The organism is Lysinibacillus sp. K60 (assembly GCF_019731275.1).
Lineage (GTDB): Bacteria > Bacillota > Bacilli > Bacillales_A > Planococcaceae > Lysinibacillus > Lysinibacillus capsici.
In genome coordinates, this window is sequence record NZ_JAASJR010000003.1 from 1 (window position 1) to 57671 (window position 57671).

Here is a 57671-nt window from a genome sequence, read left to right on the forward strand (position 1 = left end):
CTGATAATTTTTCTGGTGCTTCAAACAGTACTCGACAATCTCAATACGTTCTTCAAAAGTTGTCTTTCTTCCTTCGGTCATAGCTTGACTCATTCCTTTACCTGAATCTTTTATTTCACTATGACTAGTATACTTTTTTACCCAGCTTTTTAAAACGGAGGTACTGCTAATCTCGTATTTCGCCAACACCTCCATCTGTGAATAATTTCGTTGAATGTAGTCCTCCACAGCCGCTAATTTTAACTCTTTTGAATAGAACTTACATGAAGTAGCTTCTTGTAATCCTTCACGTCCACCTGCCTCAAATTTCATTTTCCATCTATGAAAAGTTTGATGATCTATTGAAAACCTTTCACACAATTCATTGATAGAATAGTGACCTTCTTCGAACAATTGAAGGATATATAGTTTCAACTCGAGTGAATGTTTGCTTCGCCCCATAAAAAATACTCCCCTTAGATAAACAGATTTTATTTTTTCATCTGTCTACCTAATAGGGAGCATATCACTAAAATATGTTTGGTCTATTTTTTTGTTTTGTTCGTTCTAACTAACAGAGCAGTTTAATGGAGTCTCATATACAGGGATTTCTCCAAAATTAAATCTTTTATGAGAGGAAAAATTTATTTAATACTTAGTAAGCCTAGTTTAATAGCTGTTACAACAGCACCTAAACGAGTTTCTGCATTTAATTTGCGAATAATAGAAGATATATGATATTCCACTGTTCTCCTACTCATACCTAATTCTAAACTAATCTCATTATTGGTTTTGTCCTCAGCAATACGTTCTAAAATCTCATATTCTTTAGGTGTTAACTTTATCATATGTAATAATCCCCCCCATTTATTTTCAGAAGATATCGTATCAATAAATTCCATTTTATTCTATATTCTGGATAAAAAATATCGTTTAATCAAATGTAAATAGTGACAATTTTTCAAAAAAATAATTAAATTTCACTAAGGTTGCGGAAATTACGGATACCTTATTTGAGAAATTTTGTTAAATTTGAACTACAAAACAAATTAATATTTACATATTAATACCTAATAATTAATTGTTTTGTTGGAGTTATAAGGGATTTGAGGAGGTGAAAAAATGCTCAAGAGAATTAATCATGGTTTTAATAGTGCTAGCTCTAGATCTAAATGGTGTGTTTTTTGTGATGCAAAAGATTATTGCAATAAGTGTGATGCTATGGATTGGGGATGTGCTGGAGGCTGGGAAACTTGTTTTAGAAAAGATACAGACGGTTAAAACAAGTGCTTAATTTTTTATTTGGCAATGTAGAGTAAAATCATTATTTACTCTACATTGTATCAAGAAATGGGGGGTATTTATGATTGAATCTATGGAGAAAAAAATTAAAGTATCAAATTTTAAAGAGTTAGAAGTTAATCATAAAAAATATATTTATGTACCGAATACTAATGGTTTATTTGAAATAGATGATATTATTTATTCTATTATATCAAGTGACAATAAAAGCATAGTGGAAGTTTTTAATCAATTAAAAGATAAAATAGCTGAAAATGAATTTAATAATATTATTGAATCACTAATAGAAAATAGGATTATCAATGATACTACTGATAGAAATGCTGTTAACGAAGAAAATGTTAAAAACATAAGTGCACTCACATTAATGATGGTCCAAGAATGTAATTTACGATGTAAATATTGTTACGCTGGTGACGGAGAATATAACGAAAAAGGCAGGATGTCTATAATTACAGCAAAATCAGCAATAGACTATTTGCTAGAACAGTCAGGTGATCGTGATGATCTATCCATTGTATTTTTTGGGGGTGAACCTTTATTAAATTTTCCAGTAATTAAGCAAGTAGTAGAATATGCAAATCACAAAGTAAAATTACATAATAAAAAAATTGGCTTTAGTATGACATGTAATGGAACGCTAATAAATAAAGAAATCACAAAATTTATTTTAGACAATAACATCGCTGTTCAAGTAAGTGTTGATGGGACTAAAAGCGAGCATGACATAAATCGTTTTTACGGAAATAAAAAGGGAAGTTATGATGTTATTTTAAACAGAACAAAAGAATTAAGGGAGCAAAAACAACTAGGAGTTAGGGCAACCATTACTCCGAATAATGTTGATTTGGTAAATATATATGAGCATCTATTCGACTTGAATTTTAGGAGTATCTATGCTGCCCCAGCTATGCAGATGTTTACAGAAGATCAATTCATTGAATTGTCTAAAAGTTATGATGAATTAATTTGTTATTTCGAATATTTGGTAAATAAAAAAGAATATTATAAAGCAGTCAAACTCAATAATATAATGAAGAATTTAGAACGTATTCATATTGGACACGAATCAACATATTTTTGTGGTGCAGAGGTTAATTTTTTAGCAGTTGATATTAATGGTGATTTATATCCTTGTCATCGTTTTGTCAATAATAAAGAGTATAAACAAGGAAATATTTTTGAAGGAACATATTCCATTGCTAAGTCAAAATTTTTAGAAGAAGCACATGTTTCAAATAGATTAAATTGTAATAAATGCTGGGCAAAAAATTTATGTGGGGGTGGGTGTCACCATGAAAATTTAGAATCAACAGGTAAAGTAACGACACCACCTTTACATTATTGCATTTTAACTCAAAAGCAATTAGAAGCTACCTTGCATTTATATTTACGTTTATCAGATGAACAAAGAGAACTATTATTAGAAAAGAAAAATACAAGAGAGTTTGTTAAAAATGGAAATCAAAATTAAGAATTTAACAAAAATTTATAAAAATAAAAAGGTACTAGATAATGTCTCCTTAGAAATTCATAATGGTGTATTTGGTTTATTAGGGGAAAATGGAGCAGGAAAAACAACATTGATGGAAATAATCTCTACATTACTTCCATTTGATGACGGAGAAATTGAAGTTGCAGGGCTAAACGTAAAAAAAGAACCACTTAAGGTTTGTGAAATATTAGGTTATCTTCCACAGAAGTTCGATTTTTTCCCTAAGGTTACTTTAGAAGAGTCATTTGATTATTTATGTAAATTAAAAGGAATGAATAATAGCGCAAGCCGAAAACAGGAAATAAACTTAAGACTTCAAGAGGTGGGGCTATTAAGCGAACAAAAAAAATATATTCAAGAACTTTCGGGTGGTATGAAACAAAGATTTGGCATTGCTCAAGCTTTAATTGGTAATCCCAAAATAATACTTATTGATGAACCAACAGTAGGTTTAGATCCTCATGAGCGCATTTCCTTTAGAAATTTAATTACTCGGATTAGTCGAGATAAAATTATTCTGCTTTCAACCCATATTGTACAAGATATTGCTTCTACATGTAAAAATTTGATGGTGCTACAAAAAGGAAAAGTGAATTACTTAGGTAGTACAATAGACCTTATTAATAAAGTTCAAGGGAAGGTATGGCTTTATAATGTTTTAGATGATGAAATACCTCATGTGGATTTATTTGTATCTTTACAAGATAAAGGCAGCAGTATTGAGATTCGTTACATTGCAGATAGTCCGTTACAAGGAAGTATATCGACAGAGCCTACTCTAGAGGATGCATATATTTATATAAATAGAAAAGAGTTATCCATATGAGAGAATTACCTTTTTTAATAAACTTTGAATTAAAAAGACTCATAAAAAGTAGAGCTATTTCCGTCATTCTTATACTAATAATGTTGGTTCTTCCAATTATAATGAATAACTTAGACACTCAGGAAACTTTGATTGAAAAATGGTATGGAACACTTCAGTTACAAATGGTATTTTTACTTATTTTAATACCGAGTATGGTTTCTTATGTTTGGAAGGGGTATCTTCAATCTTTTGAAAGAGCAGTCATCCTACTAAAATTGACAAATAGATCGATGTATATAGTTGGAAAAATCGTAGCAGTTATTCTTTTTGTTTCAGTGTATCTATTTTTCTTCTACGTAGTTTTTTTTATCTTTTATGTAAATAAAGTTCCTATTAGCATTCTATTAATTACATTGTTTCAAGTCTTCCTTTCTATTTTCTACAGCATTACCTTTAGCTTTTTCATTTCCTTTTATTTGAAACGTACTGTATATCTACACATTTTACTAATAATATATTTGGTATTCAGCATTTATTTAAATTCTCCTTATTTTTCTATATGGTTTAATCCTGATTTTATACAACATCAAATGACTGACCTGCTATTTAATGTAAAGAGAGGTATTTTTCTAAGTATTGGCATACTATTTATGTTTGGAAATGTGTTGCTATTTAAAAGAAGGGTGAATGACAAATGAGAGATATCTTTTTATTTTGGTCGAAAGTGGTCTTACGAAGTGATTATTTGTTGACTTATTATGCTATCGTCATTCTATTATGTATCTCTCAGTATTTCTTTACAGTCAGTGATGCTCAAGCATTGATTCCTTTATATGGGATTTTCTCAAGTGTTTTAACGATTCAAATTATAACTTTGCATCAAAGGTATCATGTAGAGAAAATTTTAATGATTTCCCCAATATCGAATGGAAAGCTTTTATTATGGCAATGGGTTTTCAGCTTTATTTTGACCACCCCTGCAATTATGTTATTAGTTGGTTTTGTAAAGTTTGTATATGTAGAGACACCGATATATAAAATTCTCCTTATTGTTTTTGTTTTTCAGCTATTTACTATATCCATTCCATTTTTGATGGCAACAATTTTTAAAAATCAAGCAGTGTCTATAATTTTAATTGTCATCATTTATTTTTTATTAATGTTAATGCATGGTTATAGACTAGAAACGATTCAATATATAGCTCCTACTCTTAACTTTATGTATCCAGATTTCATTCATTACTTAAATGTTATAGGTGTTTTATCCGTTTGTTTGTGCTCTATATTGTTCGCGATTTTATTCAGCAGGAGGGCCACAAATAAAACGGAAAAGTGGATTGCTGGAATTATCACCAGTATGATGCTTTTCGTTCTATTAAGCTTACATTTTTATAATGGATATAAAGAAGAGGAACTGTTATATAAACCTTATCAAAATTATCAATATAACGGGCTTACTATCCAATACAAAGGTGTGAGTATAGAAAAAGTGAAGAATTATGCGAATGTTTATAAAGACATTATTCAAATAATGGAGAGCTTCGGTGTCAACAACATTCCGTATCACACGCTGAAAATAACGAGGGTTTTTAGCCTTCCAGATAACAATAGTTTAGAAAATATTATTAGTAGTTCTGGCAACATCATTGAAATACGCCCGTATTCTAATAAATTTTTTGAATTTAATTATGGCTATAATATTACAGAAGACATGATAAATACATTAATGGATGAACAGTGGGAAACCAAGGAACAAACTAATTGCTATGAGGTTTTAAAAAGAACAATTGAGCAAAAGGTTATATACACCAACAAAAGCATGCTCTTTAGTGAGGCGAAAAAGAAGTCAGTAGAAAACTTGTTCATAAGTAATGAAAAAGATCCGTATATGGAAAAGTTTCTACAAATATTACAAGAAGAACCGAAAAATGCTTATCTGTATATCAAAAGGTTATAAGAAAACCTTAACTAAATCAGGGAGACAGAGTATTATTTCATGAAAATATTAGGTGAGGTATTTAAATATACAAAGCCATACAAAGCAAAATTATTTCAAGTAAATATTTTGATGGGCATTTCAATGATTTTAAGTATAGTACACCCCCTTTTATTTGGTAAATTTATTGATTCTATAACAGTAAAAGATCTCAATTCCGCATTCATAATTATAGTGTTTATGGCTTTTTTGTTTCTTTTTAATTTATTTTTTAAAGTAATCCAAAAATATTATTTAACGAAATTTGCCTGCTATCTACAAATGGATATTAAGTTAAAGATAATAAAAAGAATCATGGCTATGGACATGGATGAGTATCAATTAAAAGCAAAAGGTGAACTGATGAATAAAATAGAAAATGATACAAAGGCATTTTCTGAAGTAGTATCAGAGTTTTTAAATATTGTTGTAGATTTTATCAGTATAATAATTGTGTTCGTAATATTGATAAATCTTAATTTTATTTTAGCTAGTATTTTATTCATTGCTTGTCCTTTAGCACTTATCATTTTTAAATATTATGGAAAAAAAATAAGGATGACGGATACTGCCATCAAAAAAGATTTAGATTCTTATTTAACCTATCTGGGAGAAATACTGTCATCATTTAAATTATTTAAGATATTTAATAATGAGATAAACGCCATAGATAACTATCAAAAGAGAATTACCTTATTATACAAAAATACTCTTGATAAAATGCGTTTAAGTATAAAATCAGGATCAATAATAGAATTATTAAACTTTACAAGTTATTTAATTATCCTTATTATAGGTGCCTACTTTATTTATAAAGGCAGCCTCACCTTAGGAGTATTAATAGCATTCACAACCTATGCCAATAACTTTAGTCAGTCATTTTTAAGATTTTCTCAACTAAATTCCTTTTTACAAGAAGCAATTGTGTCTGTAAATAGAGTAAAAAACTTAATGGGAGACAATAAATACAATATAAGGAAATTGATAGTATCAGACTATGTAAATTCATCGCATCATTTTAGAAAAGACAAAATAGTGTTACGGAATGTAAGCTTTACCTATACTAATGCATTATCTCCAGTTTTAGAAAATATAAATTTCCAAATACCTTTGAAGAAAATTGTATTGATTAAGGGAGAAAGCGGATCAGGTAAATCGACATTATTGAATATATTATCAGGTTTATACATTAATTATCAGGGTGAAATATTTCTATCCAATCAAAATATTAGATATATTCCTAATGATGTTTATAGAAAAAGGGTATGTTTGGTAACGCAAGAGCATTTTATAATGACAGGGACAATAAGGGGAAATTTGTTATTAGCAAAGCCGAATGCAACGGATGAAGAATTAATTCAAATTTGTAAAATGGTTAACATTTATTCATATATAGAAACGTTGGACTATAAATTTGAAACTCTTATTGGGCATAATGGGCTTGAATTATCTACTGGGCAACAGCAAAGACTTTCAATAGCAAGATCGCTTCTAAGAGATGCGGATATCTATTTGTTTGACGAGATTACTTCTGCGCTTGATAAAGACAACCAAATAAATATAGAAACATTACTTTTATATTTAAATAAAGAAAAACAAAAGACTGTTATATTGGTTACTCATCACCCTGTTTTAATAAGTGAAGTAGATAAAATATTTGAAGTTAATAACAATCAGGTGAACGAGAGGGATTCATTTGTTGTTACAAGCTCTTAATAAGCCTAAATTGTTTGAATAGCTGGTTGTACTAAGTTAACACTCAAAAAAATTTTTCCTCTTGACACTAAAAAAGTTGTAAAGTAGATTTAACATAATTACATAAAAGCAATAGGTGCCCACTTGGGAGAATAGGGAATAAAGTGAAAAGCTTTAGCGGACCCGCCACTGTATAAGGGAGTTTCATAGTGTATGCCACTAGCGAATTGCTGGGAAGGTACTATGAGGTGTTGAACTTGAGCCAGGAGACCTGCCTACATGCTTTAGAAGAGATAGATGATGGAAAAGTCTGTAGTTTATTTGTCATGACAATAAACTACAGATTTTTTATTTTGTCTCAATGAGAACGAGAGGAGAAATAATCATGCAATTATTACAAGATACGATTCAAAATATTCAAGGGGTTGATATGAAAAGTATGGAGCAGGCTAGAAAACGGATTGATGGGCTTTGTAAGCCCCCAGGTAGCTTGGGTAAACTAGAATCACTTGCTGTACAGCTCTCTGGGATAACAGGACACTTATATCCAATGGTCGACAAAAAGGTGATGATTGTTTGTGCTGCAGATCATGGTGTTTGCGAGGAAGGTGTAACCACGAATCCACAAGATGTGACGGTCTTTCAAACATTAAATTTTCCTAAGGGAGGTACAGGCGTTTGTGCGATTGCGGGCATTACCAATGCAAAGGTTGTCACAGTAGATGTTGGGGTAAAAGAAGATATTCCACTTGATGCAGGAGTCCTTATTCATAAAATTAAATACGGTACCGATAACATGGCACAAGGTCCAGCTATGGCCAAACAAGAAGCCATTCAATCGATAGAAGTAGGAATCCAGGTGGCCACTGAGGAAATCATAAAAGGTGCTGATGTACTTGGGACTGGAGAAATGGGCATCGGCAATACAACACCAAGTGCTGCGATATTAGCTGTTTTGACGGGATGCAAGCCTATCGAAGTAACGGGGTTTGGTGCAGGAGTAGGCCAAGGAGGCATTGCCTATAAAGCAGCAGTTATTGAAAAAGCAATTACCTTAAATAAGCCTAATCCAAATGATGTTATTGATGTTCTGGCTAAGGTTGGAGGATTAGAGATAGGGGCGATGACAGGCATTATACTTGGCGCTGCTGTCCATCGTAAACCTGTTGTCATTGATGGATTTATTTCAACTATTGCCGCGCTCATTGCTTATAAGCTAGAACCAAAAGTAAAAGATTATATTATTCCTTCCCATGCCTCAGAGGAACCAGGGGCTAAAATTGCCGCTGCATTACTAGGCATTGAACCGATGTTGCACATGAATATGCGTTTAGGCGAAGGTTCTGGAGCATCCTTAGCCTTTCCTATTTTAGATGCAGCTTGCTCGATGATGAAAAACATGGTGACTTTAGAAGAATCAATGCAGTTGTTAAAAAGGTAAGTTAAATGTCTCTTTTTTAATCATATAAGGAATGAAACATTAGCTAAAACAATAAAACAGCCAATGACTTAATTTTTGGTCATTGGCTGAATGGTGTTTATGCTCGATTTAATTTACGTAATGGCAAGCGCCACTTCATCATATAGGAAAAGATACGTAAAACTGTAATCACTGCGAATAAAATATAAAGGAAAATGTCCCCTGTAAAAACCTCGAAACCGATTAACAGTCCAGCAAGAGCTGCCCAAACTCCATAAACTTCATCACGGAGAACTAATGGTTTTCTTCTAGCTAATAAATCTCGTACAATACCACCACCTGAACCTGTCAAAACAGCAGCTACAATGACTGCGCTCACTGGCATATCAAGCTTGACAGCATAGAGTGCGCCTTGAATAGCGAATGCTGATAAGCCAATCGCATCTGTGAAGTTACCCCAACGATGCCAATGTTGAATCAGATGATGTGGAAAAATAAAGAATATCGTAATCGCAGCAAGCGCTATTTGAAACATCATATCCTGTCCCCAAAGTGTTGTGACAGGTAGTCCAATGAGTAAATTTCGAATAGCTCCTCCACCAAAAGCAGTCACAATACCAAGTATATATACACCGAATAAATCGTATTCTTCTTCCATGGCAATAATTGCCCCAGAAATAGCAAAGGCAATTGTTCCTATGATACTAAAAACCTCCCAAGCCATCCCTTTCACCCCTTCTATCAATAAATAAACTTTTTTAAAAGTTAAAAGACGTTTTACGTAACAGAATTTATGAATTTAATAGCCAAAATCGGTCATTAAATACGCTTCTTGAAATGAGTCCGCACATTAGCTTAGCGTAAAATCCTCTTAGAAACAATAGGCAAGTTTTACAGGTACACATACAAATTGATAAAATGTGATTAAAATAAAGAAAAACATTCGTCAAAAGCGTTCATATACCAGTAGTTGGTTAGGAAATTCTAGAGTGATTGAAGTCAATTTAGATAGTTAATAAATCTTACTGATTGAAATGCGAGACATTGTGAAATGGAGAAGAAAGAATGACGTTTACATCAAATTTATCAATAGAAACGCTATCGTTAGCGGCAAAAGTAGAGAAGCAAGTTCGGCCTTATCATGCCAAGGTAGAAGAAATGGCATTCTACAATCAGCAGAAGGTGCTAGCAGCTTTCAGAAAGCATCAAGTAAGTGATTATCATTTACATCCATCAAACGGCTATGGCTATGATGATGAGGGACGGGATAATCTAGAGCGTGTTTATGCGGAAGTATTTGGTGCAGAGGCAGCCATAGTCCGACCACAAATTATTTCAGGCACACATGCAATCACGCTTAGTCTATTCGGTGTTTTACGTCCTGGTGATGAGCTGCTTTATATTTCTGGTCAGCCATATGATACATTGCAATCCATTGTCGATGGTGGTGATAAAGATACAGGTTCACTAAAAGATTATAAAATCGGTTATCGACATGTGGATTTACTAGATAACCAGGCCATTGATTGGGTAGGTGTAGAAGCGGCCATTACAGCACAAACCAAAATGATCGCGATTCAACGTTCAAAAGGCTATGCAACACGTCCATCCTTTACAATTGAAGAAATTGCAGCTATGTGTGTAAAGGTACGTAAAATAGCCCCGAAAGCTGTTATTTTTGTAGATAACTGCTATGGCGAGTTTGTAGAGGCGCAGGAACCTACAGAGGTCGGTGCTGACTTAATGGCAGGCTCGCTCATTAAAAATCCAGGTGGAGGCTTGGCTAAAATTGGTGGCTATATTGCTGGCCGCGCAGATTTAGTGGAGAAATGTGCCTATCGTATGACATCTCCAGGTATTGGAGCAGAAGCGGGGGCCACATTAAATACACTAGGTGATTTTTATCAAGGATTTTTCCTGGCACCACATGTTGTATCGCAAGCACTAAAAGGGGCGATATTTACAGCTGCAATGCTTGAGGAAATTGGCATGAGCACTTCTCCAAGCTATGATGCGAAGCGTACAGATTTAATTCAATCAGTATCATTCCAAACAGCACAGCAAATGATTGACTTTTGTCGGGAAATACAAGCGAACTCACCGATAAATGCCCATTATGCTCCTGAACCAGCCTATATGCCAGGCTATGAAGATGATGTCATTATGGCGGCGGGGACATTTATTCAAGGGTCTAGCATTGAGCTAACAGCGGATGGCCCAATACGACCGCCATATACAGCATTTATCCAGGGCGGACTAACATATGAACACGTTAAATTTGCAATTTGCAGTGCGGTTCAAGCCATTCAAAAAGCATAACAAGACAATAGATAAAGCCTAAATATGAATAGTTTTTTACAATTTTTAATCTGATTGAAAAAAATAGTGCCAACCATGTTAGATAACCTTACATGGTTGGTTGACAGTAAAAAAATTTCGTTATATGATAAGCGGGTATTGGAGGAGGACTTAAATGAGTCGTGAAATTAGACGAACTATGCCGTTATTATCGATGAGTATCGTGATGCAATTAACAGAGCTTTCGGCAAGACAAATTCGTTATTATGAAGAACACCATTTAATTGAGCCGCACCGAACAGAAGGCAATCGACGTATGTTTTCACTAAATGACGTCGATACATTGCTTGAGGTTAAAGACTACTTAGAACAGGGTATGAATATGGCGAAGATTAAAAAAATATTTGCTAAAAAGAAAAATCCTGTTGCGACAACTGATGAGCAAGACTTAAGTGATTCAGAATTACGACAAATTATGCGCGAAGAAATGCGTCAAGCACAGCGCATGCAAAAATCGTCCATCCGAAGAGGGGATTTATCTCGATTCTATTAATAAATAGGGTAGGGTAAACATAAAAGCTAGACAAATTATAGGAGTGTGGAAAACTGTGGGTAAATACACAAAAGAGGACATTAAACGTCTCATCGAAGAAAAAAACGTAAGCTTTATTCGTTTACAATTTACAGATATTCTTGGCACTATCAAAAATGTTGAGATTCCTGTAAGTCAATTAGACAAAGCACTTGAAAATAAAATGATGTTTGATGGCTCATCTATTGAAGGTTTCGTTCGAATCGAAGAATCTGATATGTATTTATATCCTGATCTTGATACTTTCGTAGTATTCCCTTGGACTTCTGAAAAAGGGAAAGTAGCACGTTTTATCTGTGATGTATACACTGCGAAAGGCGAACCGTTTGCTGGTGACCCACGTAACAACCTAAAACGAATTCTTAAAAAAATGGAAGAAATGGGCTTCTCAAGCTTTAATTTAGGGCCTGAGCCAGAGTTCTTCTTATTCAAATTAGATGCAAAAGGCGAACCAACCTTAGAAGTAAATGACCATGGTGGTTATTTCGATTTAGCGCCAACAGATCTTGGTGAAAATTGCCGTCGTGATATCGTGTTAGAGCTAGAAGAAATGGGCTTTGAAATTGAAGCATCACACCATGAGGTAGCTCCAGGACAACACGAAATCGACTTTAAATATGCGGATGCTGTTACTGCGTGTGATAACATCCAAACATTCAAATTAGTGGTTAAAACAATCGCTCGTAAACATGGCTTACACGCTACATTTATGCCAAAACCACTATTTGGTGAAGCAGGCTCTGGTATGCACTTTAACGTGTCGCTATTTAAAGGTAAAGAAAATGCATTTTATGATGAATCTACAGAATTAGGTCTTTCTGAAACAGCTATGCAATTCATGGCGGGTGTTCTTGCACACGTACAAGGTTTCACAGCTGTAACAAACCCAACAGTTAACTCTTATAAACGTCTAGTACCAGGTTATGAAGCACCATGTTATGTAGCATGGTCTGCACAAAACCGTTCACCATTAATTCGTATTCCATCTGCGCGTGGCCTTTCAACTCGTGTTGAAGTACGTTCTGTAGACCCTTCTGCAAACCCATATTTAGCGATGGCTGTTATTTTAGAAGCAGGTCTTGAAGGTATTCGTCAAAGCCTAACTCCACCTGCTGCTATTAACCGCAACATCTATGTGATGTCGGAAGAAGAGCGTCAAGCAAATGGTATTGAAAACCTACCTGCAGCACTTGATGATGCACTAACATTACTTGCTAAAGATCAAGTAGCACAGGAAGCACTAGGTGAGCATATTTATGCAAACTTTAAAGAAGCAAAAGAAATCGAGTTCGATATGTACCGTACAACTGTTCATCAGTGGGAACGCGATCAATATTTAAAAATGTATTAATCATAAAGATACCGAGTCCCTGATAAAGGTGACTCGGTTTTTTTCTGAACATATTAGGAACGATGGGGTCATATGACAACCCCATCGTTATTTTAGTATTAGCGCATATGTTTATGATGGTGTGGCATAGGCATATGGCAAGGGTTAGGTGGCATACCGCACATTGTATGTGTTTCACAGCATTCATTCACGACAGATTCTGTGCATGGGAAATAGTACTGATGATCAATCATATGTTTGTTGACTGTTGTAACATGTGCAGGTTGTACGTGTGGAACAACCGTATGGATATAATTTGTGCGTACATATTGCTCTGGTGGTAAAAATTGTGGTGGATCATATTGCATTGGCATCATTTGTGGCGGACAGCAGTGTGGACCTTTTGCCGGATGGCGTCTTCGTTGAAACATGTTATTACCTCCTGTTTTGATAAGTTGTAGTTCATTATTAAGATATGAGATATACGTCGATAGGGTCTATTTATTTGCCTATTAATGCATAGGTAAATCTAACAAGTAACTAAAATAGTAGAAAATCTATAATCAATTTGCCTACGTCTTTGAGTGAAATGAAAGCATGACATATTGTTGAAAAAAGATGATGTCAACGGCAGGAAAAGCAATTTTGCGGGCGAGGCGTTTTCCGTTCCATCATTGTCCTTTCCAAAGGGCGATGATCCTCCCCTCAATCATGCTGCAAAACTTCTTTCATACTAACAGTAGTGAACAAAATAGCACATATTTTCGAAGTGAAAAGTAAAAGCCTCTAACAACCATCCACTTGCTTTTTTTTCAACGCGATGAATAGGTTTTTTAAATAACGTTCTTCCTAGCGGCATAATGTAAAATAAATTTTTATTGAAAAAGTATGTTTTTTGAAAAAATAGATATTGTCAATAAAACAATCGTACAGTATACTCTTTAATTGATAATGATTATCGTTGTCGATTATTTCTTAGGAGGAAATGTATGCCAAAATTATCACTGCAGAAAAAGAACTTTTTTGTACTGTTCACACTACTATTAACCTTCGCGTTATTATTAGTTGGGTGTGGGGAGAAAACATCGAACTCCAGTAGTTCACAAGAGAACGACAAAGCAGAAGAAAGTAACACAGAATCAAAATCTTCTAGTCGTGAGATTACACATGCAATGGGTACTACAACGATTGAAGGCACACCTACAAAAATCGTTACACTATATCAAGGCGCAACAGATGTTGCAGTAGCTATGGGCATTAAGCCAGTTGGGGTAGTAGAATCTTGGGCTGAAGCGCCTGTTTATAATTATATGAAGAATGAGCTTGATGGCGTTGCAATTGTAGGACAAGAAACACAACCAAACCTTGAAGAAATTGCAAAGCTTAAACCAGATTTAATTATTGCTTCTAAAGTACGTCATGAAGAAATTTATGATCAGTTATCGCAGATTGCTCCAACAGTTGCTCATGAAACAGTTTTCGATTTCAAAGGAACAGCTGAAATGATGGGTCAAGCAATGAATCAAGAAGATAAGGTGAAAGAATTACTTGGCGATTGGGATACGCGAGTAGCTGATTTCCAAACAAAAATCAAAGAGAAGCTTGGCGATAAATGGCCATTCCATGTTTCTGTTGTCAACTTCAGAGCAGACCATGCTCGTATTTATGTGACAGGTTATGCGGGTTCTATTTTATCTGAGCTTGGATTCCAAGGTCCTAAAAATTTAACAGATGATTCTTTAGAAATTGTGAAGCTAACGGACAAGGAAAGTATTACCCAAATGAATGCTGATGTTATTTATATGTTTATGGAAAATGATGAGACAGTGAAAAAAACTTATGAAGATTGGACAAACCATCCACTTTGGAAAGAGCTTGACGCAGTGAAAGCGAATCAAGTTTATCAGGTAGATGAAATCAATTGGAATCTAGCAGGTGGTATTACTAGTGCTAATTTAATGTTAGATGATATTTATGACAAGTTTGAATTAGAAAAATAGTGAATGAAGGATGGGCTGTTAAAAGTGTTAGAGAATACTTGAATAACAGCCCTCTCATTGTAGTGTTTGAGCATAATTGAAACCTACATAAGATAAATTGTGGATCAAGAAAGTTGGCATAACATGAGAATTATTCTTTCCAGTAGACCGATGAAACAAATAGGTTTACTCATCAGCTGTTTGATTCTTTTGCTGGCATTTATAATCAGCATAGCTATTGGTCAAACGTCCATACCTTTTTCGTCAATCTATGATGCTATTTTTCATTTTGATGCTGCTAATAAGGAGCATGTCATTATTCGAACATCTAGATTTACAAGAGCTGTGATCGCTACAGTAGTTGGCGCAAGCCTTGCCATTGCGGGTGCATTAATGCGAGCATTAACAAGAAATCCTTTAGCAGCTCCTGATATTTTAGGTATTAATGCAGGGGCCATATTTTTTATTGTCAGTGCTATTACTCTTTTTTCCGTTCAGTCTTTAATGAGCTATATGTGGATTGCCTTTTTAGGGGCAGGTGCAGCGGGAGCAATGGTTTTTTTCCTAGGCTCATTAGGAAGAGATGGGTTAACACCGATAAAAATAGTATTAGCTGGTGCAGCGATTACAGCTCTATTTGTCTCGTTTACGCAGGGGCTTTTAGTCATCGATGAACAAGGTTTACAAAGTGTCCTGTTTTGGTTAGCAGGTTCTGTATCGGGGCGTAGTATTGAAATGCTTGTGCCTGTCCTACCGTTTGTTTTAGGAGTGACAGTTGTGGCAATATTTATGGGGCGTTCAATCAATATTTTACAATCAGGAGATGATATTGCCAAAGGATTAGGACAACGAACAATGATCACGAAAATCTCGCTAGGCATAATTATTATCATACTTGCAGGTAGTTCAGTAGCTGTTGCAGGTTCAATAGGCTTTATTGGCTTGATTGTCCCTCATATGGCGATCCATCTTGTTGGCACGGATTATCGCTGGATTATTCCCTACAGTGCCGTGTTGGGAGCAATATTGCTACTGTTGGCTGATATTGCGGCAAGATATGTGATTATGCCATTGGAAATGCCGATTGGTGTCATGACTGCCTTAATCGGAGCTCCTTTCTTCATTTATATTGCACGAAAGGGGTTAGCAAAAAATGCCTAATTATGTGACAGTACGAACGAAATCTAATCGTATATCTTTTCAAATTGCTAAAAGATCGGCTTGGATACTATTACTATTAAGCTTATTATTAGTCATCATAACGGTTCTGGGTTTATCTGCTGGTAGTGAGTTTATTCATCCAGTGACAGTGGTGAAAGAATTGATGGGCTATGGGAATGGAGATTATGATTTTGTCTTACATACATTAAGGCTCCCGCGTGTCTTAATGGCCTTATTAGTTGGTGCTGCGCTGGGAGTTGCCGGTTTAATTTTACAAGGAATTATTCGTAATCCTCTTGCTGCCCCAGATATTATTGGTGTAACGAGCGGAGCATCGATGGGTGCAATTATTTTTATCGTGTACTTTATGGGATCAGTCAGCATTCAATTTTTACCGTTAGCTGCTATATTAGGTGCTGGTATTGTCTCCTTCATCATTTATCTACTGTCATGGAGAAAAGGAGTCACACCCATTCGTATGGTATTAATTGGAATTGGCATCTCAGCCTTAGCAAAGGCAGTTGTGACGATGCTGCTTGTGATCAGTAATGTAGCCGCTACAACGAAGGCTTATTTATGGCTGACAGGTAGTTTGTATGGGGCTAATATGCAGGATGTCTATTTGCTATTACCATGGCTAGTCATTTTAGTGCCACTAACATTTATTTTAGCAAGAACGGTGAATGTGAAGGAATTAGGCGATGAAATAGCGATAGGGCTAGGCGTAAAAGTACAAGTGTATCGTGTACTTTTTCTACTCATTAGTGTAATGCTAGCTGGTTCTGCAGTAGCTTTTGCTGGTGGCATTGCCTTTGTTGGATTAGTGGCTCCTCATATGAGCAGAATGCTTGTAGGGCGTTCCTTTGCAGGATTAATTCCTGTGGCAGCTATTATAGGTGGAATCATTGTCATTGTAGCTGATATTGTGGCACGCACAGCCTTTTTACCAAAGGATTTACCTACAGGGGTCTTTACTGCTGCAATTGGCGCACCATTCTTTATTTATTTATTATTTAGAACGCGCAATCAATAAAGCTCCATGTTAAAAAGTTAAAAGCGGGAGAAGAAGGTGACAGGATTTTGAAAAATGTCTTAGAAGCACAAAATTTACATGTAAGCTATGGAGAAAATCTTATTTTAGAGGATTTGAATCTTCAAATACCAAAAGGAAAAATTACAGTACTAGTTGGGGCCAACGGTTGTGGAAAATCTACACTACTTCGGACATTTGCACGACTACAAAAAGCGAAGTCGGGTGAAATTTTTTTAGATGAGAATAAACTAGAGGCCATTTCAACGAAAGAGGTGGCGAAACGTTTAGCTATTCTGCCGCAGGGCCCTGTTGCACCAGAAGGATTAACTGTTCAGCAATTGATTAAGCAAGGTCGTTATCCACACCAGAGCTGGTTAAAGCAATGGTCTACAGAGGATGAAAATATTGTAAACAATGCGCTTGCAGTAACGCAGATGACTGAATTTGCCGATCGTCCAGTAGATGCATTATCAGGTGGTCAGCGGCAGCGTGTATGGATTGCTATGACATTGGCTCAAAAAACAGATCTTATTTTACTAGATGAACCTACAACTTATTTAGATATGGCTCATCAAGTAGAAATTTTAGATTTACTATTTGATTTAAATGAAAATGAAGGGCGTACCATCGTTATGGTATTACATGATTTAAACTTAGCCTGTCGCTATGCCCATCATATTGTGGCGGTGCGTAATAAACAGGTTTATGCCCAAGGGAAGCCAGAGGAAGTGGTGACAACAGAGATGGTCCAGACTGTTTTTCGTATGGATTGTACCATTATTAAAGACCCGCTCTTTGGTACACCTTTATGTGTGCCACATGGCAAGGGGCGAACAGTTCAATCAGTGGAATTAGAGGAGGTAGGGATCTGTTGAGCCTCACACTGTCAGCTGAAGAAACATCAGTGTTACTAAGAGACTATCGATTGGCGATAGAGCCTGCAGTAGATGCTACATACTCTTTATATGCTAAAAATTTATTGGACAATGAACAAGCTCTAGATTATTTACAAAAAATTGCCCATTTCTTTCAATCGCCCTCTATCCTAGTTACGGCATCGTTATTTGCGAAGCGCTATAGTGTCTTAACGATAGCTTCAGCATTCTATGCTATGTCCAGATACGATAAAGGACTACATTGCAGAATTGAAAATATGTGGGTAGAAGCGGAATATGCAAAACCTTGGCTTCCTACTATTCGGCTAATTGATCGCACAGTGTCAATACCTACTGAAGACCGTGAAAAATGGCGTGATGAGGTTCTTAGAGAAATCTTTGCGAATAATTTAGCGAAGGTTTGGCGGTCATTAGCGAAAATAAGTAAAATCCCAAAAACAATCTTATGGGAAAACACAGCTATTTATGTGAATTGGCTCTATGAAACAAAAATAGGGGAAGGGGCCAGCGAGCAAGAAAAGGCTCGTATACAAGAGGATTATCACTATATTGTAAACCTAGCACCAGGCTCCATTTTTGGAGAAAGGAAAAACCCTTTGACGAACTACTGTGGTCCTAAAGTGAAAATTATGGAATCGGAGCAACCTGTACGCTTGAGAAAAACATGTTGTTTCTATTATCATACCTCTGATGAAGCAAATGATTTTTGTATCTCCTGTCCAAAAATAAAAAGATGATCATAACACAAAATCTCTAACCACCAAAAGTGAGTAAACACTTATATCATTTCATAAGTGTTTATTCACTTTTATGTTGATCATCAATACCTGCCAATAAATAAGGAATTACAGGTTTGATAAATTCTTCGGGTTGTATCTCCTGATTGCTAGTTCGCCATTCTATAGAAGCCCCATAGATTCCCCAGCTTAATATTACAGCAGTCATTTTTAGCGCTTCGTTCTCTGTCGCTGCATTTTGTTTCAATAACATTTTGTAAAAGATAATTTCAAGCTGCTCTCTAATAATTCGAGCAATTGTCTCTTCATAGCCTCTATGACAACGATTAGACAATGACTTTTGAAAATTAGTTATCGCTTTAAAGAGAATAATGAAAGCGCCTTCATTAAGTTCGTTATACTGTAGAAAGTCATCATTCAAATTAATTAATAATACTTCTGACAGTACCTTCTCTAACAAATCATATATATCTTCAAAGTGATAATAAAAAGTCGCACGATTAATCATGGCCTCTGACGTAATATCCTTAACCGTTATATCCTTGAACTCTTTTTTACTAGAAAGTGCAATGAAAGAATCCATGATTAATTTACGAGTCCGTATAACACGAAGATCTGTCTTAGATGAGGTCATTACTTAGCACTCCTTTTTAAACAATTTCTAAAAAGTGTTGTATAAACAACAATTCAAATAAATTATTGGTTTAATGATGGTTTTATTATGAATAAAATACAACTGTAAGGCAAATAAGAGAGTTATATATTTATTCTTAACGAAAGTAAGAAAAGGGGATAGTCAATTGAAGAATCATCCAATGGTTTGTGATTTAGAGACAGGTGTATGTGGAGTAGCTAGCGAGGATGAATTGGGGATGATTGATTTTAATCAACCAAAGAAATCCGTTGAAGTATACTATGTAACGGATCCAATATGTTCTCATTGTTGGGCACTCGAACCCGTTCTTCGACGTTTTATAGAGCAGTACGGACACTATTTTAACTTTCATACGATTATGGGAGGATTACTAGAAAAATGGGGTGATGGTCCAGTAGACCCTGCAAATGGAATATCAGGACCTGCGGACGTGGTAGGACACTGGAGAGAAGTTGGAGAATATTATCGCATGCCAATAGATGGAACAGTGATGATGAATAATCCAGTGCAATCATCCTATCCGCCATCTCGTGTCTTTAAAGTGATTCAAAAAAATCAGCATGATGCTACAGCATTTGAATATTTGCGCAGAGCAAGAGAAGCGTTATTCATATTTAATGAAAATATTGCAGAGGAATCCGTTATGATTGACATTGTAAATAAGCTGGGGCTTGATGGAGGGGCTATTGTACATGAATCAGAACAAACAAGCGGGCAACAGTTATTAAATGAAGATTTTGATCTTGCAAGAAATCTAGGCGTAAGAGGATTTCCAACTATTATTATGATGAATGAGGATAATAAAGGCTTAAAAATTGTTGGTGGACGTCCATTTGTAAACTATGTGGAAGGACTAAAACAAGTTCTCAATTTTGAAGAGCTGCAACCAAAACAACAGCCATCTCTTTTAAGCTTACTTGAAAAAGAAAAACTTCTATTTTCTAAAGAAATTGAAGTCATGTATGATTTGGAAAAGTCAGAGGCTATAGCTTATGTGAAAAAAGAGCTTTCATCAGATCAATATGAAATGAAGGAAATGCTCGGTGAATGTTATATTACTACTAAATAATGAGGAGAATGGCAATGACATACGTATTACAGGTAGATTTTAAATTGGATGGACCATTTGGTGATGAGATGGCAGAAGCGTTTTCTGATTTAGCAAAAAGTATTTATGAAGAGGAAGGACTTTTGTGGAAAATTTGGACAGAGAGCCCTGAAACAAACGAAGCAGGCGGCATCTACCTATTCGAATCTAAACGCACAGCTGAACAATATATAGAAATGCATTCCAAAAGGCTAGCTGAATTTGGAATCACTACTATCAACGCAAAAATCTTTGCTATCAATTCAAAACTGACTGAAGTCACGAAGGGTCCAGTAAAACAATTAAAAAAAGCTGATGCATAGTAGAATAACTAGCTAAATCAAAGGAGTCTAATTTCTAATTAAGAAGTTAGACTTTTCTATATTTAAGGATGAATAAATATTCAGAATATTGTGAGGTTGAACCAAATATGTTGTAGCGTTTACAATAGTTTTATAACACGTTTATGGTATAAAAACATGAATAATGTGAGTGTTATTCTATTTAATGCTCAATACTTCAAAGCTTTTATAATAGTCCTATAACAGAAGGAGGGATGAGATGTTGAATGAAAACAACATATTTTTGCTTGTATAGTAGTACAACAATTGATAAATAAATGTTTCTTATAAACACTATTTTAATTGTTGGAATGCAAAATACATAAATTATTGAGATAAAAAGAGATGAGGTTTTAGAAAAAAATGAAAAAGTATTCTGTTGCTACATATTTTTCCTTCATTATTCCTTCTTTAATTGGTATCTTTCTATTTATGACCCCCATTTTAACGGAAGAGGGATGGAAAGTACCCATTGCCATATTAGCTAATGTTTTAGCGGGGTTAGTGGCTCCAATCATTAGCTATTTTACAATTGGAATGTTTGCCATTTCTGCAATTGGTGCACTCATAGCGAAATTTATACCACGTAAAAATGCTAAAGAACCTAGTATTTTATATACATTGTTTTATGTTAATTGGTTTTGGACAATTACTCGTATTATCGGTTTAGCCTTTGCTTCAATGGTGGTCTTCAATTTTGGACCTTCTGCCATCAATAATGAAAATACGGGTGGACTCCTAATGGATCCAAATGAGGGGCTTGTGACGTTTTTATTTACCATTTTTTTGTTTGCAGGTTTCCTTTTACCATTTTTAACAAACTTCGGTTTACTTGAATTTTTCGGGACAATGATGGTGAAAATTATGCGGCCACTGTTTAAAAGTCCAGGACGTTCTTCAATTGATGCTCTTACGTCATGGGTTGGAGATGGCACAATAGGTGTGTTAATGACCAGTAAACAATATGAGATGGGGAACTACACAAAAAAAGAAGCTGCGATTATTGCCACAAGTTTCTCAGTAGTGTCCATCACATTCTGTATCGTTGTATTGGATACTGTACATTTGGCACGCTATTTTATTCCTTATTATTTGACAGTAGTCCTTTGTGGAATTGTATTAGCCATTATTATGCCTCGAATCTATCCCCTTGCGAAAAAGGAGGACACGTACATAGATGGGACACCAGTAGATTATTCACGTGAGAAATTACCAGAGGGCTATAATTCTGTCTCACATGGCTTAGAAAATGCACTTGCTATTGCGCATGCAAATCGTGATCCTCGACAATTTTTCAAAGATGGCTCTAGAAATGTAATTGATTTATGGGTGGGTGTTGCCCCTATCGTTATGGCTTTTGGGACAATTGCCTTAATGCTTGCTGAATTTACAAGTATTTTTGTGATTTTAGGAAAACCGTTCGAGCCAATTTTAACCGTTCTTGGCTTGCCTGAAGCGGCTGAAGCAGCGCAAACAATGGTCGTTGGCTTTGCCGATATGTTTCTACCTTCTATTTTAGGTGCAGGGATTGAATCGGATGTTACTAGATTTGTTATTGCAGTTGTTTCTGTGTCACAGCTGATCTATATGTCTGAGGTAGGTGGACTTATTTTAGGTACAAAAATTCCATTGAAATTTTTGGATTTAGTCGTCTTATTTATACTACGTACGCTTATTTCTCTTCCAATTGCAGCATTGGTTGGTCATCTACTCTTCTAACTAAAATGCCAAGTCTTAAATGGACTTGGCATTTTTCATAAACAGATTGTGATCGATTTTCTTTAGACGTCTCCATAATGTAAGCATGTAGATAAAGAGTACTAAAATGATAAGATAGGCACTTAACATGGAGCCTTCCGTATTTCCCATAATGTTGAAGAAATTATTCAGTCCATGGAAAATAATTGTTACGATAATTGATTGACCTTCCAATACAAGTAAAGCTAGAACTAGGCCAACTAAAAGAGCATAGATGATTTGAAGAATCGTATCTTCTAGAGATTGGCCACCTAGTAATTGTAATGCATGTGTGACGCCAAACAATATACTAGAAATCCAGACAGCAGAAAAAGCCCCTTTTGCTACTAGCATGCGTAGCATAATGCCTCTAAATACAGACTCCTCAATAAATGCTACAATGAAAATTTGCATGATAAACATGACAATTAAATCACTAATAGATGTCATATTCAATCCTTTTGTGCTTACTAAGATGATGCCTAAAATAAGAAGAAGTGGTAAGGTGATGAAGAAATGATTCTTTTTAATAGGATAAAAGAAATATTCTCTCCATTTCTTTTTCGTCGCTATATACATGAAGAGTCCTAATGCAAATGGGATTAACAGCGCAAACTGTAGAAAAGGGCTTGAAGGTTGTTTAATAGAAACAAAGGCACCATTTAAAACATAGAAAAATATGAGTAGAGACTCTAAACCAATTATTTTCATCAACATTTTTAGGGTCATGTTATTATCTTCCTCCTATTCTATTTATACAGGATTTACAGAAACCTTTCTCATACTAGCTGAAATAACTAGATAGAGGAAAATACTAACAACAAACATGCTCCCTAAAATCGCTAATATAGATGAATTGGCTAATAGTTTATACAACGGAGAATACCATTCAAAGATCACCATTAATATAGGTATTAATGCAAGGAAACCAATTAAGCTATAGCCTCCTAGTATGCCTAAACGATAAAAAACAACGTTAAGGAGAAGGCCAGAACTTAGGCAAAATAAAAGCAAGACCGTATCCAATACTACTGTTTGTAAAAATGAATGGGTAATATCAAAAAATAAGATAGGGTGGATGATAATAATATCTTTGATATTGAATAGATTAGAAACATAAGAAATGATTTGATGAGCACATGCAATCATCAAGGCACCGACCAGACTCCAGCTGATAAAAAATAGCCCGACATACAACATATATTGCTGACGACTTAATCCTAGCTTTAAAAAATAGGGTAAGGTTTTATTGAGAAGCTTTGTTGCCATCGTACTGTAAAAAATATAAACAGGAATTGAAATAGTCATAGCAAATGATACATATTGACCAAAAAATGCATCTAAGAAAAATGACAAAAGCACGGTAGAAAATAAAATGCTCCAAAAAATAATATTTTGCTTCTTATAGCTTTGAAATAAGATATAAAAACTGCCTTTCATCGTGTTCATCGCCCCGGCCTCACTTTCTGTTTACTTAAATAGACGAGCATATCTTGAAGAGAAACAGATTCAAGCTTAATGTTCTGATCTTCAATGGATTGGCCATTTGCGAAGACAATAGCTGTCATCTCTTGCATAAATGTATGTTGATAGATTACTTGTAAATCCCCAATTGCTCTCTCAACATCTGAGGCATTGCCTTTTAAAGCCACAATATGCTCTCGCCATTCATCAGTGGTCTTTTGGAGCAAAAGTTCGCCCTCATGTAGAATGAAAATTTCCTCAAATAGCTCGTTCGCCTCATCGATTAAATGTGTTGATAGAATAAATAATCGCGGATTTTCTGTTTGCTGCTCAATTAACAAATCATAAAACAAATTACGTGCGGCTACATCTAAACCGATATACGGTTCATCAAAGATAGTAATGGAAGCACAACTCGCAAAGCCTGTAATAATTCCAAGTGCAGATACCATCCCTTTTGAAAGATTTCGCACTTTATCTTTTGGATTCAGGGCAAATACTTGTAGCAGTTCTTGAGCTAGCTCCTCATCCCATTTTGGATAAAAGAAGCGATTGGCCTTTAATGTTTGGGCAATGGTCATGTCTTCTTGAAAGTTGCCACTTTCAGCGACAAAGCAAATATCACGTAATGTGGAAGGGGAGTTGAACACATTTTCTCCGTTAACTAAAATTTCTCCGCTTGTCGTAGAGATGAGACCTGATAATAAATTTAAAAAAGTCGTTTTGCCAGCTCCATTGTGTCCTAAAAAGCCAATAATCTTTGGCCCCTCCATGGTGAAAGAGATATTTTTCAAAGCTGTTTTATGTTTATAGGATTTCGTGACATTGCTCACATTAATTTTCATTCATGATCCCCCTTGCATCAATTTTTGTAACTCTTCATCTGAAATGCCTAGACGTCTTGCTTCCTTTTTCAATGGTTCAATATGTTGCTGGAAAAAGTTTTCTTTACGCTCAGTAATTAAAATATTTTTGGCGTCTTCATGTACAAACATACCGACACCTCTTTTTTTATAAATGACGCCCTTATCCACTAATTCATTCACGCCTTTCCCAGCAGTTGCGGGATTAATCTGGTATTCTTTTGCAAACTCATTTGTAGATGGAATGCGATCTTCAGGCTGTAGCTGTCCATCTAGAATGGCATCTTCTATTCTTTCACGTATTTGTTGGAAAATGGGCTTTTCGTTATTTAAAGAATGAATCACAATCCACCTCACTTGTTAGTTGGTTAATCACTTATGTAACTAACCATATAACTTGTGGAATCCATTGTCAATGATTTGGTAAAAAAATGTACAAAAATTTTTACATGTAGAAAACCTTCTTATTCTTGAGAGGGCTCTAAGTAAACTAAATAGATGAACATGTTATTCATGAAAAAACTTCCTTCACTTTCTATGTTTGAAAATAGCTTGCATCACAAAATATTATCAAAAAAAACTAGTAACTTGGCTAGAGTTCCATTTTTGCATATGTGTCACATAACCACTATGCATATACTGTGGCAAGAGGGGGGGAGGTGAGCTTTTATGAGAATTAACTGGAAGGTTCGTCTTCAACATATTCCATTTCTACTAGGGCTATTTTCATTGTTGCTCTTACTTGCACAACAAGTGGCTGCAATTTTTGGCTATGATTTTACAGGTGTGATGAGTGAACAAATATCATCTATTTTAAATACAGTCTTATCCATTTTTGTGTTAATGGGGGTCATTGTCGATCCAACCACACGGGGCACTAGTGATAGTGAACGTGCCTTAATGTATCGGAGACCGAGATAAAATGAACGAAAAGTGTAATTTTACAATAAGGATAAATATGTTATAATGTTAGAAAATTGATAAAGTGGGGAGGATGATTGAATGTCCCTTGAATTGGAGCGCAGAATTGCGAAGCTCGAGGAGGAAATGGCAGATTTACGTCAGGAGTTGTCAGTATTAAAAGGTTCGCAAAGCACTGAAAAAATTAATACTCTTGATGCCAGACAGTCGATGATCAAGCAATCAGAACCAATTAAACCAAAACCAGTACTGGAGTCGAAGCCTATCCCGACTAAAGTAGCGGAAAAAGAAGTGCAACCACAGCCATCGATGGAGGAACGTGTTATGTGGGCACTTCCAAAAGTATTCATGGTTATTTTAGTAATGGGTGTACTTTGGGGTCTAAAACTTGTCAGTGACTATGGCTATTTATCGGATGGCGTGAAAATCATCCTTGCCTATGTACTATCGGTGGGATTGGCGGTTATTGCCTATGTACTAGAGCGTAGGAAAGTAGGCTCAATAGCTATAACGATTTCTTTATATGGTGGGGCATTTATTGTCGGTATTTTAACAACCGCAGCGAGTGCCATATTATATGAAATCATTGGTCTTATCCCAGCACTAGGCATTACGCTGCTTTATATTGGTTATGGCATTGCCATTAGCTATTTGAAGAAAAATGAAGCACTAACTGTTTTTGTTGCCTTTACATCATTATTACTACCTTACTTACTAGAATATATGGATTTTAGTGCTGTCATTATCTTATTATTTGTGGTCGTATTGTTTGCTGCATTGCAATTAGTTATTTACCAGCACAAGCAAAAAATAGCCCTTTATATCGCCACATTCTTTTCAGTGCTAGCAGTGAGTGTTGTAGCATTTATGAATAGTGATCAGCAAGTAGTTTTTGCACTTGGCTTACTTGTGATTCTAGCAATCTTTTACGCAATATGGTGTTTACTGTATAACGCACAATCCAAATGGAAGCCACTTCACATCGGACTCCAATTTTCTTTAGGCTCATTTAGTTTATTACTGCTGAACCTGATCATTCGTTCTCTTGAAAATGGAGAAATGCTACTTTTCATTTTAATGGCTTTATTTGGCGCTGTAGCCTTTTATAGCTATCGTCAAAAATGGCAGGAAGTATTGGATAGTGCTGTGACACTCATGTTTATCGCCTTCTGTAATATGATACTTCTATTTAATATTCCAAATAAAGTGGATGATTTATTGTATCCTTTGATTGCATTTGCAGGCGTGATGATGAGCTTACGAATACGTGCAAGTATGATGAAGGTTGTTACTTCACTTTCCCTTGTGATGACATTTACACTAAACTATGTTTTCCATGAACCAAGTCCATTTTTCAGCATCGATCATTTAAGCTTATTTATGCCAATCATCTATTTCATCATTATTTATTTATATGCAAGACGTCCAAAAGAGACACTTTCACCTTTTGAAAAGGTCATGAAGGATTTGTATGTAATCGATATTTTAGCAGTGGTCACAGCTGGCTATTTCTTAGCCTATATTAGCAAGCTAGATGCCGTATACTTTACAGCAACAAATGGCATTCCATATATGGTGTGTATCGTATTAGCTGCCTTATTTACTGGTTCTTTATTTGTAGAGGAAACTTACAAAGGACGTGCTTTAACCCCAGTACTTGGCGCATTTTTCCTACTAGTCTCCTTGATGATTAGCACTAGAGTGACAATGTTGGAAAGCTTAAACAGTATCACTAGATTAATTTATGTAGCAGTGATTGTAGCGATTGTCGCTGATGTGCTTGTAAAAGGAATTATTTATCGATTGTACGAGGACCGTCTGGGGAAATATGTGGACGCCATTGTAAGTACGGGTATCGTGCTCACGATGATTTCGATATGGGGGCTGATCCATCAGTTCACGTTTAACAACGCCCTTGATTGGAAGCTAAGTATCGCCCTTACAACTATTACATTATTCTTAACAGCTAGTGTTTCACTATGGATTAGTTCCACACAACATTTAAAAACATTGCGCACAACAGGCTTTATTATTTTAGTTATCGCATTTATTAAGCTAATTTTCTTTGACTTATCTGCCCTTGATTTATTAATTAGAGCTGTTCTATTTATTACCATTGGTGGTATTGGGATGCTGTTGTCGGGTAGGTTGTTGAGGAAAAATGAATGAAGTTAGTGTGTATAGGTATCAGTAAATGGTAACAATAAAAATGTCAAAGCGTAGTTTAAACAGCGCTTTGATATTTTTGTTATAAGTTCCTCATCTCAGAAAAATTAACTATTATCATATAAGCAATTACTAACAAAAAAAGTTTTCCTTATGAAATTAAGTAAGACGAAAAACAGCCATACAAAAAATTCTCATGGCTGTTTTATATGGCGCGTTAATTTTCAATCATACTTGTTTCCTCAGTCCAGAAAAGATTATCTTTTACGTTTGGAGTAGGGTAATCTGATGTTTCTGTTTCAGGTACAACACCTGGAGGTAGAGGGGTAGCAGGTCCTCCATAAGTGATATTAGTACCTCCACTTGAGGATATATTATTTGCAACTACAATACCTGTAATATTTCCCCCTCCTTTCAAATTAATAGTGGCATTCGGTGCAATTATATATTGCCCATTAGTTTGCATGCCTCCACTAATTTCTATGCTTCTACCTCCTGAAATAATATTTCCGTAGATAGCTGCTCCTGATGTTAAAACCATGTTTGAGCTTTTATTTATAATAGATCCAGCTATTTTTGAGTTAGCATTAAGATTTATTGTAGATGATCCTTGATGATAAATATTTAATTGAGATGGATTCCCGTTTTGGTTGAAGGGGCCAATGAAATTACTTATATTTTTTGCATATATATTTAGCTTCCCGTTCCCTTTAATAAAAATTTTCCCGTTTTTAATATTCAAATTATCTATATAAATATCAACCTCTTTATCTCCTACATCAATTGTGAAATCATTCCCTGTATCCACAGTGAAATTTCTAAACTTAATACTTGAAGATCCTGTAGAAAGGTTTAACGTATATTTTGGATCCCTCCATGTATGGGGAGCGTTATAGTTTCCTTGATTGTCAATAACATCATATGGATTCCATTGATCTCCTATTGTTTGTTTAGATGCATAAGATATATTGTTTGCAGCTAAAAACTTATCATCTGGAAAAAATGTTGGGGGTAGATAACTTTTCGGATCGATATTCAGCTTCGGGACGGTAGTATACGAAAGCCAGTGATCCGCAATTATATTATTTGGATTTTCTAAGCTTATATCTCCATTAACTTTTGCTCCACCTTTAAGTGTAAAAGTACCATTTTGTAAACTTACATTTCCTGTAACAGAACCACCCTCTGTAATGGAGATATTTCCTGAAACAATTGAGGCGTAGCCATCAGGGAAGCTACCAGATGGTTGTTCATTATTATTTTCACCAGTGCCATCACCACTGTCACCGTCCTCTGAAAACGGAAGACGAGGTTCAATTTCGATTTCTTGCGTTACCTCCCGTTCTTTGGCGCCATCAATGCTACCCTTTGATACAATATTAATTCGATAAAGCAATGGTGTTCCATCTGCTGGTATTTCAGTATCTAATGTAATGGATGCCACTTTTCCTGTCGAAATGGCATGTGATTCTAGTATAGAAGGGGCATTTTTAAACGCTTTAAATTCACTATTTAAAATTCTTCTGTATTCAGCCTCAGCCTCAGCTTTTTTTAAACGAGGAAGCTGAGGTCGAGTGCTTTTTCTTCTTGTATTTTCAGTATCAATCCATTTCGTAATTTGCTGATAGGACCTACTTTGAATTTCTGTTAATTCTTTTTTTACTTCTAATTTCGCTAAACTCATCCCCGCCTCAGCAATATAAAAGACAGCCTGATCTTTTCTCTCGTAGTCTACTTGTTTTAGACTGTTAGAAGAGACACTAAGTAAAGAAATACCAAGAATGGAGATAATCACAACTAAAAATAATGCAAGGGCAAGTGCTGAACCTCGTTGATTTTTAATTTGTTTACTCATTATTTTCCTCTCCTTTGAGTAATATCTGTTGCTGCTGTTTGACCATCTTCACTTATAATTTCAATAGCCCCTCCACTGATCGTAAATGAAGATATTTTATATGCAATGGCTTCTTCTCTACCATTTGAATTTCGAATAATTTGATTATTTTCTAATCTATAAGTTGATACAACTTCCTCACCTAACAGTAAGGTGTGTAATTCTGTCGGAGGGTCTGTTGTATCATCAGATTCTGTTATAAGGTTATCACTTTTTCGAAAATCCTTTGTAATTACTTTTAATGCAAAGGATAAATCCTTAATATCACGATTATGAGTACTTTGCTCGAGTTGTTGCTTTGTAGCAGATGTTACGATACTAATACTCAGCATGGATACGATGGCAAGAATAACAACGACTGTGAGCACTTCAAATAATGTAAGACCTTTGCTATTTCGGAGCCATTTCATCTTATTTTGCCCCCCCAAGTATATACACATTTTCCATTGTTGCTTTACTATTGGTACTGTTTTCAATAACTTCTAGATTTACATAAACCGCATTTTTATAAGCGGTATCTGCAGGAAATGTTTCTAATATTAAATAGTAAGTAAAACGATCTTCTTCGTGTGGTAGATATTTATACACTTGGTTAGTGGGTAGAGAAGATGAGGTCGTTTTAGCATTCTCTTCATCTAATTCATAGCCACCTGCTAAATCTTCATAAGTAACAGCTCCACCAGATGCATTATAAATCTCCTCCATCTTTACTTGTGCGGCATAAGTAGCATCCATAATATCATTTGACTTGTGTGTTGTCTTATTTGATTGAACAAGCAAGCCAAAAAATGAAATTAACACAATGCCTATTATTAAAAGGGCGGCAACAACTTCGATCAAAGTCATGCCTTGATTATTTTTAAGATATTTTATCAAAATCAATTCCCTCCCCTCCCTATATTACTATTGATATATCAATAGTTTGGTCTATGTTGAGTAACCGAAAATATTTTGTACGTCTATATTTAGCTTTATTTTGTTGTATTAATTTATATTTTACAATGTCTTTGTCCACTTCAAGGTTAATGTGGACTTCATGGAGCAACGCTTTATCAATAAATTTACCACTAACAAATCTTTCATCATTTGATGTTCATAAACATAGATTTCATATAAGGTGTGTAAAACCTCCTAAATATTATAATTATTTTTAATGCTAAAGATATAGTTGGCTTCAATTTATTATAAAATAAAAATTTCTTAAATATGTAAGTAGGTTCAAAAAGGTAATGAATTATAATAGTTGATTAAGGCTATTATAACAAATTCCAAATATGTATCGAATGGAATTTAAGGTTATTTTTAGTTCTTTGTGACTAATCGTTGAATTATTTTTGAATTTTCGTGTGAAATATCTAGTCAAAATCGGAACAAAGTTGCATTTTAGTAGTGCCAGAATACCATAGTTGTAGTATCATTTGTATATAAATAGAAAAACCACTAAGTTAAATAAAGGATGATGTGGATGAAAACATACATAAAAATAATTAGCTTGTTTTTGGTAATTGTTCTAATCGTGGGATTTTTTGTTCCATCATTTGTGCTAAATGACACAGTTTTTGCTAAAGAAGGTCCTAAATCTTCAACCATTGGAGGTATTGAGATCAATGATGTGAAAACCGCAGATTTAGAAACAACGCTACAAAATGCAATTTCAGAATGGCAAGGTACCGAAATGGAAATTGTTAGTGAGGGTATAGTCAAAACCATTGACTCGAAACAAGTTGCTTTTGATCCATTAGCAGCTATTGCTCAGTACGAAATGCTGACAAAAAAGCCTTGGTATGCTTTTTGGCATAAAGAAAAAGTAGTTCATATTCCCATTCCTGTTACCGTCAATGAAGCAATTACGCAGCAAATAGATGAAGCAGGTGTTTGGGATACAGATAAAACACTACAAAAACTAATCTTACAAGCCAGCTATTTGAAGGAGCATAAGGTTGAAGCTGTTATCAATGAAGATTCCATGCAAACCGGGGAAAGGATTGCATTTCAGATTGCCGAGCTACCAGTAAATAGTCAAGGAGTAGCGAAAATCATTCCGTTATTAAATGATGTAAATCTAGTTCCAAATCAATCCATCTCATTGCTTACACTTTTAGGTGAACAGGCTGGGGTTGTCAATGATGCAGGTTTAGATTTTGTGGCATCAATGCTATATAGTGTAATTCTTCAAACGGACTACGAAATTTTAGAAAGACATTCTCAGGAAATAAATCCAAGCTATTTGCAGCAGGGAATTGAAGCAGATATCAATGCAGCATTAGCAAAGGACTTACAATTTATTAATCGGTCTGAACAGCTCGGTAAACTGAAAGCATCTATAGAGGGTAATCAATTAAAGATAGAAGTTTTTGCAGCCGCGAAAGACAAGGACATAACAGTACGTGTTAGCAAGGATAAAATTGTAAAGCCACGCATTATTTACCGCTATTCGGAGGATTTAAAGGCTGGACAGGAAAGAGTAGAACAAGAGGGTAAAGAGGGTTCAAGAGTCGAAGTTTATCGTTCCATTGTAGAGAATGGAGCAACAGAAGAACAATTCATTAGTAGGGATTATTATGCACCTCAAAATCGAATTGTTACGCGTTCTTCGCAGGAGCCTGTTATCATCACAACGCCTACTCAGAACGTAGGGGCGGGTGCATCAGATCCGGATTTAGAAGTGGATTTAGATGGCAATGGCTTGCCTGATGTGAAACCTTCAAAGCCAGAGGTAACAAAGCAAGAAGATGGACCAGAAATTGTCTATGGCTATTATGATAAGGGTGGTAATTTTGTACAAACAAGTCCATAACGATGGGAGGTATGTTTATGGCAATGAAGCCAGGGCGTAAACGTTTAGGGGATTTACTGGTGGAATCAGGTGTTATCACTGCTGACCAGCTAGAGTATGCATTAACTACTAAGATGAAAAATGAGAAGCTTGGAGATTTCCTTATTAAAGAAAATTTCCTAACAGAGCAGCAGCTTATTGAAGTCTTAGAATTCCAGCTGGGTATCCCTCATATCAGCCTGAATCAGTTTTCAATTAGTCCCGAATTATTACAGCTCATTCCTGCGGAGCTTGCAAAGCGGACAAATATTATGCCGATTCGCAAAGAAAAAAATAAATTATTTATTGCAATGGAAGACCCGATGGATTATTTTGCCATTGAGGAAGTTCGTATGACAACAGGCTGTCAAATCGAGACAAGTATTGCGGCTAAAGATGATTTATATCGGACGATAACAAAATACTATGATTTACAGGAATCAATGGATGCGGCCATGTTGGATTTGGCTGCCACAAGTACAGAAACACAAGAGGAAATAGAGAATGAGGATTCTCCTATTGTTCGTTTAGTGAATCAAATTATTGCGAATGGTGTCGCACAGCGCGCTAGTGATATCCATTTTGATCCACAAGAAACAGAGCTTCGTGTCCGCTATCGGGTAGATGGTGTGCTACGTACTGAGCGATCCTTGCCAAAGCACATGCAAAATGTCGTATTGGCTCGTATTAAAATTATGGGGAATTTAAATATTACTGAAAATCGTATTCCGCAGGATGGACGTATTAAAACCAATGTTAATTTTAGACCTGTCGATATCCGTTTAGCGACACTACCAACAGTTTATGGTGAAAAGGTAGTTATGCGTATTTTAGATTTAACCAATTCAGCCAATGATATTGATAAATTAGGCTTTAGTGCAAGTAATGAAGCACTTTTCAGGAAAATGATAGCCCATCCAAACGGTATGATGCTGATTACTGGACCAACAGGCTCAGGTAAGTCCTCTACGTTATATGCGGCCCTTTCTCATTTAAATGAAGAAGGCGTCAATATTATTACGGTTGAGGACCCAGTGGAATATCAGTTAGATGGTATCAATCAGATTCAAGTAAAAGAGGAAGTTGGCTTAACATTTGCGGTAGGGTTACGATCAATTTTACGACAGGACCCCGACATTGTAATGGTAGGGGAAATTCGTGATCTTGAAACAGCTCAAATTGCTATCCGTGCTTCACTAACAGGCCATTTAGTATTAAGTACACTGCATACTAATAGTGCCATCGAATCTATCTCACGGCTCCATGATATGGGGATCGAGCCATTTTTATTATCCTCTTCTCTTGTAGGAATCATGGCGCAACGCCTTGTACGAAAAGTTTGTCGTGATTGTGCGGAACCATATATATTCACTTCTCGTGAACTTGAAATACTTGAGGACAATGGGGTGGAGGGCGTAACACATGGTAAAAAAGGGCGTGGATGTCCTGCCTGCAATCATACTGGCTACAGAGGACGGATGGCGATTCATGAAATCCTCCCTGTTGATCGCCAAATAAAAGATATGATTTTAAATCGTGTTGGTGATCGCGTCCTCCGTGATTATATGAAAGAAAAAGGTTTCCATACCCTATTAGTGGATGGATTACAAAAGGTTGTAGCAGGCCAAACAACCACATCAGAAATATTACGTGTTGCAAGTGCAGACTAGGGGTGAAAAAATGACAGCATATTCAATCGTTGAATTATTAACACGTGCATTTGAAGAAAAAGCATCTGATCTTCATTTAACAAAAGGTATTCCACCGGTATATCGTATCCATGGGCAGCTGGAGCAATATGGCACAGTCCCACTTGAAACAGAGGATTTGAAGGAAATGGTAAAGGTCATTCTTCCTGTCCATAAACAACAGGAATTTGAGGACAAGGGAGAAACGGACTTTAACTTTTCATTGCCTGGGAAATGTCGATTCCGTGTCAATGCATACCATCAACGAAATGAAGTGACGATTGCAGCTCGTTTAATTGAGGCTAAAATTCCATCTATTGAAGCACTCAATATGCCACAGGTGTTATATAAGCTTGCGGAAAAACCACAAGGCTTAATTTTAGTAACTGGCCCAACAGGCTCAGGGAAATCAACTACCTTGGCAGCAATGATAGATCATATCAATGAAACTAGATCTAAACATATTATTACGTTAGAGGATCCAATTGAATATTTGCATACACATAAGAAGTCTGTCATCAATCAACGGGAGATTGGTGTCGATACAATGAGCTTTGCCAATGGTTTACGAGCATCGTTGCGTCAGGACCCAGATATTATTTTAGTTGGGGAGATGCGAGATTATGAAACCATTTCAACGGCTATTACGGCTGCTGAAACAGGGCATTTAGTCATGGCTACACTTCATACAAGTAGTGCACCAACGACGATCGACCGTATTATCGATGTATTTCCACCGCATCAGCAGAGTCAAATTCGTGTGCAGCTTGCGAATGTACTACAAGGTATTGTTTCTCAGCGTTTATTTGTACGTAAGGATGTAAAAGGGCGTATTGCTGCGACAGAAATTTTAGTACAGGCACCTGCTATTTCAAATTTAATTCGTAACGAAAAAATTCACCAAATTCCAAGTGTGATGCAGACAAGTAAAGCATTAGGTATGCACACATTGGAGTATTCCATGCAACACCTAATTACGACAGGTAAAATTTCTCTAGAGGATGCAAGACCATATATGAACGCTGGTGATTATAGTTGACGATATTTCGTTATAGTGGTCGTACCAAAACAGGAGCACCTAAAAAGGGCATTATCGAGGCACCGAATAAAAAGGTAGCCATGGAAAAGCTTCGAGCACAAGGAATTAATGCACGAGAACTTCAGGAGTCAAATAGCATTTTACATAAAGATATTGCTTTTGGGACAAAAGTAAAGCACCAGGAATTTGTTATTTATTGTCGACAATATGCGACATTAATTCGTGCTGGCGTTCCCGTCGTTGAAGCGACCCATATTTTGGGCGAGCAAACACGGAGTAAACCACTAAAGCGAGCATTGATGCAGGTTGAAGAGGATATTCGAAATGGTATGGCATTTTCAGATGCAGCAGGCAAACACCCAAAAGTGTTCCCATTGCTATTTGTTAATATGATGCGTGCTGGTGAGGCTACAGGGAACGTCGACGATACATTAGATCGTCTTGCAAGCACACTAGAGAAGCAATACAACATTAAGAAAAAAATTCAATCTGCCATGACCTATCCAGCAATTTTATCGCTTTTAACACTAGTGGTTGGTATGTTTTTAATGGTGTTCATTGTGCCAACCTTTATGGATGCATTTAAGGAAATGAATTTGGAAATGCCGTTAATAACGGTCATTGTAGTGGGTATTAGTGATTGGCTCATTCAGTTTTGGTACCTTGTAATTTTAGGGCTATTGGTATTAGTAGTGGGCCTACACTATTTCTATAAAAATAATAAAGAGTTTCATTATGCCGTCAATGTATTTTTACTGCGTATGCCAATCTTTGGACAGCTATTGCAAAAGGATATTATCGCTAGAATGACAAGAACCTTGTCAACACTCTTTAGCAGCTCCGTACCAATCTTACAAGCCTTAACAATTGTCGAAAAGGTTGGTGGTAATCCGGTAATGGGTAAAGTAGTACTGGAAGCGCGCGATAATTTAGAAAAGGGTGGCACATTATCAGAGCCACTTGAAAAAAGCTGGCTCTTTCCACCACTCGTTACACAAATGACCTCAATTGGTGAGAAAACAGGCTCCTTGGACTACATGCTTGAAAAGATCGCTGATTTTTATGAAGAGGAAGTAAACCGTGCTGTCGATACCATGAAGTCACTCATTGAGCCTTTAATGATTGTGGTACTGGCTCTAGTTGTAGGAGTCATCGTTGCGGCTATATTCTTACCAATGTTCCAACTATATGAAAATATGTAATGTTTACAATATTGATATGGATGCCCTTTTGTTCCGCTTAATGGGAAATATCTACTTAGATTTGCTAACAAAAGGAAGCGGCAAGTAGGTATCTTCATGGTTAAGTATTAAAGGAGAGACTGGACATGGAAATTAGGGTAAAGAACGAAAAGGGCTTGACATTAGTCGAGTTATTGGCAGTCATTGTTATTCTAGCTATCGTTGCTGCCATTGCAATTCCAGCAATAAGTAATGTCATTGATAATTCACGTTATAAGGCATTAAAGGCAGATGCCATCAATGTTATTCATGCCGCACAGTTTTATTTTATGGAGCATCCAACCGCTGATCAATGGCAAATCGTCGAAGTGGAAAAATTAGTATCCGACGGGTATCTAGACAGTGCCGGTAAAATATTAGAGGCAGATAAAGAAGGTCAGAGTGCCAATGTCCAATTTATCGAAGGCACCTACTACTTCAATGCGCATGCGATTTATTACAGCAATGGAAAATATATAAATTTTGATAATGCCACCTTACAGCATATTGCAGACGATATTCGCAAGGGAAGCAAAGGAACAGGTGGCAAATGTATTGGGCGAGATTGTGCAGCTTCGCCATAATGTTCAGAAGCGCGTGTACACACACTTCATATAAAACTATTAAGGAGGATTTCATTATGTTAAAAAAATGGAAAAATAAAAAACTATTGAAAAATGAGAAAGGTTTAACATTAGTTGAACTATTAGCTGTAATTGTTATCCTAGCAATTATCGCAGCAATCGCTGTACCTGCAATTGGTAATATTATTAATAAGTCGAAGGACCGTGCAATTTTAGCGGAGGCATCAAATATTCTAGCGGGGGCTAAGATTGCTTATATTGATGGGGCTTGTAAAGATGATAAATGCGATAAAGATGCATTAAAATCGTATGTGGATGGTATAGATTTAAGTGATACTGTTGTTGAATTAACAAAAGATGGTTGGCAAATTACGTACCCTAGATTAAAGGATATAAAATTAGAAGAATTTAAAGTTGCAGATGGGAAATCCCTTGAAAAAGATATTAATAGTAAACTGGTGAAAGCTGGAGGAGAAAAACCTACAACTACTCCAGATACAACAACGCCATAATCAGTCCTCCCAACCCACTCAGAAGCGCAAGTAAATTTGCGTTTCTGGCTGGGAAATGGATGACTAATTGAAAAAATCATTTATACTGAATAGGATAAGGAGGTCTTTTCACATGTTTAAGAGAAAAAGAAAGTCGCATGTTTCGATTGAGCTGAAGGATTATGTGCTGCGTGCGATTGTGGCGAAAGGACCAGAGCCTAATCAGTGGCAGGGCTATGAATACCCTTTAGCAGCTGGAATCGTTGAAAATGGAACTATTATCGATGAGGTAGCTCTTTTTGAGGTGATTAAAGAGCAAGTAATGAAATGGACAGGGAAAAAACAGGCTGTTCGCATGTTTGTCCCTGATACGACGGTTCTATTAAAAAACTTTGAGCACCCTAAAGATGTAAAGCCTCAGGAATTACGAGGATATGCTGAAATGGAATTGGGACATTCCATTCATTTACCTTTTCAAGACCCTTTAATTGATGTGTATGATGCAGATGCCGAGGATGGCAAGGCTATCTTATTTGCTGCGCCTTCTGAAGAGATTACGAAACTTGTAGGGATGCTGTTAGATGTTTCATTAGAACCCGAAGCTGCCGATATTCGTGCGCTTTGTAATATACGCTTATTAGAGCACATGTCCTTATTAATGCCTAATAAAACATATTTAATAGCAGAATGGTCGATTAATGAACTCTCAATCAGTATTTTTTCCAATGGCCAGGTGGAGTTTTTGCGCTATCAAACCATTGAAGTAGATATGACGCAATGGCAGGGGAAGAAAGAGAATGAGTCTAGCTATCAATTTATCTATAATGGCGAATCAGAGAATTATCAAATGGTCGTAATGGATCAGGTTCTAGAGATTGATCGGATGATGAATTTCTTTAAGTTTTCTTTACATAAAGGTGAAAAAACAGTGGATGAAATTATCATGCTTGGCGATAACCCACTATTGAAATCAATTGGGAACTTACTCGCTTCTAATTTAGAACCACCACTGAGGGTTGTCGATGGGAAAAAAATTGAGAAATCGTTTCCTCGCTTTAAGCGAGAATTTTCAACGTTGCTTGGCTTGGCTTTGAAGGAGGTTCGTTAATGGTTCCAGATATAAACCTCTTACCACAACTTGAAAAAAGAGCAGCCTCTCCCAAGCTTTTTTATAGCTTGGTGATTGTCATTGTTGGACTTATTGTAGCTTATTTACTATTTTTATTTTTTACATCAAAAGGTGATTTGTCACGATTGACTGCAGAGGAACAGGCATTAACAACACAGCTTGATCAATTGCAGCAGGAGCTAGACGCACGACAAAGTGTCGATCAGGGTTCGTTGGAAGAGTCTGTGACTTTTATTCAAAGCGTTTCTTATCCTGTAACACCGTTAATTGATGAAACAAAAACTTTATTACCAACTCATTCCTATTTACGTAGCTATGTTTTCGGAGAGAACTCGGTGAATATTGAAGTGGATTTTGAAACGATGACAGATATATCGAAATATGTTGAGCGACTTTTAATGAGTAGCTATTTTACAGATGCTCAAATTAACACGGTCTCAAACTTTGAAATAGAGCTAGGTGAACAAAGGGAGTTAACACCCCAACAAAAATTTAAAGAAGTACCGCGATATTCAGTGTCTATCACAGCGACAATCGATTTTATGTATTTAGCTGGAGGACGACGCTCATGAATAAATTAACGAGTAGTAAAAATTCATCTATGATTTTGTTACTTGCGCTGATAGCTGCTATTTTATTTGCGCTGTATTATTATTTGCTGTCACCAAAATTGAATGAAGTGAATGAAAAAGAGAGTAATGTATTGCAGGTGCAGCAAGAATTAGCTAATGTCAAAGAACAACTAGCACAATTAGACAAGGAGCAGGGACAGCCTACTATCGATATATTAGCCTTAAGACAAAAGCTACCTGCCACAAGAGCCGTTGAAAAGATTATTCTTGATTTAGCTGAGATTGAAGAGGTGACAGGAACTCGTATACTGTCTTTAACGGTTCAAGGTGAGGGCGGCACTGTGACACCTTCTGATGTATCGAATGACCTCAATATGTTGGAGCAGGCTGAAGCAGAGGTCAATGGTGATCAGCAGAACAAGGAGAGTATTACACCGACTGCCTCTCTTTCGGAGGACTCTTTACCACCTAATTTAAAGCTTATTACTTTTATATTAGAGGTGGGTGCGCTTGATTTTAATTCTCTTGAAAGCTTTTTACAGGAGGTTGAACAATTAGAGCGTGTCATGAAAACCGATAAGATTGAATTTAAATTGCCTGGAGAGCAGGCACAGCTTGAGAAAGATGCGGATCTTACGTTAAAGGCAACAGTGCAAGTGACGACGTTCTATTACGAAGAACAACAATAACTTTATTTTATAGGCGCGCCATACTTTATTTGTATGGGCGCCTATTGGTTTAGGAGGACATGAAATTGGAAATGGCTTATACGATCTTTATTTTTTTATTTGGACTTGTCTTTGGGTCTTTTTATAATGTAGTTGGCTTACGTGTACCACAGAAGGAGTCGATTGTACATCCTCCTTCACATTGTCTGAAATGCCAGAGACGACTAACGGCGCTTGATTTAGTACCAGTTTTGTCTTATGTATTTTTAGGAGGAAAATGTCGGGGGTGTGGCAATAAAATTTCTTGGGTTTACCCAGTCATAGAATTAATGACAGGTGTATTATTTGCCTTTGCTTATTGGCAGCTAGGCTGGGGCATAGAATTGATAGTAGCGTTCTTTTTTATCTCCTTATTAGTTATTATCGTTGTGTCAGATTTGGCCTATATGCTAATTCCTGATAAGGTGTTAGTATTCTTTTTACCTGTGCTAGCTATTGGACGAGTGCTGTCACCATTAACACCGTGGTGGGACTCTCTTGTGGGTGCTGTGGTTGGCTTTGGCATATTATATATCATTGCTGTGCTATCAAACGGTGGCATGGGTGGAGGCGATATTAAATTATTCTTTTTAATTGGTCTCGTTCTGGGTACGATTGATACACTGTTAACGCTATTTTTAGCTGCAGTTATTGGTATGGTTGTCGGGATTACCATGTTATCGAAAAACAAACAGGGGAGAAAAACACCCATTCCGTTTGGGCCATCTATTGCATTGGCCGCAGTTATTGTTTATTTCTATGGCGATCTATTAATCAATTGGTATATAAGCTTTTGGTAATTGTTCAATTTTCAGGAATGTGGGGGGAAGCAAGTGAAACCGATTATTGGAATTACAGCCTTTGTTGAGGATGATTTATCCTCTCGATTAAATGTGGCATACAGCAAAAGCATCATTGAAGCTGGTGGAATTCCATTGATTATTCCAATTGGGATAGAAGAAGAGGCAGCACAGATTTTAGCCCTTACAGACGGATTATTATTATCTGGTGGTCATGATGTGCACCCATTTCTATTCGGGGCTGAGCCTTCATTAAAGCTTGGAAAAATTCATCCAGCGCGAGATACGATTGAGTTAGCATTAATTGAAGCCGCATTCCAACGGAAGATGCCTATTTTCGGGATTTGTCGAGGAATTCAAATACTAAATGTTGCTTTAGGTGGTACTTTATATCAGGATATTGATAGTGATCATTTTAGCACTAAATTACTTCAACATATGCAGCAATCAGGTCGAGCTGTAGCTACCCATTCTGTTCAGGTTATTGCTGACAATCTTTTAGCGACTATCGTTGAACAAGAGAAAATAGCAGTGAATTCATTTCATCATCAAGCGGTGAATGTTTTAGCAGAAAAATTAAAAGTAGCGGCAAAATCTAACGACGGTATTATCGAAGCGGTAGTTCATGAGGAGATGCCATTTTGCTTGGCTGTTCAGTGGCATCCTGAGGAACTAGCCATAGCAGGAGATGAGGGTGCGCAAAAGCTATTTTCAGCCTTTGTGGAAGCGAGCTTAAAATTTAAGAAGGAAGCTTAGAAGAGGCATTGTACAAAGAATCCAATCGTATGTGGATTCTTTTTTTGCGTAAAAAAGAGGATACATGCTCTTAGAAGGAACATAATCCTCAAAACCTGCTTTAATCGTTAATGTACACGTCTGTAAAGACCTACAACTTGTCCTAAAATAGAAACTTGATCGACAATAATAGGTTCCATAGAAGAATTTTCAGGCTGTAAACGGAAATGGTTTTTCTCTTTAAAGAAACGTTTTACAGTTGCTTCATCTTCAGCTGTCATAGCTACAACAATATCCCCATTATTAGCTGTTGCCTTTTGTTTTACAATGACTAAATCTCCATCTAAAATCCCAGCTTCAATCATTGATTCTCCCATAATTTCTAGCATGAACAATTGATCTTCACTTGTGCCGTACGTATCGGGTAATGGGAAGTATTCTTCAATGTTTTCAATTGCTGTAATTGGAGAACCAGCTGTAACCTTCCCGACAAGTGGAACATGGATCACCTGTTGCTTTTGGATGGATTCTTCAGGCTCTAAAATTTCAATTGCGCGTGGCTTTGTTGGATCTCGACGAATAAAGCCTTTTTGTTCTAATCGAGCTAAATGTCCATGAACAGTTGAACTGGAAGCAAGTCCAACTGCTTCACCAATTTCGCGTACTGATGGTGGATATCCTTTAGCTCGTACCTCTTCCTTAATGAAAGCTAAAATGTCCTCTTGTCTTTTCGAAACTTTTTTCATGAGTGCTCACCTCTTTTTTTCTAAAATCATTCTTCTTATTTGATAGTATAACAGAATGCGAACACGTATGCAAACATAGGTTCGAAAAGTGTTTGACAAAAACGTTTGTTCGCTTTATTATGGGAACATACATTCCGAACAAACATTCTTAAAAAGGGGGTAATGATTATGACATGGTTTAAGAAAAACACACATATCTCAATTTTAATAGGAGCTTGTTTATTATTTGCAGCATACCTTTACATTACTGATCCAGGAAAAGTTAGTTACGCAGAAATTCAAATCGAACATGGGGATAGCTTGTGGTCGTTAGCCGAGCAATATCGTGGTAAAATGAGTACTGATGATTGGATAAAGCTTGTAAAAACTGAAAATGAACTAGCAGATATTAAAATTGTAGCAGGAAAATCTCTAGTTATTCCTGTAGTGAGTGATCAAGCCAGTCCCATCAATACTATCGAAATTGCGAGAAATGAACAATGATAAATAATCAACTATCGGCTGTTGTCTATTGTCGCGTAAGTACCGAAAAAGAAACACAAAGCTCCTCATTAGAGCGCCAACAGGAAGAGTTGCTGCGCTATGCTACAGAGCAAGGCTATGCGGTGAAGGGCGTGTTCAAAGATCAACATAGTGGCTATGATGTAGAACGTGAAGGCTTACTAGAAATGCTTGATTTTATAAAAGATAAGAACATTAATGCTCTTTTTGTCCAAGATGAAACTCGTTTAGGACGAGGCAATGCAAGGATGGCTGTATTACATTTATTACAAAAGTCAGCAACTGACGTTTTTTCTATGCGTGATGCAGGCCCAGTCCAATTAAATGAAATGGATACGATGCTGCTTGAAATTTTAGCGATTGTAGAGGAATATCAGCGTAGAATTCATAATGCTAAAATTCGACGAGGTATGCGACGTGCTGTAGAAAACGGTTATCGTCCAGAAAATAATTTATCGAACCGAGGTAATCCGCAGGGGCAGGAGCGTAAAGATCTACCTGTAGAGGAAATTGTGAAGCTACGCAAACGTGGATTTACCTTTGAAGAAATTTCTATAACGCTTAGAGGGTTAGGCTTTGAGGTAAGTAAGGCGACTGTACATCGTCGTTTCCAAGAGCACCAAGAAAGATTAGCAGGAAAATAATATTCCTGCTAATTTTTTTTCTGTAAAAAACTACTGAAGGGAAGAAAAGCTTTCGATGATAACATGACTAGGCAGTTGGAAAGGGTGCTCTTTATTTATTCGATCATAAAACATGATGCCATTTAAATGATCGATTTCATGCTGTACAACGATGGCCCCATAGCCCTGTAACTGTACAATGATTTCATGTCCATCGATGTCATAAGCTTTGACTTTAATTCTCTCATATCTCGGTACAAAACCAGGAACAGGTCGATTTACAGATAGACAGCCTTCTCCCTCCGGTAGATAAATCATATTGATGGAATGACTTATTATTTTAGGGTTAAAGAGCATCATTTCTTGGTCATCAAAGAGTACAGCAAACATTCGTTTATCTACGCCAATTTGATTAGCAGAGAGTCCACTTCCAGGGCGAAGCTTATATTTTTTTGCTAGCGTTGGATTTTGGCTATTTTTCAGATATTGTAGCATGGCTAGGAGGGTATTTCGATCCTCAGTGGTCACTGGTATCGACACTTCTTGAGTTTGTTTTCTTAAAATTGCCGAGTGTTCTTTCACGAAGTCCTTCATTGTAATCATATAATTTGGGTGAAATTTAGTCATAAATAAACACCTCATCAATACGGCTATTAAGAACCTTAGCAATCTTAAAAGCTAATTCAAGAGTCGGATCATATTTATCATTTTCAATGCTATTAATCGTCTGTCTCACAACTCCACATTCTTTTGCAAGTGCAGCTTGTGTAATGCCTAATTTTTTTCTTAAAATTTTGATGATGTTCTTCAGAATTATCCCTCCATTTTGTCCAAAGTATTAGACATATACAATGGATGTCCAATTAATTGGACATTTCTTAGTGAAAAACAAAACAGTCAATTAAAGGGTAGAAATGGATTTCCGTTGCAGGCTACTTGCTTTCCTGTTGGCGAGCACTAAATCGCTTCCTCCGCTACCGCTCCGTTTAGAGTTTCGCCTGTTTCGCTATCCCACGGGAGTTAAGTAGCCCTCCACTCCAATCCATAAATATTTATCTTTTTTAGCAAATGTTTTCAGATAAAGTAAAGGTGTTCACTACTCTTTATAGAGGGGGGGACACGCATCACTTTTCCACATTGAAAATAAAAATCCCATCCCCCTAAGAATACAGATATTGGACTATTTGATTGCTCTGCTAGTATGAAGTAAAGACATTTTGCAGAATGGTTGATTGGAGAGGAGCCAGCGTCACAGATGAGACCCTTGAGCGAACGTAAGTGAGTAAAGCTGCGAAAGGACACTGGCGGAACGGAAAACACCGCTCGCCTTGTTAAAAGGTCTCATTCTACTAATGACATCATCTTTTTTCAACAACATGAAATGCCCGATTAATTGGACATTTGGGTTTTAAATCCTCACTTAATACCAATTTTCATCAAAATTTAGCTCTAATGCATGCCCAAAACAAATACCGAAAGGAATAAAACCTCTTCCTCTTGCTGTAATGATATTGCCATCTTGTACCACTAGTTCATCTGAATAGTTGTGAAGCTCAAAGCACCCTAACTGTTTCATACCATCAAAAGGTAGTCCTACTGTATATTTTTTGTTTTTTAAGACACCTGCTTTTGCCAAGAGGTAAGGGGAGCTAGAAATACTGGCAATCATTCCTCCTTTTGCAGATAGATAACGAATGAAATCTAGTAAGCTCTCTTCAAGTTGTAATGTAGAAATATCCATACAGCCTGGTAATAGTAGACTATCAATATCGTCAAGCTCTATTTCATTCACGGATAAATCAGCTATACAATTTAAACCAGCTCTTCTCTGATAGGTTTGGTATTCGATCCTAGTGTGATGATGGGTTTACCGCCTTGCATTAATATGGACAAAGCAACACTCAATTCATATTCACTAAATTGTGGGTATAATAACACCGCAGTTTTCTTCATTTCATACACCTCTTACCTTTAGATCGTTCCATTCTTCCTCTAAAATAGCGTAATAGTATTCATCCCACCAAGTCTCTCCATGAGGTATGCATTTTTTAAAAAATCCTTCTTGGCGCATCCCGATTTTCTCCATGACTCGGTAAGAAGCAATATTCTCTGGCTGGCATGTGGCAATAATTCGATGAAGTTTCATTTTATTAAAACCGTGATCTAATAGGGCCTGAGCAGCTTCAGAAGCATAACCATGATTGTGATAGGCAGGATTCATAACCCATCCAATTTCATACGTATGGTCGCCAAAGTATTTGTGGAAAACAAGATGACCAATGACTCGCTGTTGTTCACGTAAAACAATGGCGAAATGTTTTGCTTGCTCGTTACTATTCTCTGTTATGAAATGTTGAACCTGATCTTCATTCAACACACCCTCTGGCATATAGTGCATGACTGTTTTATCTGACATATAGCTATAAACAGCCTGCCAATCTTGGGCTTCAAATGTTCGAATAAGTAGTCTAGGTGTTGTGATGTTCATGGTAGCTCCTCCTATTATCTATCAAATTTTTCCTATTATTATTAGTTATACACCTCTAACTTCTGGAAGTCATGTAAAGAATGGCTAAGAAGTGTTTTTAAGGGTTGGTATAACTGCATTTTAAGGGAAACCATGCTATACTTTGCATACTGAGGTCATTAAGCTAGGTACTGAAAGGTGTGTAACCATGTTATCAAAGGAAAAAATTAACCGAATTAATGAATTATCTGCTAAAGCGAAAAGCGGACAATTAACAGAGGAAGAAGCAAAGGAGCGCACAGCGCTTCGCAAGGAGTATTTAGATACGTTTAGAGCAACGATGCGAGATACGATTGAAAACGTTAAAGTGGTCGATGCAGAAGGAAATGATGTAACGCCTGAGAAGGTAAAACAAGCGCAAAAAAATAAATTTCTAAATTAATGTGACACAATTCAATAAAGTATGTATGAAAACGCAAATAGTATAACAAAAGCATTGTTTTCTAAAGCAATGTTGACTAAACTGTAAAAGAACAATATATAGGACGAGAAAGGATGTCACAATATAATGACTCAACACGCGGATCTTTTAGCAATTAATGCTATCCGAACTTTGTCAATCGATGCTATTGAAAAAGCAAATTCTGGTCACCCAGGTTTACCAATGGGAGCAGCGCCAATGGCTTATACGCTTTGGACAAAACAATTACGCCATAATCCAGCAAATCCAAAATGGTTTAACCGTGATCGTTTTGTACTGTCAGCAGGCCATGGTTCAATGCTTTTATACAGCTTACTTCACCTTGGAGGCTATGGTTTACCAATGGAAGAAATTCAAAACTTCCGCCAATGGGATTCATTAACACCAGGACATCCTGAATATGGTCATACAGTAGGGGTAGAGGCAACAACTGGTCCTCTTGGACAAGGAATCGCTATGACTGTTGGTATGGCAATGGCTGAGCGCCATCTAGCGGCTACTTACAATAAACCAGGTCATGACATTGTTGACCACTACACATTTGCGTTATGTGGCGACGGTGACTTAATGGAAGGTGTTGCAGCAGAGGCGATTTCATTAGCTGGTCACTTAAAACTTGAAAAATTAATCGTGCTTTACGATTCTAATGATATTTCTTTAGATGGTGACTTAGAAAAGTCATTTTCAGAAAACGTTCAAAAACGCTTTGAATCTTATGGTTGGAATTATTTAAAAGTGGCAGATGGTACAGATGTAGATGCTATTAATGCAGCCATTGAAGAAGCCAAAAAATCTACTGGCAAGCCAACATTAATTGAAGTGAAAACAGTGATTGGTTTTGGTTCTCCAAATAAATCTGGTAAAGCAGATTCTCACGGTGCACCTCTTGGTACAGATGAAGTTGTCTTAACGAAGGCTGCCTATGAGTGGGCACATGAACCATTCCAAATTCCTGCAGAAGTTTACGATACATTTAATGCGGCTGCTGAAGTGCAAGGCGCACAGCCAGAGGAAGCTTGGAATGCAAAATTTGCTGCATACAAAGAAGAATTCCCAGCGTTAGCAGCTCAATTCGAGAAAGCGATGAATGGTGAATTACCAGAAGACTTTGCTTCTGAGTTACCAGTATATGAAGCAGGTAAATCTGTAGCAACTCGTTCTTCTTCAGGCGATGCAATTAATGCTATTGCGAAGAAAACTCCTTCATTATTTGGTGGTTCAGCTGACCTTGCTGGCTCCAATAAAACAACGATGAAGGGTGCAGGAGATTTCTCAGCAGACGACTATGCTGGACGTAACATCTGGTTCGGTGTTCGTGAATTTGCAATGGGTGCTGCTATGAACGGAATGGCTCTTCACGGTGGTTTAAATGTATTCGGTGGTACATTCTTCGTATTCTCTGATTACGTTCGTCCAGCAATTCGTCTATCTGCATTAATGGGTCTTCCTGTCACATATGTATTCACACATGATTCGATTGCAGTAGGGGAAGATGGTCCAACACATGAACCAATCGAACACCTTGCATCATTACGTGCAATGCCAAACCTATCTGTTATTCGCCCTGCGGATGCAAATGAATCAGCAGTTGCATGGGAGCTTGCAGTAGCAGCAGAAAAAACACCAACTGTTCTTGTATTATCTCGTCAAAACTTACCTGTTCTTGACGCCTCTATTGAAACAGTACGTGAGGGCGTAGCAAAGGGTGCTTACACAGTGTCTCCAGCTACAAAAGAAGTGGCAGATGCTATTTTAATTGCAACAGGCTCTGAGGTTTCGCTTGCTGTCGAAGCACAAAAAGCATTAAAAGCAGACGGTATAGATGTAGCAGTTGTTTCTATGCCATCTATGGATCGCTTCGAAAAACAAGACGCAGCTTACAAAGAATCTGTTCTACCAAAAGCTGTTACAAAACGTCTTGCAATTGAAATGGGAGCATCATTCGGCTGGCATAAATATACTGGCTTTGAAGGCGATGTTCTAGCAATTGATAAGTTCGGTGCATCTGCTCCAGGTGAATTAGTAATGGAAAAATACGGCTTCACTGTTGAAAACGTAGTAGCAAAAGTGAAAGCACTATAATTTACAACAAATACCACAACACTCAGCGGAATAAACATCAGCTAAGTGTTGTGGTACTTTTTTTAGCGGCAAACATAGTCATGTAAAAACTCAATAGGAAGGGTGAGCGAATGAAGAATTATAGCGTTGTGTTATTTGACTTAGATGGAACATTATCTGATCCCAAAATAGGAATCACTAAATCAGTGCAACATGCTTTACAGAAGGCGGGCATCATGGTGAATGATTTGGATGAACTGGAACCATTCATCGGACCACCCTTACAAGTATCTTTTCAAGAAATCTATGGATTCAATGCTGCACAAATAACGCAAGCAATTAGTGATTACCGAGAACGATTTACGGAAAGGGGAATGTTTGAAAATAAACTATATGAAGATATTCCTGCTTTGTTAGCTCATTTAAAGCAACAAGGATATATACTGACTATTGCCACTTCAAAACCAACTGTCTTTGCGGAACAAATCGTAAAGCATTTTCAGCTAGAGTCCTATTTCGATCTTGTTGTAGGAAGCCACTTAGATGGTTCCCGGTCTGACAAAAGTGAGATTATTAAAGAAGTGCTTCAACAGTTTGACTCCTATCCAAAAGAGCGATTTATTATGGTTGGGGATCGAAAATATGATTTAATCGGAGCTCGGGAAAATCAAATCGATGCCATCGGTGTGACATATGGTTTTGGGTCACTAGAAGAATTAAAAAATGAAGAGCCTACATATATTGTGGACCATGTAAATGATCTCCTAAAATACCTCTAAAAACACGAAAAACTGCATGTCAGCATGCAGTTTTTTTATGTAGGGTTATTTAGCAAGTCCATTTTGGAATGCGTAGACGACGGCTTGTGTACGATCTTGAACTTCTAGCTTTGCTAGAATATTACTAACATGTGTTTTTACTGTTTTTAAGGCAATATATAGCTCATCAGCAATTTCCTGATTGGCTTTACCCTGGGCCATTAACAATAATACTTCCATTTCACGTTCAGTCAATTGTTCGTATAGTGGCGTACTATTGCCGTGGCGCATGCGGTGCATCATTTTGGAAGTGACCTCTGGCTCTAATACCGTTTCGCCACCCATCGTTTTTCGAATAGCATCTGCAATTTGTTTGGCATTAGATGTTTTTAAAATATAGCTTACCGCGCCAGCCTCTAAGGCAGGATATACTTTATCATCATCTAAAAAACTAGTCACCATCATGATTTTTGCTTCAGGCCATGCTGCTAATATTTCCACTGTTGCCTCTGCTCCTGTCATAACAGGCATCACATTATCCATTAAAATAATATCAGGCCTTAGCGCTAAGGCACGTTCCACAGCCTCTTTACCGTTCTCAGCCTCACCTACAACCGTAATATCTGGCTGTGCTGAAAGATAGGCTGACACACCAATCCGTACCATTTCATGATCATCCACTATGAGCACTTGTATCATCGACATTGACCTCCTCCTTTTGTAAAGGAATTTTAACCTCTACAATTGTTCCTTCACCAGGCACTGATACAATTTTATAGGTGCAGCCAATTTCAACTGCTCGTTCAGCTATATTTTGTAAACCGTATGATGTGGATTTATCTTCCTCCACATCAAAGCCTAAACCATTATCTTGAATTCGTAAAATAGCTAAGTCGTCTCGTGCCACAAGAAGTAATTCCACCTCACTTGCTTTGGCATGACGCAGCGTATTGGAGAGAGCCTCCTGTGCAATACGAAATAAATGATCTTCCTCTGCTTTAGTTAAGGCCATTTCTTCTAATTCATATTCTATATGGAAATAAACTTTTTGCTGAAGTTCAATAATTAATTCCTCTAAGCCTTGTGCCAATGTTTTATTGTGTAAAGCTACAGGTCGTAAGTGTAGCAGTAATGCACGCATTTCTAGCTGTGCCTGCTGAACGATTTTCTCCACCTGTTTTAAGCTAGTAGCATGTTCGTCATTTTCAGTTAATGCAGAGAGTAACATAGAAGCAGCAAATAGTTGCTGTGAGACAGAATCATGTAGTTCTCTAGCTAGTCGTTGGCGTTCAGCAATAATACGCTCCTGAATAATTTTATCATTGGCCTCAGCCCGTTCATTGGACAAGCGCTGTAGACTTTTACGTTGCGTATCGATTAATTCACTCGTTTGGACAAGTGCCTTTTTTAACGATTTCGGAAGAGCTTCTTTTTTAGGAAAAACAAAATCAGGCTCGATCAGTTGTTTCACTATTCGTGTTGCCTGCGCTTCTCGTGCCCTTGCCGTCATACTAATCCAGCTGGCAAACAGGAAGCTAAGTATAAACAGGCTAACTATGATGATGCCACCCAGAGGGATATTATCGTAATTCTGCTGCCATAAGGGCTGCCATGTTTTTTCATCAGGATTGCCCCATAGTGCAACAAGAAGACCGAAAACAGCACTCATTAAAACAAAAAATAATGTAAATAATCTTGAGATAAAGGCAATCATTTTCGTAGCACCTCCAAATCTCCAAGCCAGGTTGCGACATGAATAATCAGTACACGTTTAGCATCCTCAGGGTTGCCGTCTGAGAAAGTAATACTTTCATTTACTATACGTTGCGGCCCTACATGTAAGCAGGTAAGCTCACCAAATAACGTCGTATACTGTAAACGGAATGGAATTTCATAAGGAACATAAATTTGAACTTTACCAATACCTTGTCGAATTGTAATAAGACTAGTGCCAGCTGGTAAAATCGTTTGCGTTGTATCGATGGTAATATCTCCAGCGAGGCGCTGAATTTGTACATCTTGCCATTTATAAGCTTCTATAGGCGCTGGCATTGTACCAATTAAGTCATTTTTAATCGCAGGGAGTTTTTCAAAAAGCTCTGCGCCAACTACTTTTGGCTCGTTTTCTCTTTGCAAGTATTGATAGAGCATATATAAGAGCATGATGACGATAAATAAACGTAAGCTCCACATCGTGAACAAAGCAATGGCAATAAAGAAAATTCCTGTCCATTTAAAAAATCGAACTTTTTTGGAAAAACTTAAATAAAGAAGTACAGCCCCAATCAATAAACAGAAGGCGCCACCATTATTAAATATAGTTAGCTCCACAAAGACGAGTAAAAAGAAGCAAAGAACCCAAAATGTGAGCTTATTTGTTGTGAAATTTTGCATGAGGGTCACCCTTCCTTCTACTAATAGTATAAGAGAGGGAATGGACCCTCTATTCTTAAACGTGAAAGAATGCGCCTTTTAATGTTGGCGCATTGGTTTCATTATACCATGTTATTTATTTTCAATTAGCAGTGGTGAGCTTTCTTCTACTGCTTTTTTTTCTAATTCTGCCAGTCTTGCCTCAAAAGTTGTAAGCTCATGGTCTTTATCGATTTGATAAGCTAATTTATCGATATATGCTTCTAAATCTTCAAAGTTTGTTTTATTATTTTTGGCAATCATTCCATCCATTTGATGATGGGCACGAGTTACATTTTCTTTCCCCATCAGCTGTAATTGACGCACTTTCATATCTTTAATTTTATGCTTCATTGTTTCAAATTTACGCTCAAGCTCGAAGTATTCGCGAGTGCTTGCTTCAATGCTAGCTTGTAATGTAAGGTTACGAGCTGAATAAGCTGTTACTTCATCCGTAGCGAAATCAATTAAGTCCTGCTCTCCGCTAGATTTTGCTAATGCTAATTGAGATTCACGCTTTGCTAGTAAATCAGCGTTCTCTTTATATTCTTGCTCTAGCTTTTCTTTTAATTGCCCTTGTCGCTCTAATAATTTTCCTGTTTGTTCTGTTTGCTTTTCTGCTTCACGAATGTATTGATTTAACATCGCAATCGGATTTTTTTGTTCCTTCTTATCAAATAACTGGTGTAAGTCTGCCTCTACTGTATATCTAAAACGTTGAAATAAGTTCATTTAAAATCGCTCCTTTTATTTTGATAAATTTGACCATTCTTTTTCAAAGTTTGTAAATGGATCTTCTTCTTTTTTCCCTTCAATTGTTGGGATTTTTACATCTTCGCCATTCCATTTTTTATAGATAACATAGATAATGGCGATCGCAGCAAGACCCACCATTGCTGGAATGTTAGACACTGCTGATAGGACACCGATTAGACCAACTGTAAACCAGAAAATTTTACCGAAAGATGACTTACTAGCAATGTAGAAGTGCATGCCCAGTGCTACAAATAATCCAGAGAATAATAACCCTGCCAGTGGTCCAATTAACGCTAGTGCAACACATGCTGCAATGACGCCTCCTGTTAATAAAAGAAATTTTTTCATTTGTTTTAGCTCCTTTCGTTTGTACCTTTATGTTACCTATTTACAAGATTGTCTAAAACGGACTCGAAATTGATTTTGAACTAGGTCTTGAGGCTGAGAGTCATCTAAGCAACCGCAATAAAAGGTTTTTGACCGTATTTAACAAGCTTTTTTTCTTGTTTTTGGAAAAATATTAATTATTTTTGGATGGAAATACCATTTGTCATAAAGTCATTTATAGACCCGAAACTAGAATTTTTTCGACAAAAATAGAAGAGAGATCCCTCCTTCGTTTGACAAATAAACAAGATTGAATGAGCTATACTTATGAAAAAGAAACTGAGCGAAGGAGGATTTCTGGTGAGAACCTATTCTATATATAAGATAAAAGAAGAGCATTTAACGTTTATTTTTGGCAGAGAGCGTAAGTTGTTAGAGATGATGCAAGGTTGTGAAGATGCCAATGAGAAATCCTTAAAAGAGCTTGCATATATATGTGAATCCGTTCGTTTTGAGGAGATTGCAGCCATGTTAGAGCATCAACTCGATTCCAAATATGCACACCTAGAAAGAGCTCGTAATGCTTTGTTTTTAGAACATCCGATAAAAGGTAAAATGGCTATTTATTTAGTAGATCGTAAAATTTGTGTTTATTGTGAAGGTTCGCGAATGCTAGATTTAGATTTATTTCAAATGCTTGCTAAAATGAGTGAACGTTTTATTGCTTTTAATAAACAGGATAATGAGTGTGGGTGGTTAAAGCCGATGAAGTATACAATGCACTAGGAAAATTCACTACAATATATAGTAACACGCTATTATTTGGTGTATAATGGAGCGTGGAGAGTTTTTTCTCGGTATATTGTAGTGGAGGAGGTTGGTTGTATGCCTACATGGGGCTGGATTATTATCGTAATTATCGCATTAGCAGCGGGCGCAGCACTTGGTTTCTATTTCGCTCGTCAAGCTATGATGAAATATTTGAAAGAAAACCCACCTATTAATGAGCAAATGATTCGTATGATGATGGCGCAAATGGGTCGTACGCCGTCTGAAAAGCAAGTACGTCAAATGATGGCGCAAATGAATAAATTCCAGAAGTAATTTGGAATGATCAGAGCAACTAGTTCAAGCTTAACTAGTTGTTTTTTTATTTTTAATAGTATTTAAATAATTCTTAAAAATCACACAACTCTATCGGGAAACTATGTATAATGGAGTTACTATACGGAAGGGAGTTGCGTATTTTGCAAAAAGAAAAAACAAATGTAGAAAGTTTTGATCTAGATCATACAAAAGTGAAGGCACCTTATGTTCGTTTAGCAGGTGTTAAAACTGGCAAAAATGGCGATGAAGTATATAAATATGATATTCGCTTTAAACAGCCAAATAAGGAGCATATGGAAATGCCTGCATTACATTCTTTAGAGCATTTATCTGCTGACATTATCCGTAATTACTCTGATCATATTGTTGATTTCAGTCCAATGGGTTGTCAAACAGGCTTCTATGTATCATTGATCAATCATAATGATTATGAGGATTTATTAACGATTTTAGAGAACACATTTACAGATGTTACAAAGGCAACGGCAGTTCCTGCCTGCAATGAAGTGCAATGTGGCTGGGCTGCTAGCCATAGTTTAGAAGGGGCTCAAGCATTAGCAAAAGAGTTTTTAGCGAAACGTAATGAATGGCATATTATTTTTGAAGATTGAATAAAATAAAAACCTTGCGAGTAAAATGACGCAAGGTTTTTCAATGCACTAAAAATGGAATGGAATGACATTGGAAGAAGAATCTCGATTGATTTTTTGATAAATAAAATTATCTAAAAAATCATGAATTAAATCCTCATATTCATCCATATTTTCATTAAAGGACTGTGCATGTGCTCCCGTATCAAAAAGTTTTAATTTTTTTGGACCGGATTTTTTATTGTAGAGATCAAGTGACATGGAAGCTGGAATAAACGTATCGGGAATACTATGGATAAAGAGCACAGGTTTTTCAATATGTGTGACAGCTTCTGCAGGTGTTACACTTTTAAATGAGTAACCATCTCTGAGACGAACAAAAAAGTCAGCAAAACGAATAGGAATAATGGAGCCATATTTAAATTCAGTTTTTGCAATTTGTTTGAGTAACATAGAAAAGTCGGAGAACGCACAATCTGAGATATAAAAATCAGCGCCATCCTCGACTGTTCCTGCATAGAGGAGCATGGTTGCAGCACCCATCGATTCCCCGTGAATACCAAGAATAGCATCCTCTCCAATCATGGCTTTTACTGTTTTCACTACAGCATCAAGATCGTTTTTCTCATAGTAGCCATAGCTTGTTGTCTTGCCTCCAGATTCACCATGGCGGCGGTGGTCAAATATAACAGAATTATAGCCAAGTCTTTCAAAAAGGCGCGCATATTTCACGGAATTTATTTTATTTTCGGTAACACCGTGGCAAATGATGATAGTGTTATTTGTTTGCAATGGCTGAAACATAATGCCTCGAATTGTATAGCCACTTGGAGAATCAATATTCAGTTCACATTTCAAGTTTTTATTGTACCAAGCCTCATCAAAGCGCTTTGCGGTCGTTTCTCGTTCCCGTATAAATTCAGGGTCTTTTTGTTGGATATACATTAATTTATTGGAAAGCGCGAAGCCGAACAGACCTGTTGCAGCGGCGGCTAGCGTTGTTGTAATACCAGAGAATAAAAGCATCTTCTTTTTCATCATAAAACACCTCCACATGCTGTTTCTTATTTGTAATGTTCCCAACTAAGATTGTTTAAAACACGTCAACATTTTACAATATCTTTGGCAAAACTGCGATTATTTCTATTATCGAAAATCGTCATAATATTTGTTAAAATATACATATTTGCTAGTAGCATATGCATGCAGTGTTGATTCTTGAACGGGGAAAAGGGGAGAATGATTATGACAAACGAGGTAGTAATCGTGAGTGCGGTGCGTACAGCAATCGGCTCATTTCAGGGGACATTAAAAGACGTACCAGCGACAACGTTAGGTAGCATTGTCATTAAAGAAGCAATAGCGCGTGCTGGCGTAGCAGGAGAACAGGTCGATGAGGTCATTATGGGGAATGTTTTATCGGCTGGACTTGGACAAAATCCAGCGCGTCAAGCGGCAATTAAAGCGGGGTTACCTCAAGAGGTATCAGCCTTAACAATTAATAAAGTATGTGGATCTGGTTTAAAGGCTGTTCATTTAGCAACACAGGCGATTTTAGCGGGAGATGCAGAGATTGTTGTTGCAGGTGGATTTGAAAATATGAGCCAGGCTCCATACGTATTAAAAAATGCTCGTGAAGGCTTCCGAATGGGTGACCAAAAGGTAGTAGATACAATGATTCATGATGGCCTATGGTGTGCTTTTAACGATTATCACATGGGCATTACAGCTGAAAATTTATGTGATATGTATCAAATCTCTCGAGAAGAGCAGGATGCTTTTGCAGCTCGTTCTCAGCAACGCGCAGAGGCAGCGATTGCAGCGGGCAAGTTTGAAAATGAAATCGTTGCTGTCGAGATTCCACAGCGCAAGGGAGAGCCACTTCTTTTCAATAAAGATGAATTTCCACGAGCAGGTGTGACAGCGGAATCATTAGGTAAGCTACGACCAGCATTTAAAAAGGATGGCTCTGTCACAGCGGCTAACGCGTCGGGTATTAATGATGGTGCGGCAGCGGTAGTGGTGATGTCAAAGGAAAAAGCACAAGAGTTAGGCATTCAGCCAATGGCGATCATTACAGCGAATGCTAGTGCTGGTGTAGATCCTGCAATTATGGGTACAGGTCCTGTAAAAGCAGTACAAAAAGCGCTGACAAAGGCTGAGATTACTTTAAACGATATCGATTTAATTGAAGCAAATGAAGCATTTGCAGCACAATCAATTGCTGTAGATCGTGAATTAAGCTTTAATCATGATAAACTAAATGTTAACGGGGGTGCCATTGCTCTTGGTCACCCAATCGGTGCTAGTGGTGCTCGGATTTTGGTAACGCTATTACATGAGATGGAAAAGCGTGATGTGAAAACGGGCTTAGCCACATTATGTATCGGTGGTGGACAAGGCGTAGCAACAGTTGTGAAGCGCCCTTGATGTCAATAAGAAGGTGAATAAAATGGGAAAGAAACGTAAACAGCAACAACATACTGACAATAGCGTAACAGCTAGTCTACCTAAGCAAGAGGCCGTTACATTAGCAGATCAGCTAGGTGGCGATGTGCTAGCAAAACTAAAGGCAGCGAAGCAAGATTTAACTGCTAAAGAGCAGGCGGCAGAAGAAGAGCGTCAGGCAAAACTAGCCTTTGAACGTAAACAACGAGAAAAAAACAAATCGTTTGAAGAACTTTTGAACGAATACGGCGATAAAGGTACTAAATATTAAGAGAGAACAGTGAATTCACATAGGTGGGTTCACTGTTTTATATTTTACAGCATAAAATCTATATGGTTGTGGTCGATATATAGGGAGTGATTTTTGAAATTAATGGAACGGGAGACGCTGCCAATAACATATACCTAATTGTAGTTTAGTATCAATTAAATTATGTTAGGAGAACAACATGGTAGAATTACAAACAGAAAGAATAAGATTAATTCCTTTAAACGCCAAGTATCTAAAGTTACTAATAGAGCATGAGGAGCAAATGGCGGCGGAGTTGTCATTGAGTAAAGGTGTAGGGGGTTTAGATTGCGAGCTTAAACAAGCGTTGTATTTTAGACTTTCCAAAGTATTAGAAGATGAGCAAAATTATCTGTGGCACACGAATTGGTTACTTGTATTAAAAGAAAAAAATTGTGCTGTTGGTGGCATCATGCTAAAAGGTACGCCAAATGAGCAAGAGGAAGTTGTGATCGGGTATTATACTTTACCTCCTTATTGGGGGCAGGGCTATATGA

Annotated in this window: 64 protein-coding genes, 1 pseudogene and 1 riboswitch (1 of these 66 running past the window's edge); of the genes and pseudogenes, 41 read left to right on the top strand and 24 right to left on the bottom strand. The window is 36.7% G+C overall.

What is annotated here, in order from left to right; all coding sequences use genetic code 11:
• Together HCH28_RS07280 and HCH28_RS07285 are read right to left on the bottom strand one after the other, a co-directional pair.
• Nucleotides 1-441, bottom strand: a 441-nt coding sequence (locus HCH28_RS07280; protein WP_221680428.1) for a helix-turn-helix domain-containing protein, incomplete at its 3' end; no start/stop codon positions are given.
• Between the two features lie 182 nt (nucleotides 442-623).
• Nucleotides 624-818, bottom strand: a pseudogene (locus tag HCH28_RS07285) (response regulator transcription factor); the annotation flags it as partial.
• 283 nt (nucleotides 819-1101) lie between these two features.
• On the opposite strand from HCH28_RS07285, the gene papA reads away from it, so the two are divergent.
• The 6 genes from papA to cobT all read left to right on the top strand — a co-directional run bounded on the left by papA (nucleotide 1102) and on the right by cobT (nucleotide 8695).
• Nucleotides 1102-1260 carry a freyrasin family ranthipeptide gene (gene papA, locus HCH28_RS07290; RefSeq protein ID WP_156113266.1) on the top strand — a complete coding sequence of 53 codons (159 nt, stop codon included), beginning with the start codon at nucleotides 1102-1104 and terminating at the stop codon, nucleotides 1258-1260.
• Nucleotides 1261-1342: 82 nt separating this feature from the next.
• Nucleotides 1343-2755 (top strand): PapB family radical SAM/SPASM ranthipeptide maturase, encoded by a 1413-nt coding sequence (papB, locus tag HCH28_RS07295; protein ID WP_221680430.1) that lies wholly within the window; start codon nucleotides 1343-1345, stop codon nucleotides 2753-2755.
• Nucleotides 2739-3602, top strand: a complete 864-nt coding sequence (locus tag HCH28_RS07300; RefSeq protein WP_221680431.1) for an ATP-binding cassette domain-containing protein — start codon at nucleotides 2739-2741, stop codon at nucleotides 3600-3602. The genes papB and HCH28_RS07300 overlap by 17 nt, the downstream gene beginning before the upstream one ends.
• Nucleotides 3603-4278: 676 nt before the next feature.
• The gene (locus HCH28_RS07305) at nucleotides 4279-5541 is read left to right on the top strand and encodes an ABC transporter A family member (protein ID WP_221680432.1); all 1263 of its coding nucleotides are present in this window, start codon (nucleotides 4279-4281) and stop codon (nucleotides 5539-5541) included.
• A 39-nt stretch (nucleotides 5542-5580) separates the two neighbouring features.
• Nucleotides 5581-7275 carry an ABC transporter ATP-binding protein gene (locus HCH28_RS07310; RefSeq protein ID WP_221680433.1) on the top strand — a complete coding sequence of 565 codons (1695 nt, stop codon included), beginning with the start codon at nucleotides 5581-5583 and terminating at the stop codon, nucleotides 7273-7275.
• A 96-nt stretch (nucleotides 7276-7371) separates the two neighbouring features.
• Nucleotides 7372-7547, top strand: a riboswitch (cobalamin riboswitch).
• Between the two features lie 92 nt (nucleotides 7548-7639).
• Nucleotides 7640-8695, top strand: coding sequence for a nicotinate-nucleotide--dimethylbenzimidazole phosphoribosyltransferase (gene cobT, locus HCH28_RS07315; protein ID WP_221680434.1), 1056 nt, complete (start codon nucleotides 7640-7642; stop codon nucleotides 8693-8695).
• A gap of 97 nt (nucleotides 8696-8792) precedes the next feature.
• Here the strand turns inward: cobT and HCH28_RS07320 are convergent, their stop codons facing one another.
• Entirely contained in the window at nucleotides 8793-9398 is a 606-nt protein-coding gene (locus HCH28_RS07320; protein ID WP_221680435.1) for a trimeric intracellular cation channel family protein, read from the bottom strand.
• A gap of 341 nt (nucleotides 9399-9739) precedes the next feature.
• Between HCH28_RS07320 and HCH28_RS07325 the strand changes: the two genes are divergently transcribed.
• From HCH28_RS07325 to glnA, 3 genes are all read left to right on the top strand, one after another.
• Entirely contained in the window at nucleotides 9740-10993 is a 1254-nt protein-coding gene (locus HCH28_RS07325) for a methionine gamma-lyase family protein (protein ID WP_221680436.1), read from the top strand.
• Between the two features lie 154 nt (nucleotides 10994-11147).
• Complete coding sequence (locus HCH28_RS07330) at nucleotides 11148-11525, top strand: MerR family transcriptional regulator (RefSeq protein WP_004225812.1); 378 nt, start codon at nucleotides 11148-11150, stop codon at nucleotides 11523-11525.
• 55 nt (nucleotides 11526-11580) lie between these two features.
• A complete protein-coding gene (gene glnA / locus HCH28_RS07335; protein ID WP_004225810.1) occupies nucleotides 11581-12915 on the top strand; it encodes a type I glutamate--ammonia ligase in 1335 nt (444 codons plus the stop codon).
• Nucleotides 12916-13013: 98 nt separating this feature from the next.
• On the opposite strand, the gene HCH28_RS07340 is transcribed toward glnA, so the two are convergent.
• A complete protein-coding gene (locus HCH28_RS07340) occupies nucleotides 13014-13325 on the bottom strand; it encodes a CotD family spore coat protein (protein WP_004225802.1) in 312 nt (103 codons plus the stop codon).
• Nucleotides 13326-13883: 558 nt separating this feature from the next.
• On the opposite strand from HCH28_RS07340, the gene HCH28_RS07345 reads away from it, so the two are divergent.
• From HCH28_RS07345 to HCH28_RS07365, 5 genes are all read left to right on the top strand, one after another.
• Nucleotides 13884-14894 carry an ABC transporter substrate-binding protein gene (locus HCH28_RS07345; RefSeq protein WP_221680437.1) on the top strand — a complete coding sequence of 337 codons (1011 nt, stop codon included), beginning with the start codon at nucleotides 13884-13886 and terminating at the stop codon, nucleotides 14892-14894.
• Nucleotides 14895-15017: 123 nt separating this feature from the next.
• Entirely contained in the window at nucleotides 15018-16034 is a 1017-nt protein-coding gene (locus HCH28_RS07350) for a FecCD family ABC transporter permease (RefSeq protein ID WP_221680438.1), read from the top strand.
• On the top strand, nucleotides 16027-17067 hold the full coding sequence (locus HCH28_RS07355; RefSeq protein ID WP_221680439.1) for a FecCD family ABC transporter permease: 1041 nt from the start codon (nucleotides 16027-16029) through the stop codon (nucleotides 17065-17067). The genes HCH28_RS07350 and HCH28_RS07355 overlap by 8 nt, the downstream gene beginning before the upstream one ends.
• A gap of 47 nt (nucleotides 17068-17114) precedes the next feature.
• Complete coding sequence (locus HCH28_RS07360) at nucleotides 17115-17942, top strand: ABC transporter ATP-binding protein (RefSeq protein WP_221680440.1); 828 nt, start codon at nucleotides 17115-17117, stop codon at nucleotides 17940-17942.
• A complete protein-coding gene (locus tag HCH28_RS07365; protein ID WP_221680441.1) occupies nucleotides 17939-18700 on the top strand; it encodes an IucA/IucC family C-terminal-domain containing protein in 762 nt (253 codons plus the stop codon). The genes HCH28_RS07360 and HCH28_RS07365 overlap by 4 nt, the downstream gene beginning before the upstream one ends.
• A gap of 61 nt (nucleotides 18701-18761) precedes the next feature.
• On the opposite strand, the gene HCH28_RS07370 is transcribed toward HCH28_RS07365, so the two are convergent.
• Nucleotides 18762-19334, bottom strand: coding sequence for a TetR/AcrR family transcriptional regulator (locus HCH28_RS07370; RefSeq protein WP_221680442.1), 573 nt, complete (start codon nucleotides 19332-19334; stop codon nucleotides 18762-18764).
• A gap of 166 nt (nucleotides 19335-19500) precedes the next feature.
• On the opposite strand from HCH28_RS07370, the gene HCH28_RS07375 reads away from it, so the two are divergent.
• The 3 genes from HCH28_RS07375 to HCH28_RS07385 all read left to right on the top strand — a co-directional run bounded on the left by HCH28_RS07375 (nucleotide 19501) and on the right by HCH28_RS07385 (nucleotide 22502).
• Entirely contained in the window at nucleotides 19501-20424 is a 924-nt protein-coding gene (locus HCH28_RS07375; protein ID WP_221680443.1) for a DsbA family protein, read from the top strand.
• Between the two features lie 14 nt (nucleotides 20425-20438).
• Entirely contained in the window at nucleotides 20439-20765 is a 327-nt protein-coding gene (locus tag HCH28_RS07380; protein WP_004225776.1) for a monooxygenase, read from the top strand.
• 381 nt (nucleotides 20766-21146) lie between these two features.
• Entirely contained in the window at nucleotides 21147-22502 is a 1356-nt protein-coding gene (locus tag HCH28_RS07385; protein ID WP_221680444.1) for a YjiH family protein, read from the top strand.
• A 15-nt stretch (nucleotides 22503-22517) separates the two neighbouring features.
• Here HCH28_RS07385 and HCH28_RS07390 read toward each other — a convergent pair whose 3' ends face one another.
• The 4 genes from HCH28_RS07390 to HCH28_RS07405 are packed head-to-tail and all read right to left on the bottom strand — an operon-like array spanning nucleotide 22518 to nucleotide 25192.
• On the bottom strand, nucleotides 22518-23249 hold the full coding sequence (locus HCH28_RS07390) for a CPBP family intramembrane glutamic endopeptidase (RefSeq protein WP_221680445.1): 732 nt from the start codon (nucleotides 23247-23249) through the stop codon (nucleotides 22518-22520).
• 24 nt (nucleotides 23250-23273) lie between these two features.
• Nucleotides 23274-23969: a hypothetical protein gene (locus HCH28_RS07395; protein WP_221680446.1), complete on the bottom strand. Its 696-nt coding sequence runs from the start codon at nucleotides 23967-23969 to the stop codon at nucleotides 23274-23276.
• Nucleotides 23966-24829 (bottom strand): ABC transporter ATP-binding protein, encoded by an 864-nt coding sequence (locus HCH28_RS07400; protein ID WP_221680447.1) that lies wholly within the window; start codon nucleotides 24827-24829, stop codon nucleotides 23966-23968. The genes HCH28_RS07395 and HCH28_RS07400 overlap by 4 nt, the downstream gene beginning before the upstream one ends.
• Nucleotides 24830-25192, bottom strand: coding sequence for a GntR family transcriptional regulator (locus HCH28_RS07405; RefSeq protein ID WP_221680448.1), 363 nt, complete (start codon nucleotides 25190-25192; stop codon nucleotides 24830-24832).
• Between the two features lie 324 nt (nucleotides 25193-25516).
• On the opposite strand from HCH28_RS07405, the gene HCH28_RS07410 reads away from it, so the two are divergent.
• Both HCH28_RS07410 and HCH28_RS07415 read left to right on the top strand, forming a co-directional pair.
• The gene (locus HCH28_RS07410) at nucleotides 25517-25768 is read left to right on the top strand and encodes a phage holin (protein ID WP_048391360.1); all 252 of its coding nucleotides are present in this window, start codon (nucleotides 25517-25519) and stop codon (nucleotides 25766-25768) included.
• A gap of 81 nt (nucleotides 25769-25849) precedes the next feature.
• Complete coding sequence (locus tag HCH28_RS07415) at nucleotides 25850-27937, top strand: DUF2339 domain-containing protein (protein ID WP_221680449.1); 2088 nt, start codon at nucleotides 25850-25852, stop codon at nucleotides 27935-27937.
• 214 nt (nucleotides 27938-28151) lie between these two features.
• On the opposite strand, the gene HCH28_RS07420 is transcribed toward HCH28_RS07415, so the two are convergent.
• Genes HCH28_RS07420 through HCH28_RS07430 form a run of 3 tightly spaced genes read right to left on the bottom strand, consistent with a single transcriptional unit; the run spans nucleotide 28152 to nucleotide 30704 of the window.
• Nucleotides 28152-29789 carry a DUF7305 domain-containing protein gene (locus HCH28_RS07420; protein WP_221680450.1) on the bottom strand — a complete coding sequence of 546 codons (1638 nt, stop codon included), beginning with the start codon at nucleotides 29787-29789 and terminating at the stop codon, nucleotides 28152-28154.
• Nucleotides 29789-30238, bottom strand: coding sequence for a PulJ/GspJ family protein (locus tag HCH28_RS07425; protein WP_221680451.1), 450 nt, complete (start codon nucleotides 30236-30238; stop codon nucleotides 29789-29791). The genes HCH28_RS07420 and HCH28_RS07425 overlap by 1 nt, the downstream gene beginning before the upstream one ends.
• 1 nt (nucleotide 30239) lies before the next feature.
• Complete coding sequence (locus HCH28_RS07430; protein ID WP_221680452.1) at nucleotides 30240-30704, bottom strand: type IV pilus modification PilV family protein; 465 nt, start codon at nucleotides 30702-30704, stop codon at nucleotides 30240-30242.
• A gap of 589 nt (nucleotides 30705-31293) precedes the next feature.
• Between HCH28_RS07430 and HCH28_RS07435 the strand changes: the two genes are divergently transcribed.
• The 11 genes from HCH28_RS07435 (at nucleotide 31294) to HCH28_RS07485 (ending at nucleotide 41629) form a co-directional block, all read left to right on the top strand.
• Nucleotides 31294-32625 carry a G5 domain-containing protein gene (locus HCH28_RS07435; protein ID WP_221680453.1) on the top strand — a complete coding sequence of 444 codons (1332 nt, stop codon included), beginning with the start codon at nucleotides 31294-31296 and terminating at the stop codon, nucleotides 32623-32625.
• Nucleotides 32626-32642: 17 nt separating this feature from the next.
• Entirely contained in the window at nucleotides 32643-34313 is a 1671-nt protein-coding gene (locus tag HCH28_RS07440) for a GspE/PulE family protein (RefSeq protein ID WP_370635348.1), read from the top strand.
• 10 nt (nucleotides 34314-34323) lie between these two features.
• On the top strand, nucleotides 34324-35370 hold the full coding sequence (locus HCH28_RS07445) for a type IV pilus twitching motility protein PilT (protein WP_221680454.1): 1047 nt from the start codon (nucleotides 34324-34326) through the stop codon (nucleotides 35368-35370).
• A complete protein-coding gene (locus HCH28_RS07450) occupies nucleotides 35367-36572 on the top strand; it encodes a type II secretion system F family protein (RefSeq protein ID WP_036080216.1) in 1206 nt (401 codons plus the stop codon). Before HCH28_RS07445 ends, HCH28_RS07450 begins: the two co-directional genes overlap by 4 nt.
• Nucleotides 36573-36697: 125 nt before the next feature.
• A complete protein-coding gene (locus HCH28_RS07455) occupies nucleotides 36698-37174 on the top strand; it encodes a prepilin-type N-terminal cleavage/methylation domain-containing protein (RefSeq protein WP_054550585.1) in 477 nt (158 codons plus the stop codon).
• Between the two features lie 56 nt (nucleotides 37175-37230).
• On the top strand, nucleotides 37231-37686 hold the full coding sequence (locus HCH28_RS07460) for a prepilin-type N-terminal cleavage/methylation domain-containing protein (RefSeq protein ID WP_221680455.1): 456 nt from the start codon (nucleotides 37231-37233) through the stop codon (nucleotides 37684-37686).
• Between the two features lie 112 nt (nucleotides 37687-37798).
• Nucleotides 37799-38773, top strand: coding sequence for a type IV pilus biogenesis protein PilM (gene pilM, locus HCH28_RS07465; protein WP_054550587.1), 975 nt, complete (start codon nucleotides 37799-37801; stop codon nucleotides 38771-38773).
• Entirely contained in the window at nucleotides 38773-39366 is a 594-nt protein-coding gene (locus HCH28_RS07470) for a PilN domain-containing protein (protein ID WP_221680456.1), read from the top strand. The genes pilM and HCH28_RS07470 overlap by 1 nt, the downstream gene beginning before the upstream one ends.
• Complete coding sequence (locus tag HCH28_RS07475; protein ID WP_221680457.1) at nucleotides 39363-40055, top strand: hypothetical protein; 693 nt, start codon at nucleotides 39363-39365, stop codon at nucleotides 40053-40055. The genes HCH28_RS07470 and HCH28_RS07475 overlap by 4 nt, the downstream gene beginning before the upstream one ends.
• 65 nt (nucleotides 40056-40120) lie before the next feature.
• Nucleotides 40121-40873 carry a prepilin peptidase gene (locus HCH28_RS07480; RefSeq protein WP_221680458.1) on the top strand — a complete coding sequence of 251 codons (753 nt, stop codon included), beginning with the start codon at nucleotides 40121-40123 and terminating at the stop codon, nucleotides 40871-40873.
• A 33-nt stretch (nucleotides 40874-40906) separates the two neighbouring features.
• Complete coding sequence (locus tag HCH28_RS07485) at nucleotides 40907-41629, top strand: gamma-glutamyl-gamma-aminobutyrate hydrolase family protein (protein WP_221680459.1); 723 nt, start codon at nucleotides 40907-40909, stop codon at nucleotides 41627-41629.
• A gap of 107 nt (nucleotides 41630-41736) precedes the next feature.
• Here HCH28_RS07485 and lexA read toward each other — a convergent pair whose 3' ends face one another.
• Nucleotides 41737-42354, bottom strand: a complete 618-nt coding sequence (gene lexA, locus HCH28_RS07490; RefSeq protein WP_004232118.1) for a transcriptional repressor LexA — start codon at nucleotides 42352-42354, stop codon at nucleotides 41737-41739.
• A gap of 168 nt (nucleotides 42355-42522) precedes the next feature.
• Here lexA and yneA point away from each other — a divergent pair, with 168 nt between their 5' ends.
• Complete coding sequence (gene yneA, locus HCH28_RS07495) at nucleotides 42523-42837, top strand: cell division suppressor protein YneA (protein ID WP_048391327.1); 315 nt, start codon at nucleotides 42523-42525, stop codon at nucleotides 42835-42837.
• Entirely contained in the window at nucleotides 42834-43499 is a 666-nt protein-coding gene (locus HCH28_RS07500; protein ID WP_221680460.1) for a YneB family resolvase-like protein, read from the top strand. The genes yneA and HCH28_RS07500 overlap by 4 nt, the downstream gene beginning before the upstream one ends.
• A gap of 30 nt (nucleotides 43500-43529) precedes the next feature.
• Here HCH28_RS07500 and def read toward each other — a convergent pair whose 3' ends face one another.
• From def to HCH28_RS07520, 5 genes are all read right to left on the bottom strand, one after another.
• Nucleotides 43530-44105 carry a peptide deformylase gene (gene def, locus HCH28_RS07505; RefSeq protein ID WP_221680461.1) on the bottom strand — a complete coding sequence of 192 codons (576 nt, stop codon included), beginning with the start codon at nucleotides 44103-44105 and terminating at the stop codon, nucleotides 43530-43532.
• Complete coding sequence (locus HCH28_RS07510; protein WP_066036592.1) at nucleotides 44098-44289, bottom strand: helix-turn-helix transcriptional regulator; 192 nt, start codon at nucleotides 44287-44289, stop codon at nucleotides 44098-44100. The genes def and HCH28_RS07510 overlap by 8 nt, the downstream gene beginning before the upstream one ends.
• A gap of 609 nt (nucleotides 44290-44898) precedes the next feature.
• Nucleotides 44899-45270 (bottom strand): DJ-1/PfpI family protein, encoded by a 372-nt coding sequence (locus HCH28_RS07515; protein ID WP_370635350.1) that lies wholly within the window; start codon nucleotides 45268-45270, stop codon nucleotides 44899-44901.
• A 20-nt stretch (nucleotides 45271-45290) separates the two neighbouring features.
• Entirely contained in the window at nucleotides 45291-45431 is a 141-nt protein-coding gene (locus tag HCH28_RS24980) for a hypothetical protein (RefSeq protein WP_255600939.1), read from the bottom strand.
• A gap of 1 nt (nucleotide 45432) precedes the next feature.
• Complete coding sequence (locus HCH28_RS07520; protein WP_221680462.1) at nucleotides 45433-45966, bottom strand: GNAT family N-acetyltransferase; 534 nt, start codon at nucleotides 45964-45966, stop codon at nucleotides 45433-45435.
• A 187-nt stretch (nucleotides 45967-46153) separates the two neighbouring features.
• On the opposite strand from HCH28_RS07520, the gene HCH28_RS07525 reads away from it, so the two are divergent.
• The 3 genes from HCH28_RS07525 (at nucleotide 46154) to HCH28_RS07535 (ending at nucleotide 49266) form a co-directional block, all read left to right on the top strand.
• Nucleotides 46154-46387 carry a DUF896 domain-containing protein gene (locus tag HCH28_RS07525; RefSeq protein WP_004232132.1) on the top strand — a complete coding sequence of 78 codons (234 nt, stop codon included), beginning with the start codon at nucleotides 46154-46156 and terminating at the stop codon, nucleotides 46385-46387.
• Nucleotides 46388-46513: 126 nt separating this feature from the next.
• The gene (tkt, locus tag HCH28_RS07530; RefSeq protein ID WP_221680463.1) at nucleotides 46514-48508 is read left to right on the top strand and encodes a transketolase; all 1995 of its coding nucleotides are present in this window, start codon (nucleotides 46514-46516) and stop codon (nucleotides 48506-48508) included.
• A 110-nt stretch (nucleotides 48509-48618) separates the two neighbouring features.
• The gene (locus tag HCH28_RS07535; protein WP_221680464.1) at nucleotides 48619-49266 is read left to right on the top strand and encodes an HAD family hydrolase; all 648 of its coding nucleotides are present in this window, start codon (nucleotides 48619-48621) and stop codon (nucleotides 49264-49266) included.
• A gap of 45 nt (nucleotides 49267-49311) precedes the next feature.
• Here HCH28_RS07535 and HCH28_RS07540 read toward each other — a convergent pair whose 3' ends face one another.
• The 5 genes from HCH28_RS07540 to HCH28_RS07560 all read right to left on the bottom strand — a co-directional run bounded on the left by HCH28_RS07540 (nucleotide 49312) and on the right by HCH28_RS07560 (nucleotide 52761).
• On the bottom strand, nucleotides 49312-49944 hold the full coding sequence (locus tag HCH28_RS07540) for a response regulator transcription factor (protein WP_009370700.1): 633 nt from the start codon (nucleotides 49942-49944) through the stop codon (nucleotides 49312-49314).
• Entirely contained in the window at nucleotides 49919-50959 is a 1041-nt protein-coding gene (locus HCH28_RS07545) for a sensor histidine kinase (protein ID WP_221680465.1), read from the bottom strand. Before HCH28_RS07545 ends, HCH28_RS07540 begins: the two co-directional genes overlap by 26 nt.
• A complete protein-coding gene (gene liaF / locus HCH28_RS07550) occupies nucleotides 50956-51639 on the bottom strand; it encodes a cell wall-active antibiotics response protein LiaF (RefSeq protein WP_255600943.1) in 684 nt (227 codons plus the stop codon). The genes HCH28_RS07545 and liaF overlap by 4 nt, the downstream gene beginning before the upstream one ends.
• Nucleotides 51640-51750: 111 nt before the next feature.
• Nucleotides 51751-52389, bottom strand: coding sequence for a PspA/IM30 family protein (locus tag HCH28_RS07555; protein ID WP_009370701.1), 639 nt, complete (start codon nucleotides 52387-52389; stop codon nucleotides 51751-51753).
• A gap of 15 nt (nucleotides 52390-52404) precedes the next feature.
• Nucleotides 52405-52761 carry a lmo0954 family membrane protein gene (locus HCH28_RS07560; RefSeq protein ID WP_221680466.1) on the bottom strand — a complete coding sequence of 119 codons (357 nt, stop codon included), beginning with the start codon at nucleotides 52759-52761 and terminating at the stop codon, nucleotides 52405-52407.
• Between the two features lie 339 nt (nucleotides 52762-53100).
• Between HCH28_RS07560 and sirA the strand changes: the two genes are divergently transcribed.
• The 3 genes from sirA to HCH28_RS07575 all read left to right on the top strand — a co-directional run bounded on the left by sirA (nucleotide 53101) and on the right by HCH28_RS07575 (nucleotide 54458).
• Nucleotides 53101-53526, top strand: coding sequence for a sporulation inhibitor of replication protein SirA (gene sirA, locus HCH28_RS07565; RefSeq protein ID WP_004232148.1), 426 nt, complete (start codon nucleotides 53101-53103; stop codon nucleotides 53524-53526).
• Nucleotides 53527-53625: 99 nt separating this feature from the next.
• Nucleotides 53626-53844, top strand: coding sequence for a YneF family protein (locus HCH28_RS07570; protein WP_004232154.1), 219 nt, complete (start codon nucleotides 53626-53628; stop codon nucleotides 53842-53844).
• A gap of 110 nt (nucleotides 53845-53954) precedes the next feature.
• A complete protein-coding gene (locus HCH28_RS07575; protein ID WP_221680467.1) occupies nucleotides 53955-54458 on the top strand; it encodes an S-ribosylhomocysteine lyase in 504 nt (167 codons plus the stop codon).
• A gap of 48 nt (nucleotides 54459-54506) precedes the next feature.
• Here the strand turns inward: HCH28_RS07575 and HCH28_RS07580 are convergent, their stop codons facing one another.
• Nucleotides 54507-55475 carry an alpha/beta hydrolase gene (locus HCH28_RS07580; protein WP_221680870.1) on the bottom strand — a complete coding sequence of 323 codons (969 nt, stop codon included), beginning with the start codon at nucleotides 55473-55475 and terminating at the stop codon, nucleotides 54507-54509.
• Nucleotides 55476-55682: 207 nt separating this feature from the next.
• Here HCH28_RS07580 and HCH28_RS07585 point away from each other — a divergent pair, with 207 nt between their 5' ends.
• The 3 genes from HCH28_RS07585 to HCH28_RS07595 form a co-directional block, all read left to right on the top strand.
• Nucleotides 55683-56867 carry an acetyl-CoA C-acetyltransferase gene (locus HCH28_RS07585; protein ID WP_221680468.1) on the top strand — a complete coding sequence of 395 codons (1185 nt, stop codon included), beginning with the start codon at nucleotides 55683-55685 and terminating at the stop codon, nucleotides 56865-56867.
• A gap of 22 nt (nucleotides 56868-56889) precedes the next feature.
• On the top strand, nucleotides 56890-57156 hold the full coding sequence (locus HCH28_RS07590; protein ID WP_036080173.1) for a YqkE family protein: 267 nt from the start codon (nucleotides 56890-56892) through the stop codon (nucleotides 57154-57156).
• Between the two features lie 178 nt (nucleotides 57157-57334).
• Nucleotides 57335-57671: the 5' portion of a GNAT family N-acetyltransferase gene (locus HCH28_RS07595; protein WP_004232164.1), read on the top strand. Its footprint extends 170 nt past the window's final position; 337 of the gene's 507 nt are visible here — the first part of the coding sequence; its start codon is at nucleotides 57335-57337; the stop codon falls past the right edge of the window.

Coding starts and splice junctions, on each gene's coding strand:
- papA (WP_156113266.1), top strand. CDS start 1,102: ATGCTCAAGAGAATTAATCATGGTTTTAATAGTGCTAGCTCTAGATCT.
- papB (WP_221680430.1), top strand. CDS start 1,343: ATGATTGAATCTATGGAGAAAAAAATTAAAGTATCAAATTTTAAAGAG.
- HCH28_RS07300 (WP_221680431.1), top strand. CDS start 2,739: ATGGAAATCAAAATTAAGAATTTAACAAAAATTTATAAAAATAAAAAG.
- HCH28_RS07305 (WP_221680432.1), top strand. CDS start 4,279: ATGAGAGATATCTTTTTATTTTGGTCGAAAGTGGTCTTACGAAGTGAT.
- HCH28_RS07310 (WP_221680433.1), top strand. CDS start 5,581: ATGAAAATATTAGGTGAGGTATTTAAATATACAAAGCCATACAAAGCA.
- cobT (WP_221680434.1), top strand. CDS start 7,640: ATGCAATTATTACAAGATACGATTCAAAATATTCAAGGGGTTGATATG.
- HCH28_RS07320 (WP_221680435.1), bottom strand. CDS start 9,398: ATGGCTTGGGAGGTTTTTAGTATCATAGGAACAATTGCCTTTGCTATT.
- HCH28_RS07325 (WP_221680436.1), top strand. CDS start 9,740: ATGACGTTTACATCAAATTTATCAATAGAAACGCTATCGTTAGCGGCA.
- HCH28_RS07330 (WP_004225812.1), top strand. CDS start 11,148: ATGAGTCGTGAAATTAGACGAACTATGCCGTTATTATCGATGAGTATC.
- HCH28_RS07340 (WP_004225802.1), bottom strand. CDS start 13,325: ATGTTTCAACGAAGACGCCATCCGGCAAAAGGTCCACACTGCTGTCCG.
- HCH28_RS07345 (WP_221680437.1), top strand. CDS start 13,884: ATGCCAAAATTATCACTGCAGAAAAAGAACTTTTTTGTACTGTTCACA.
- HCH28_RS07350 (WP_221680438.1), top strand. CDS start 15,018: ATGAGAATTATTCTTTCCAGTAGACCGATGAAACAAATAGGTTTACTC.
- HCH28_RS07355 (WP_221680439.1), top strand. CDS start 16,027: ATGCCTAATTATGTGACAGTACGAACGAAATCTAATCGTATATCTTTT.
- HCH28_RS07370 (WP_221680442.1), bottom strand. CDS start 19,334: ATGACCTCATCTAAGACAGATCTTCGTGTTATACGGACTCGTAAATTA.
- HCH28_RS07380 (WP_004225776.1), top strand. CDS start 20,439: ATGACATACGTATTACAGGTAGATTTTAAATTGGATGGACCATTTGGT.
- HCH28_RS07385 (WP_221680444.1), top strand. CDS start 21,147: ATGAAAAAGTATTCTGTTGCTACATATTTTTCCTTCATTATTCCTTCT.
- HCH28_RS07390 (WP_221680445.1), bottom strand. CDS start 23,249: ATGACCCTAAAAATGTTGATGAAAATAATTGGTTTAGAGTCTCTACTC.
- HCH28_RS07395 (WP_221680446.1), bottom strand. CDS start 23,969: ATGAACACGATGAAAGGCAGTTTTTATATCTTATTTCAAAGCTATAAG.
- HCH28_RS07400 (WP_221680447.1), bottom strand. CDS start 24,829: ATGAAAATTAATGTGAGCAATGTCACGAAATCCTATAAACATAAAACA.
- HCH28_RS07410 (WP_048391360.1), top strand. CDS start 25,517: ATGAGAATTAACTGGAAGGTTCGTCTTCAACATATTCCATTTCTACTA.
- HCH28_RS07415 (WP_221680449.1), top strand. CDS start 25,850: ATGTCCCTTGAATTGGAGCGCAGAATTGCGAAGCTCGAGGAGGAAATG.
- HCH28_RS07420 (WP_221680450.1), bottom strand. CDS start 29,789: ATGAGTAAACAAATTAAAAATCAACGAGGTTCAGCACTTGCCCTTGCA.
- HCH28_RS07425 (WP_221680451.1), bottom strand. CDS start 30,238: ATGAAATGGCTCCGAAATAGCAAAGGTCTTACATTATTTGAAGTGCTC.
- HCH28_RS07435 (WP_221680453.1), top strand. CDS start 31,294: ATGAAAACATACATAAAAATAATTAGCTTGTTTTTGGTAATTGTTCTA.
- HCH28_RS07440 (WP_370635348.1), top strand. CDS start 32,643: ATGGCAATGAAGCCAGGGCGTAAACGTTTAGGGGATTTACTGGTGGAA.
- HCH28_RS07445 (WP_221680454.1), top strand. CDS start 34,324: ATGACAGCATATTCAATCGTTGAATTATTAACACGTGCATTTGAAGAA.
- HCH28_RS07455 (WP_054550585.1), top strand. CDS start 36,698: ATGGAAATTAGGGTAAAGAACGAAAAGGGCTTGACATTAGTCGAGTTA.
- HCH28_RS07460 (WP_221680455.1), top strand. CDS start 37,231: ATGTTAAAAAAATGGAAAAATAAAAAACTATTGAAAAATGAGAAAGGT.
- pilM (WP_054550587.1), top strand. CDS start 37,799: ATGTTTAAGAGAAAAAGAAAGTCGCATGTTTCGATTGAGCTGAAGGAT.
- HCH28_RS07470 (WP_221680456.1), top strand. CDS start 38,773: ATGGTTCCAGATATAAACCTCTTACCACAACTTGAAAAAAGAGCAGCC.
- HCH28_RS07475 (WP_221680457.1), top strand. CDS start 39,363: ATGAATAAATTAACGAGTAGTAAAAATTCATCTATGATTTTGTTACTT.
- lexA (WP_004232118.1), bottom strand. CDS start 42,354: ATGAAAAAAGTTTCGAAAAGACAAGAGGACATTTTAGCTTTCATTAAG.
- yneA (WP_048391327.1), top strand. CDS start 42,523: ATGACATGGTTTAAGAAAAACACACATATCTCAATTTTAATAGGAGCT.
- HCH28_RS07500 (WP_221680460.1), top strand. CDS start 42,834: ATGATAAATAATCAACTATCGGCTGTTGTCTATTGTCGCGTAAGTACC.
- def (WP_221680461.1), bottom strand. CDS start 44,105: ATGACTAAATTTCACCCAAATTATATGATTACAATGAAGGACTTCGTG.
- HCH28_RS24980 (WP_255600939.1), bottom strand. CDS start 45,431: ATGAAGAAAACTGCGGTGTTATTATACCCACAATTTAGTGAATATGAA.
- HCH28_RS07520 (WP_221680462.1), bottom strand. CDS start 45,966: ATGAACATCACAACACCTAGACTACTTATTCGAACATTTGAAGCCCAA.
- HCH28_RS07525 (WP_004232132.1), top strand. CDS start 46,154: ATGTTATCAAAGGAAAAAATTAACCGAATTAATGAATTATCTGCTAAA.
- tkt (WP_221680463.1), top strand. CDS start 46,514: ATGACTCAACACGCGGATCTTTTAGCAATTAATGCTATCCGAACTTTG.
- HCH28_RS07535 (WP_221680464.1), top strand. CDS start 48,619: ATGAAGAATTATAGCGTTGTGTTATTTGACTTAGATGGAACATTATCT.
- HCH28_RS07540 (WP_009370700.1), bottom strand. CDS start 49,944: ATGATACAAGTGCTCATAGTGGATGATCATGAAATGGTACGGATTGGT.
- HCH28_RS07545 (WP_221680465.1), bottom strand. CDS start 50,959: ATGATTGCCTTTATCTCAAGATTATTTACATTATTTTTTGTTTTAATG.
- liaF (WP_255600943.1), bottom strand. CDS start 51,639: ATGCAAAATTTCACAACAAATAAGCTCACATTTTGGGTTCTTTGCTTC.
- HCH28_RS07555 (WP_009370701.1), bottom strand. CDS start 52,389: ATGAACTTATTTCAACGTTTTAGATATACAGTAGAGGCAGACTTACAC.
- HCH28_RS07560 (WP_221680466.1), bottom strand. CDS start 52,761: ATGAAAAAATTTCTTTTATTAACAGGAGGCGTCATTGCAGCATGTGTT.
- HCH28_RS07570 (WP_004232154.1), top strand. CDS start 53,626: ATGCCTACATGGGGCTGGATTATTATCGTAATTATCGCATTAGCAGCG.
- HCH28_RS07575 (WP_221680467.1), top strand. CDS start 53,955: ATGGAGTTACTATACGGAAGGGAGTTGCGTATTTTGCAAAAAGAAAAA.
- HCH28_RS07580 (WP_221680870.1), bottom strand. CDS start 55,475: ATGAAAAAGAAGATGCTTTTATTCTCTGGTATTACAACAACGCTAGCC.
- HCH28_RS07585 (WP_221680468.1), top strand. CDS start 55,683: ATGACAAACGAGGTAGTAATCGTGAGTGCGGTGCGTACAGCAATCGGC.
- HCH28_RS07590 (WP_036080173.1), top strand. CDS start 56,890: ATGGGAAAGAAACGTAAACAGCAACAACATACTGACAATAGCGTAACA.